This is a genomic window from Mesorhizobium sp. M0174, assembly GCF_040322275.1.
GTDB lineage: Bacteria > Pseudomonadota > Alphaproteobacteria > Rhizobiales > Rhizobiaceae > Mesorhizobium.
In genome coordinates this window covers 1-57,671 of the sequence record NZ_JAMYTB010000020.1, presented here as the reverse complement: position 1 = coordinate 57,671, position 57,671 = coordinate 1, and the positions used below count along the sequence as shown (strand labels likewise).

The following is a 57,671-nucleotide window of genomic DNA, read 5'->3' as shown; positions in this document are numbered from 1 at the left end:
GCGCACTTGGCATGCTGATAACCCATGGCCGGAGCGGTCTCGACGCCAATCACATCCCCTTCGAACTCGACACGTCGGGGGAAAACGGTACCCTTTACTCCTGCGCGATTAGTACACGTGCCGAAGGAAAGTGCACTTTCTCGCTCGAGTGACTTATTTCAAAGGATGTGATCGCGTTTTGGCACATTCACGGCCCACATGCGGCAGCCGCTAACTCACCACAGGGTGAGCAAACAGGAAACCTTCCGGCCTACACTTTCTCCCGGAGCGCGCGTGCTGCAGCAACCATGTTCATGAGGGCAGGGCGGACCTCCTCCCATTTGCGTGTTTTGAGGCCACAGTCCGGGTTTACCCACAGTTGGGCATCGGACAGTCGCTCGCGGGCAAGCATGACGAGATCCGAAATCTCGCCGACTTCCGGGACCCGTGGTGAGTGAATGTCGTAGACTCCGGGCCCGATTTCATTCGGATATTTGGAGCTCGTGAAGGCGTCCAGCAGTTCCATTTTCGAGCGCGACGTCTCAATCGAAATGACATCCGCATCCATTTCAGCGATCGCGTCGATGATCTCGTTGAACTCCGAATAGCACATGTGGGTATGGATTTGAGTCGCGTCCTTTACACCCGTTGAGGCGATCCGGAAGCATTCGACAGCCCAGTCGAGATAGTCTTTCCAGTCAGACTTGCGCAGTGGCAATCCTTCACGAAACGCGGCCTCATCGATCTGGATCATCCTTGCGCCGGACCATTCGAGATCCGTCACTTCGTCGCGGATCGCAAGCGCGATCTGGCGGCATGCCTCGGAGCGGGGTACGTCGTCGCGAACAAAAGACCAGTTGAGAATGGTCACTGGGCCTGTGAGCATTCCCTTCACAGGGTTTTCCGTAAGCGACTGGGCGAATTGCCACCAGCGCAGCGTCATCGGATTGGGCCTCGATACGTCGCCGAAGATGATGGGGGGGCGCACGTAACGCGACCCATAGCTCTGCACCCAGGCATGCTGAGTGAAGGCGAAGCCGGACAGCTGCTCGCCGAAATGCTGTACCATGTCGTTTCGTTCGAACTCACCGTGCACCAGCACGTCCAGCCCGATCTCTTCCTGCCAGCGAATTGCAGCCTCGATCTCCTTCTTCAGGAAGGTCTCGTAGTCGACATAGCTCAGCTGGTCCTTCGCATGAGCGGCCCGCACCCTGCGTACCTGCGGCGTCTGCGGGAAGGACCCGATGGTCGTCGTCGGGAACGGCGGCAGCCCGAGCGTGCCGGCCTGGACTCTGGAGCGCTCGGCAAAAGCGCTCTCTCGTCGCTTCATGCTGTCGTCAATGCTGGCGATCCGCCCCTCAACCAGCGGGTCATGGATCTTCGTGGATGTCACGCGAGTGGCGGCAGCCTCGGCAGACGCTTTCAACGCGCCTGCCACCGCATCCCTGCCTTGGGACAGGGCCCGGGCAAGCAACACCAACTCGTCGGTCTTCTGGGCCGCGAAGGCGAGCCACGACCTGATGTCCGCGTCGAGTTCCGTCTCCATGCGGAGGTCGATCGGCACATGCAGCATCGAGCAAGAAGGCGCGATCTCGACGCGGTCCAAGGGCCAGCCGGCGACGATCGGTTTGATGCGGTCGAGAATGGCGGGCAGGTTCGCACGCCAGACGTTGCGGCCATCGATCAAGCCAAGCGAGAGCACCAGATCCTTCGGTGCGAGCCGACCCACCGTTTCCAGCTGCTCGGGAGCGCGCACGAGATCAATATGCAGCCCGGCCAGGGGCAGAGAAACCGCGGTTTCGAGATTGTCTCCCAGCGGCCCGAAATAGGTAGCCAGCATGATCTTCAGCTCGGGCGCGGCTTTCGACAGCTGGCCATAGGCGAATTCGAACGCAGCTCGTTCGTTCGGGTTCAGATCGAGGACAAGCGCTGGCTCATCGATCTGCACCCAGTCGGCTCCAGACAGCTTCAGCCTCTGCAGGAGTTGCTCGTAGACGGGCAGCAGCCGGGGCAGGAGCGCGATGGGATCGAATCCTTCGGCAGGCGATTTCGCCAGCTTGAGGAAGGTGATCGGTCCAAGGATGACTGGGCGTGTGTGAACGCCGAGAGCTTTAGCCTCGATGAAGTAATCGACCGGTTTCGTCGACGAGAGGGCGAACGTCTGATCATCGTTGAGTTCCGGCACAATGTAGTGATAGTTGGTGTCAAACCACTTGGTCATTTCCATCGCGGTTACGCCAGGCCGATGAGCCGCATGCTGGTGACCACCGTGCCCACAATCCTCCGTCTGACCTTGGTTGCCGCGCGCCATTGCGAAGTAGATGTCAAGTGGAACCTCGCCGCTATTCCAGCCGTAACGGGATGGAACGGCGCCGACCATGGCTGCGGTGTCGAGCACATGGTCGTAGAGCGAGAAGTCGTTCGACGGTATTTTCGACACGCCGCGATCGTGCTGCTCCTCCCAGCTAGCGGCACGGAGCGCCTTCGCGGTCGTGAGAAGGTCGGCAGCGGACGATTTTCCGGACCAGTAGCTTTCAAGCGCGAATTTCAGTTCTCGCCGACGACCGAAACGGGGCACGCCGAGCGTTGCTACAGGAATTTGCTGAGAGACAGTCATGCCAGACCCCGATGGTTGGGGCGTCGGTGACAAGGAAGGCGCTAGCAGGCCGGCACGAACGCCAGGCTGCAGCGGCCACCGAGACACCCCGCCCGTGGACGTAATTCGCCGTGGCAGGTCTCCTGGCTCGCGGGGTCATAGCCTCTACCCGTCTTCCCAAGGCTATTCGCCTCAGTGACATGAGTGGGGTTGGCTCGCCGCTAACAGTTGCGGGGGCAGCGCCGGCATCGCACCGGCTTCCCTCTTAGCTCCGCTGCGGCAGCGCCGTACGGAGAACCACGACGCGGGAGACAATTACAGCAGTTCGCTTCTTTGTCAACGTCGCATAAAGAAATGTTTATGTCGTTATGTTAAATTTCCGTTGGCATGTTCCAAAGGTCGCCTCGAAAGCGAAAACTGTGGAAGCCTTGAGCGGCCGGTAAATCAAAGCAATGACGCACGGCGCCCTTGTCCAGGAGGATAGGAGTTCGTCGGCTGCCGGCAGCAAACATACCGGCAAGCGCCGTGGTGCTGCTTAGCGCATCATGCGAACCACCTCGGCGTCGAACTTCGGCTCCGAGGTTCCGACCGCTTCGTTGGTGATCTGCTCGCGACCATATTCGGCTCAATGGCGAGGCTGTTGCCCATGTGGAAGCTGTTGGCCGTGATGCCCTCGGTGATATGACACAACGATTTCGGGGGGAGCACACCGAGGCCAGGCGCAGCGGCGTGTTGCGAAGTGATCGAGGCCAATGTCTCGAACTGCTTGTTCGCAGCCCACCGGCTCAAGGTAACCCGGCTCAAACCACCGGGCCAGCTCAAGTCCTGTCCAAATGAGGCCTGAGCGGCAAATCGTCGTGCACGCGCACGGTTTGGCGTTCGATCTTGTGATGCGTCTTGGGCGGACAATCGCCACGGTGCAGCGCGCAGAAGCGGTCCCCAATTGGGAAGCCGCGGGCGGTGAGGGCAAGCCAGCGCCACAGGCGGAAGGGGACTTGGACCTGTTTGCCCTGCTGGACCACAAGTTCGCGACACAGGGCCTCAAGGAGAAGACCAAGAGTGATTATGCGCGGGACCTCGCCAAATTCATCAAAAGCAGCGGGCAGTCAAAGTTCGGCGCCGATTGACATGGAGATAGCCATCGCGGCGGACCGCCCAGGCGGACCGCAAGCCGGAATACAACCGGGTGCAGGCGGCCAAGCTCGTCCACAAGATGGCGTCGGGCACACACCGGCGATGGGAGAGCGGACCGTGGAGTGCAGGAACTTTACGCCTATCCACGCTCCCGTGGACGTGTCCTGCGGCACATCGGCAGCGATATTGAGGAGGCAGTTGAGCTTCCGGTCGAGCACTCTTACCTGCCACTACCTACGCTTAACGTCATCTCGTACTGAAAACGCACCACGCAAGGTCGAGATGTAACATGCGCCCTTCGTGGATGGTTCTAAGCTTCCTCGGGCGCGGTCAATCTGTGATAACGGTCGCTTGGAACCTCCATCACCGCGACGCGATCAAGGTTGGCGTATCGCGCTCGGTAGTAACCTTCTTCCTCCACTTCGGCGAAACTACACTGGGGAACGTCAAAGGTCGCAGCTTCCAATCCGAAGAAAGTCGTAGCGGTTTCTTCATCCAAGAAGTTCCACTCATCTTCTCCGTCGTCATATGTGACGCGAACATAGGAGGCCATGCGCACGGCTTCCTGATCACCCATCTCTGCGATGATGGCATCGCATTCTTTCTTCAGCTTTCCTGAAACCTCACCCTTATCCCAGTCATCCAAAGCCCGATAGATTTCTGGATGATAATACTCTGGCATCTCCTCTACATCTTCACCGATAAGCTCAATGGTGCGGACATATTGCGGATTTATCAAGAGTATTTTGTTGTCAAGGCTCCAACAATACAGCCATGGCCTGCTTGTGTCATTTCTACGAAGATTATGAAGTTCCTTCAACTGACGTAAAATCGATTCACGCGCCTTTTCATCGATAGGATATTGGCGGCTGCCAACAGTCGTCTTGATTCTGAGCGTGCCGTATCGCGTTTCGGCATCGGCAATTGCAAACGGGCTCGTGCGCCACTCCTCGACATCAATCTTCCAGCCCAGCAGCTCCTCGACCGTGCATTTCAACGTGAGACAAAGGTCCTTGATCTGCTCGACGTTCAACTGCGTTTTGCCTGTTTCCCAACGGGCCACAGTCTGTTGCGTCGTTGCCATCTGCTCTGCCAATTCTTTTTGAGTCATGCCCAGTCGAACCCTAAGCTCTTTCATGTTCATAACTCACCTCGCGTGTTCAACACACGCATTGTGGATGAATTAATCTAATCGTCAAGCGTGTTCAAAAATCGCAGCATGTGTTTTTAGGGCGTCTTCGAGGCTCCGGCAGCCGTTCGTGACCACTTGCGCAAGACACAGGGCTGGTACACAGCACGAATGGGCGATCAAAAATTACTGCTGAAATTCAGATAATTATTGTGGGCGAGTCTGGATCTCTCTGATCGACACGATAGTCGACCATCACCATGATCGGACCGCTTCGTGGCCGCAGGTCAAGTTGCAGCGTCGGTTCGCTGAACTTGTTGGTCGGATCCAGATTGAGCGTTTCAAAATCCGGCTGACGCAGAAGGATGCCCATCAGTCCCCCAATGACAAGAACCAGCTGGCGGACGAGCAAGGCTCCCGAAACACCTTGGACATCCGCCAGTTCGCCCCAAAGCCAGCTTCCCGCCGCCATGCCGCCGTATGTGGCCGTCTGATAGAGAGAGGGCGCGTCCAACCACCCACCGCGGCGCCGAAAGCTGCACTGTGACGTTAAACAGCGAGAATGATTGAATCCAGGCCGCACCGGCTGGCATGAGGTTGAGACAGCTCAGCCCAACGTGCTCGCTCCATGCCCGAAAGAAGCAGCTGATCGCCAATACAAAGAACGCACCGCGAATGACCCATTCGTTGGAGAGAACTTCTCGGACCCGCCCGATGAGGAGCGCGCCGCAAATCGCTCCCAGGCCGAAGAAGCCGAGCATCACGCCGTAGGTGACTGCGGTCCCTTTGATCTGTTCGCGAGCGACCAACGGCAGGAGAGCCAAAATGACAACGGCGGTGAGGCCGAAAATGAAACTCCGGCACATCACCTTGAGAAGGTTCGGCGACAAGAGCACGTAACGGAAGCCCGCCGCCATCGCACTGCCGAAAGCCTCCCGCGGCAGCGCTTGTCGTGCCCGTTCGGCTTTCCATCGCAACAGCGCAGCGATCAGAGCGAAGTAGCAAAGGACGTTGAAGAGGAACGCGAAGGCCGCACCGGCTGTGGCCACGATTATGCCGCCAATCGCCGGCCCGATGCTGCGCATGAGATTGTAGCTCATGCCGTTGGGCGCAACCCCGCTTGGCAGGTGTTCGCGAGGCAGGATATCTCCCATGGAGGCTTGCCAAGAGGGATCGTGCAATGCCCAACCACAGCCGATTAGGAAAGTGAGACCCAGAAGGGTCCAGGGTGTCATTCCCCGCATAGGTCAGGAACGCCAGGAAGGCGGATACGCACACCATCAGCAGTTGCGCAGTCAACATGATCCGGCGACGGTCAAACTTGTCCGCGAGCGCTCCCGCCGCGAGCGAGAAGATCATGTAGGGGAGGGTGGTCGATGACTGGAGGAGCGCCACCATTCCATGGGAGGTGGCGATGCTCGTCATCAGCCAAGCTGCCGCCGCACCTTCCACTAGGGTGCCAAGGTTCGAAATGAGTGCAGCCGACCATAGCGAACGGAAGGTCTTGTGCTGAAAAGGAACCAGTGAAGATGTTCTCTTCGCCATTGTGGGAAGCTTCGGGATCGACCGCGGGGCTGGATTTGGTTCGCCTCACTCAACCATGGCCTCGCCATACAAGCCAAGCTGCCACAGTGGCGCGCCTGCTAACCCAGAAAACTTGGCGGCCTTAACTACCCCCTGAGGAGTGTCTCTCGACATTCCTCAGGGAACTCGACGCGAATGTCTGCAATATCCGCTAAGCGGGCAGAATTTCTGCGACAGCATTTGCTGAAACCCTACTTTACAACAGTGTGGCGCTTCCGGCCGAGCGAAAGCCGGATCGGGAGGTCTTGGGAAGATATCATTGTATCAACCTCGACAACGTTGCCGTTGATCCGCACACCTCGTCCGGAGATCGCCCTTCGCGCTTCCCCTTTGGAGGAGGTCAATCCGGCGCGTACCAGCAAATCCACAAGGGCTACTCCGGCCAACCCCTCGGCGTCATTTAGATGAAGCGTCGGTAGCCCCTCTGCGGCTTCGCCCTGCCCAAATGCTTGGCTAGCCGTGGCCTCCGCCTGTTTGGCGGCGTTAGTTCCATGTGCCAGGGCCGTAGCTTCGTTGGCGAGACGTTCTTTGACGGCGTTTAGCTCGGTTCCTTCAGCCTGTCCAAATCGCTCGATCTCGTTCATCGGCAGATCGGTGAAAAGCTTCAGAAACCGAACGACATCAGCGTCTTCCGTGTTACGCCAGAATTGCCAGTAATCGTATGGCGAAAGGCGATCTTCGTTGAGCCACACAGCTCCGGCAGCCGTCTTACCCATCTTGACACCTGAAGGAGTCTTCAGAAGCGGCGTAGTCACTCCGAAGACTTCCTTTCCATCCGTCCGCCGTATCAAGTCGATGCCATTGATGATGTTCCCCCACTGGTCGGCTCCACCCATCTGCAAACGGCAACCGGTCCGGCGGGTTAGCTCAAGGAAGTCGAACGCTTGGAGGATCATGTAGTTGAATTCTAAGAAGCTCAGATTCTCCTGCTTTTCCAGCCGCGACTTCACACTGTCGAAAGAGAGCATCCGATTGACGGAGAAATGCCTGCCGACGTCTCTCAGCATGTCGATCCAACGAATGCTGTCCAGCCAGTCGGCATTGTTCACCATCACGGCATCCGTCGGGCCGTCTCCGAAGACAAGGAGACGGTCAAAGACCTTTCTGATCCCTTCAATGTTGGCGGCGATCCGCTCGTCCGTCAGCATCGGCCGCGCCTCCGAACGGAAGCTGGGATCGCCGATGCGGGTGGTCCCACCCCCAATGAGAACGATGGGTTTATGGCCAGTCTGCTGAAGATGACGAAGCGCCATGATCAGAAGAAGATGGCCGACATGAAGACTGTCAGCCGTCGCATCGAAACCAGCGTAAGCGGGTACGATGCCTGCTTCAAAGGCGGTATCGACACCCGGCAGGTCGGTCCCTTGATTTACATAGCCGCGCTCAATGAGCGTCTTCAAAGCCGCCGAATATGGTTTGGAATGACCGGTTGATAAATCGGGAAGTGCCATAGGGAATCCTCCTGGTATTGCCGCCAGGGGGTCCTCTCAATGAACAAAGCCGCCTGACGGCGGCTTGTTTCAAGGCATGATCGAAACGCGCCGCTCCTTATGGAAGCGTCGCATAATAGATTGCAGCGATGAGCGCGGACTTGATCATGTGCCGATGCATAAAGGACTTTATCCGCACCTGCAAGCAATCTGAAATGGCTACTTCGGGGAGCTGCCGAGCCTCTGTCGCGACGATTTGCAACTGACTTTTGCACCTCGCAGAACTCAACTTTTGCGGCAACATTTCCTGCTTCCCGCTTTCCTTCTGATGTCGAGCCCAGCGCGCTTCACCTGCGCTTCGCTGCAGCCGGTCAGCTTTGCCGTCCTGCTGATACTGTTGCCGCCAGACCGGAAGACAATAATGCGTTCGTGTGTCACCAAGTCAGCTTGGCCTCCGGCGGGGCGGCTTATCCGGATGACTGCACGCGATCAGTTGCTGGTTCAAGACAGGGAAGAAGGCCTGCATCGCCTTTGCCGATGTTCAAGGTCAGTTCAATGTGGGTAATTTTCCGACGCCGTATTGCGCCACCGGCAAAAACGGCGTGAATCCTGAAACCTACGCCTGCAATTGGTGTGAAGCAGGCGAAAAGGGCTGCAGTGGCGGCGATTTCATCGAGGAAGGTTTGCGGCGGCGGCAGCGACACCGTTTTCTCGCGTCAGCAAATCCCGCCAAACCATTACCACCCCAATTGCGACCACGATATTCAGGGGCCGTACCGGAACCACGAGGGTCCTTACCAGGCGTGTCTCGCCACGCAAGCCACCACCCACAATGGCATGGTGTTTGCCCTTAGAGCCTGACCCGAAACTCGGTTTTGGGGGGTGGAAGCGGTTGAGTGGCCCCGTCCGTTGTGATTCGCTTGAGTTGTCTAGACTTGAACGGGATAACGACATGGGTTGGACGGAGACCACCCGCCGGCGATATTGCCGCGCGGGGCAGCGAGATGCAAACGCGTTGACGGACAGGGAATGGGCGTTGCTCGAGCCGTTCCTGCCGGGAACGAAGACAACGGGACGACCGCGGACGACAGAACTTCGGGCGGTCGTGGACGTGCTCCTCTACATCGCCTGGACCGGCTGCCAATGGCGGGCATTGCCGGATCGGTTCCCGCCGGTCTCGACGGTTCAACGCTATTTCTATGCCTGGCGGGACAACGGGCTGTGGAAGACCATCAACTTCCACTTGGTGGCTGCGGCACGCCTGGCGCTTGGTCGCGAGGCGAGCCCGAGCGCCGGTGTCATCGACAGCCAATCGGCAAAGACCACGGACGTTGCCGGTTTGCGTGGTTACGACGTCGGCAAGAAGGTCAAAGGCCGCAAGCGCCATATCATTACTGCCACCGAGGGACACTTGGTCGGGCTGACGGTGCACACGGCCGACATCCAGGAAGGCAGTCGGCGTCATCGCCTCGATTCGACGGCTTTCTCCCTGGTTGCGGCATCTGTTCGCCGACGGCGGCTATGCCGGAGAAAAACTGTCGCAGGCACTGGCCAATCTCGGCACATGGACCATCGAAATCATCAAGCGCTCCGACGCGGCCAAGGGCTTTGAGGTGCTGCCACGACGATGGGTCCTCGAGCGAACTTTCGCCTGGCTGGGACGTTGTCGCCGGCTCGCCAAAGACTTCGAGGCGACCATCGCCAGCGCCGAGGCATGGATCTTCATCGCCTCGATCCGCCTCATGCTTCGCCGCATGGCAGCTCCACGTCGTGCGTCGAGTTTCGAGTCAGGCTCTTACAGGCATGCGCAGGACGCGCGAAGCCGCTCAAATCTCCCCAGATGGGTCAGCCATCGAAGACCGGCATCACTTGCCCGTTGAGCGGCTATACGATAATGCTCCGCGCTAAGCAGCAAGCGCCAAAAATTCGAGCGGCGACTTCATTCTCCTATTCAGGAAGGAACTATGAGGCGGCAGACGCGACCATTCACCGTGGAAGTCAAACAAAAGCGCAATTATCAAAAATCCGCACGTTCCATCTGGGGCAATTTCGACATCGCCGCGGCGATGGCCGAGACAACAAAGGAAGTCGAGCCGTTAAATCGTCAGCTTGTTGACTCTACTGTAGTGGCCCTTGATGCTGAACCTTTGCAAAAACCGCGAGTGGAGCATTTCATGGCCAATCCCCTGGAAACCGAGTCAGCAGTAGTTCCTAGCGCACCGGCAGACAAAGCGGAAACGCCAAAACCGAAGACGAGAGCGCGGCGGTCGAGGAAGCCAGAAGCTGAGGCGAGCGCGCCTGCCCGCAAGGAGGGCGCCAAGCCGATATCCGCGGCCACTGAAGCACCGCCGTCAGCGCGAACAGGCCGAAAGAGCTACTCCGCGAAGGATCGTGCCCAGAAGCTGGCGCAGATCGAGACCTCGATCGGCGGCGGCGCTACTCTCAAGAGCGCGGTGAAGCAAGCCGGCATCTCGGAACAGACATATTATCTTTGGAAGAAGGCGGCGGCGCCGGCGGCGGACAGTGACGGGCTGAAGGATCTCGTCGCGCTCGAGGAAGAAAACAAGCGGCTAAAGAGCCTGCTTGCCGATCGTCTCCGCAAGGAGAATGCGGAACTGAAGAAAAGGCTCGGGCTGGATTAAGGAGGCTGGGCAGCTGGTTCTTGGCTCGCCACCTACAGCAATCCCACCTGCTCCGCCTCTCGGCGCAGATTCTGCCGTGGCCTTGGGCCGATCTGCTGGATGACCAGCCCGGCTGCCAGCGAGCCGAGGTCGCCGCAATCCTTGAGGCTGCGGCCTTGCGTGTAGCCGTAGAGGAAGCCGGCGGCATAGAGGTCGCCGGCGCCGGTGGTGTCGACCAGCTCGCGGATCCTGGTCGCATTGATGGTCACGGTCTCGTCGCCGCGCACGATCACCGAGCCCTTTTCCGAGCGGGTAACGGCGGCGATCTTGCAATCCTTGCGGATCTGGGCCAGCGCCTCGTCGAAAGACGCGGTCTGGTAGAGCGACTTGATCTCGTGACTGTTGGCAAAGACGATATCGACGGTGCCGGAGCGCATCAGATCGAGGAATTCGTCGCGGTAGCGATCGACGCAGAACGAGTCCGACAATGTCATCGACACTTCGCGCCCGGCGGCGTGGGCGAGCTTAGCCGTCTGCCTGATCGCCTCCTTGGCGCGCGGCGGGTCCCACAGATAGCCCTCGAAATAGGTGACGGCGGCGCCCGACGCCTTGTCGGCCTCGACGTCCTCCGGGCCGAGCTCGACGCAGGCGCCGAGATAGGTGTTCATCGAGCGCTCGCCGTCCGGCGTGACGAAGATCATCGAGCGCGCTGTCGGCGGTTCGCCGTTAAGCGGCCTGGTGTCGAAGGCGACACCCTGGGCATGGATGTCATGCGCGTAGATTTCGCCGAGTGCGTCGTTGGAGACCTTGCCGAAGAAAGCGGCGCGGCCGCCGAAGGAGGCAACGCCCGCCGCCGTGTTGCCGGCGCTGCCGCCCGAGGCTTCAATGGCCGGGCCCATGCGGCTGTAGAGCAGTTCGGCGCGCCTCGTGTCGATCAAATTCATTGCGCCCTTGATGATGCCGTTGCTCTCCAGGAACGCCTCGTCGCACTGGGCGATGATGTCGACGATGGCATTCCCGATACAAAGCACGTCATAGTCCGGCATCAATGATGTCTCCGCCAAAAGCCCACCGGCTTTCTGGCAATGGGCTTTGCGCTTGCCAATCCGTTCGGCGCCAGCCCTCACGGGGCGGCAAGTCCTGCCTCGCGACGCAATTCGTCGGCCCTGTCTGTCTTCTCCCAGGTGAAATCAGGCTCTTCACGGCCGAAATGGCCATAGGTCGCGGTCTTGCGGTATATAGGGCGTAAGAGATCAAGCATCTTGATAATGCCCTTCGGTCTGAGATCGAACAGCTCAAGAATGAGGCGCTCGATCCTTCTTTCCTCAACCCTCGCTGTTCCGAACGTGTTGACCATGACAGAAACCGGACTGGCCACGCCGATTGCGTAAGCAAGCTGCACCTCGCAGACGTCCGCAAGTCCGCTAGCGACGATATTCTTTGCGACATACCGGGCCGCATAGGCAGCTGAGCGGTCAACCTTGGACGGGTCCTTGCCCGAAAAGGCGCCGCCGCCGTGACGACCCATCCCACCATAGGAATCGACGATGATCTTGCGTCCAGTGAGACCGCAGTCGCCGCGCGGCCCGCCGACTACGAACCTCCCCGTCGGGTTGACCAGAATTCTGATGCCTTCCGTCTCCAGGTGGGTCGGCAGGACAGGCTTTATGATTTCCTCAATGACGCCCTCGCGGACCGTCTCTTGCGAGACCTGCTCGTCATGTTGGGTCGATACGACGATGGTATCAAGGGCGACCGGGCGCAACCCCTCATAGCGCACTGAGACTTGGGATTTCATATCAGGACGCAACCAGCCAAGCTGTCGTGCTTTCCGGACATCTGCCTGTCGTTTCGTCAAGCGATGCGCGAGCTGGATCGGCAAAGGCATCAGGGTATCGGTTTCGCGGCATGCGTAGCCGAACATGAGGCCCTGATCTCCCGCTCCCTGCTGGAGGTCCTGCCCTCGTCCCTCGTCAACGCCCTGGCTAATGTCGGGCGATTGCTCGGTGAGTGCATGAACGACGGAGCAACGCCGGCCGTCAAAGCCGACAGCCTCATCGTCGTATCCAATATCGAGAATCGTATCGCGCGCAACTTGGCTATAATCCACCCGCGCATCGCTAGTAATCTCGCCAGCCACAACGACTATCCCTGATTTTACCAACGCTTCACAGGCGACGCGTGCCTTGGGATCGGTGCGGAGGATGGCGTCGAGGATGGCATCCGAGATGTTGTCGGCCAACTTATCCGGGTGTCCCGCGCCAACCGATTCGGAAGAGAACACGAACTGCCTAGCCATGAAATGCCTCGTTTCGGGTGTTGGAGTTGTATGGTGCATTTTGCTTAGCCCACCTTACCTGTTGGTGATGCCCGGGACCTCGAACGCAGCGCACAAATCGGCAACGTCTCTTCGCACGCAGGCATGGAGATCTTCGTCATCAGGCCGCCGGAGGACGCAGTCAATGAAGCCAGCAATTTGCACCATTTCCACATCGCGCATGCCCATTGACGTCACTGCTGGCGACCCCAGGCGAATTCCGCTTGTGACCGCCGGATCCCGCGGGTCGCCAGGCACCATATTAAAGTTTGTGATGATGCCTGCCTTTGCTAGCCGCTCGGCATAGGCCTTGCCCGATAGTGGTCGATCGCGCAGATCAAGGATCAGCATGTGATTGTCCGTCCCCCCGGTAACCAGGTCATACCCTCGCTCGATCAGTGCCTGTGCAAGAGCCTTGGCATTCTTGACGGTCTGTTGGCCGTAGCTTCGGAAGGACGGGTTCGCGGCTTCGTGCAAGGCAACTGCTAGCGCAGCGATGGCATTCATATGAGGCCCGCCTTGCAGGTGAGGAAAGACCGCCCGGTCTATTCGCCTGGCGAGATTGTATTTGCTCTTTGTATGATACAGGGCCTGATAGCGATCTTCGTTCCTGGACAAAATGAAACCACCGCGGGGACCGCGGATCGATTTGTGGGAGGTGCTGCTGACCACGTCGCAATGGCGCACGGGATTCGGGTGCGCTCCCGCGGCAATCAGTCCGCTGATGTGCGCAATGTCGGCTACGAGATAGGAGTTCGCTTCCAGGGCGATTTCTGCCATTGCCGCGTAGTCAAAGACACGCGGGTAAGCAGTTCCGCCGACCCAAATGAGCCGCGGCCGTTCCCGCTTGGCTGTCTCGCGCAAGCGGTCATAGTCAATCTGCTGTGTCTTTTCATCTAGTCCATAGGGGACGCGTTGATAGTCAGTTCCGGAAAAGTTGATGGCCCAACCATGAGTCAGATGGCCCCCTTCCGGGAGGGGCAAGCCCATGACTTTGTCACCGGGGCTCAAAAGCGCACGATAGACAGCCTGGTTGGCCGGCGAGCCGGAATAAGGCTGGACGTTGGCATGCTCGCTGCCAAATAGTGTTTTCAAGCGCTCAATGGCTAGATTCTCAAGCTCATCAACGATCTCATTTCCAGCGTAGTAGCGCGCACCGGGGTACCCCTCGGCGTACTTGTTCGTGAAAATCGAGCCGTTCGCTTCCAGCACGGCCGAGGACGCAAAGTTCTCTGAGGCGATGAGCTTAAGGGTCGTCCGCTCCTGCCGCTCCTGTCTCAGAAGCAGTTCGTGAACGCGGCAATCAACCGCGGCCAATCGAGACCGTCCGTAAGTGTCGCGCGGCGCGATGGCGCCGTCGGCGGAGTTGTACATGATGGTTTCGCGCTCCAATTGGACTGATCTATTTCACGGTCAAGCATGCGATCCCCTTCGACGGCCCGTCTTGTGTGGCTTCGAGCCGTTGAAGGTCTCGTTTGTGATAGCCATCGCCGTGGGGCAGGAGATCAACCAACAGTTGGACCAGCCCGCCGTCCTTACCTCCTGCTTTGAGATGGTACGAGCACCACGGACGTTGTTCGTTGCAGTAAAGAAAGTCGGCTCTGGCCAGCAGCCGGACGTGTCGTACAACGTGCTCACGACGCAGACCCAGAATCTCCGCTAGCTGGCAGACAGTTAGGTCCGCATGCGCGCAAAGGCCTAGGATTCGAAGGCGATCTAGATGCGCTGCCGTCCGAAGGCGACTGACCAGTGTCAGCATTGGGCAGGACCAAGCCACTTGGAAAGCCTGGGCACTCGTCCTACTGAATTTGTCATTTCGCGTTCTCTACAGATGTTGCAGCTTTCGAACGAAATAATATGGTTGCTTGTCCACCGACCGCACACTCTCGGTGGCCGTGAAGATACTGTTTTGAGCCAATATGGCTGTGTCGAACAAACAAGATGGGCGCTGTTCTTGCCATTGCCTTTAGCCGAAATTGCACGCAGTTCGGCGGGTCGGAGAATAAGCCACGGTTCGGACTCCACTGACTCAAACGTTGCAATAAGCCTACCATTCACAGCGAACCGGAGTTGCTAAGAGTCTATGAATTTCCTTGAAGCATCTGTTGCAACGTTTGCGCAGCCCGGTCTTGCTCCCGGCTTGCAGCGGTCAATCTCGTGCAGACTGACCGTGATGCAAAGATGACAAGGAAGGTTCGCTTTCAATCCGATCTTCTTCCTGGCCAAGTGGTTCGTAGTCTCATAACTGTGGCCTAGACAAAAGCTGGGCTAATCAGCGGTATGATGTCGTTAGCGTGGTTGGGCCACCAGCAGGTCGACGCCAAGATCGACACGCGCAATTTCCCGCGCTACGAGAATGTCAGTGACTGCGCGCTCTTCCTCGGGCGGTCTGGCTGCGCCGTCTAGAATCTGAATGCATCTCGCGCCGACCCGTTCAGCAATGAGCTGTTCGGCTTGCCGCATTGACGGCGAAGCAAGCTCAAGTACGTTTTCGCGCATCTCACGCGCCGCCTCGCCGACTTCCGCAAAACGCTTCTCGGCGAACTGCTCCCTGAAGAGCGCAGCGAGATCATCAAATGTTTGAACTTTGGTGGGCTTGGGTTTCGAGCAAAAATATCCAGTTGCCAGTCCAGGTTTATAGGCAAGGCTGTGCGCTTTGTCGTCTGGCAAGGGCCCAATATCCCCTGGTGAGACGAAAATGGACTGCCGTGCTACGGTTGCTCCAAATAAGAGCGGTCGAAATCGCTGATGTTTGCGATACAAGGAGCCGCATAGAAGACGTTTGACGGATAGCGCGCCTCAAACCGAAGAAGCAGTTCATGCTGACGCGACACATCCCTGCGCATCATCGCAATCCGAAAAAATGGTATCGACAAACCGGGGCAATGTCCGCTCGCAACCTCAAAGGCAGTTCCTCGCTTCATCAGCTCCGGAAGCTTGTACTGGAAAAACAGCGGAACCCCTGGGAAATTGATGCGGATGTCAAAGCCAGAATGCCCCTCCTGTATGAGGTTTGGAAAGACCGGCGCGCCTACTGGTGCGGCTGACGATGACCGGATAAGGTTTTCGGTGAAGGCATACCCAAATGAGAACTCCATGTAGCCCACCTTCATTCAATTCTGCTTTCGTGCTGAAGTTTATCCTGGCTCTTTGCCTGCAGCCGAGCAGACTCTATAACAAAAAAAACTAGGTATACTTGCGAGATAGTCTGAGCTTGTCGATTCCTCGGATAGATATTTAAGGAGCTCACCCACTCTTCTGGCTGCTAGAATGGGAATGGGAAGCTTCTGGTTGATCTGGGTCGAGTTCCAGTTGATTTTGGTAAGCGACAAAACCTCCTGCGCTATCTCAGCGATTCCCGGCCAGATCGCCGATAACTTTCGGGCTTCGCGAACAGAGCCAGAGTGCGTAGCCGATATCTTCAACCGGGGCGGCAGCTTCTCCCTCGCCAGTGCCGAGCGCGATCATATGCGTTGCGCATTCGGCCAGCGCGCCGTCAAGGCGCCCCGCTTCCGTCGCGCTGCCGTAAAGGTCCAGGAACCACGCTAGCGAATAAGACCAGTCGGCAGGCAAGTCCTGCCCATTGTGATCCCTTGCGACGACGGCCACGACGGCGTTGCGGCCTTCGGGCGTGCGGGGCTCTATCCCAAGGATCGGGTATAATTCGGGTGTCGGCTGCTGAAGGATACGCGCCGGCACGAGCGACAGTGCTTTCTCCAGCGAGGGAGGAAAATCCTCCAGTTCTTCGGCCAGTTCGGCAGCTTCTCTCCTTCGTCCCTCGCGGCGCGCTTCTACATATTCTGCCGCAACCACGGCAACGGTGCGCTGCGCCCGTTCAGCGGTGCCGGTGGCAATCAGCTCGGCCGGAATGTCACCATCCTTGATCGCCCAGTGCGTACGGTGCTGTTCGAACTGTTGAATGCCCAGCCGGTCCGCAATTCTCAACACCGCTGACCGGTCGAGAAAGGCATGTTCCGGATCGGGCTCGAAGGTGAAGGCCAGTTCGTGTCCGCGCCGAACGATATTGCGTATGCGGCCGTGCCGGACCACGCGCGCGTGCGGGCCTCCCGCCCCGACTTCGTACATCAAAAGCGCCGGGATTTCCTCCAGCCGGCGCAAATGTTTCAGGGCGCGAGGTCGATAGCCTCGGCCTCGGCGCCGCTAGATTCCTTGAACCGGTCAATGGTTGACGTGAACGGCGGCGTTTCCCACCACTCGCCGTCCCGAGACAAGCAAGTTAAACATGGCACACCACCGACCTCACGCCGCCTTCTCCATAGACCACTTCACCCGTTCGCCGAGAAAGGCGGCGAACGTTTTCACATTCATATTGCCGCTCGCCTCCTCCAGCCCTGCGAGGTAGGCCTTCCGGTCATCGACTCTGACGACTGTCCAGGGGTAACCGCCTGAAGCCAGCATCGCGTTCATGAGGAACCGCGCCATTCGTCCGTTGCCGTCCGGATAGGGGTGCACATGGCCCACAAGCCAATGCCCCAGCACGGCACGCACGGAGGCCTCCTTCTCCGCCTCCAGCAGGTCGAACAGCTCATTCATACCATCGGCCACCGCTTCGGTACGCGGCGGCACGTGCTGCGAGCCGCGCAGGTACACAGGGTGATTGCGATATCCCGCAAGCGCGCTGGCTTTGAGGATGCCGGCGGTCACTGACGGCGCGAACAGCTCCCGGTACCACTCCCGGTGAGTGTCCCGCGTCAACGCGCCGGCTGGCTTGCCGTTGATGATCGCGGCAACAGAGTCTTTGACCTTCTGGAATGCGAGGTAGTAGCCACGCGCGGCAAGCGCATCTCGGTTCTTGCGGTCCTCTTCATCAATCTCCGGATTCCAGCTCCCCTCGCGCACCCGGTCGATGAGTTCCGGGGTGACGCTGTACCCTTCTATCGACAGCGAATGGTAGGCGTCGCTTTCGTAGATATCCTCGACGAACTTGATATAGGCGTCTTTGTCGGACGGCAGTCCGGGTGCCTTCGGGAATATCTCGATGATGGCTTCGCGCTGCGATTGCCAGATCGCGCGCAGGCGGGCGACCAACGGCGGTACGCCCGCCGCAATAGTTGTCACTCCAATTTGTCCCGCGAACGGATCGGATTCGCGCACGTCATAGCCGGCGGCTTTGAAGGCGGCCACGATTTCATCCGCAAAGGAGTCGCGTCCTACGCGACGGAAGGCCCCCGCAAGCCGTCCCGCCACGGCGGAATGGCCGCCATCAAGCAGCAGGGCCAGAACGGTTGATACGTCGCGCACCGACGCCATGGCGATCTGCATCTCGATAGGGGCGCGCTGGAAGAACGCTTCCGGCACCCGGGTAAGGGCGGCCTCGACAGTGAACACGCGCTGGCCGTTTTTCTCTGTCAGTTCGGCCGGCATCTCCTTGACCTTGAGGTCATAGAGCGAAGTGCCGAACAGCAGGTCGATTTTGTTATTCGTGCCTTTGGGGGTGTTCACCACCACCTGAGGCGGAATAGTGGGCGCTTCCGCGTGCAGAAGCAGCGACTGCTCCGGTGAGAGGAACCAGTCCTTGCCGAACCGGTCATTGCAGTAAAGGGAGCAGAACTCCCAGAAGCTCGCGTACCAAGGGGTGGTGTCTTGCTGCCGTGCCTGCGGGCCGGTCGACATGAGCCAGCCTTTGATAACATCGCGCAGGAACCCGTTCTGCAGCAGCCGCTCCCGGTGGACGCGGGTCAGCTCATCTGATTTGAATATGCGCCGCCCACCCTCCTGCAGCTCTTTGAGGACGGCCAGTGATACAGCGAGTTTTTCATGGGGCTTGGCCATGGCCGTGCCTTTGCAACTTTTTTAGAGTTGTGCGATTACAAGTATATAGTGCTGATAGGCAACAAGTCAATGATGCTGTGGAGTTGCAAGTTTTTTAAGTCGTGCGATGACAAGTTTTTTATGCGATAATCGGGAAATGCGATCGTTTCCATAGCCGCGCGAAGGATCGTTACCCGGATGGGCCGAGACCCAGCTCCCCCGCAGGCGACGCAGGGGCTCGGGGCGAGCCTAGAGCCTGGCCCTCCGAAGCGCTTCGAAGGAGGACGCGCCTCTTTGAAAAACTCGCCCGTTGTGCATCGTGGGTACCCGTAAACGCGAATTCTCAAAGGAAAGACGCTCCTTACCTCTCCCTCCCGCCACGATCATCACGGCCGCGCCCGCGCTCACTACGCCGCGACGCCCGCGAGATCGCTGCACGCATCTGATCGGCCACCAGACCGGGTTGCAGATGAAGGATGTCCGTGACGCTGTCGTGTGTTTGCACCGTCACCGCAGTGACGGCAAGGCAGCTGCGCACGCCCATGGAGGAGAGCGTCTCGATATCGCGCGCGATTCCGGCACCCCCACTGGAGTCCGATCCGCCGACGACAAGTACATGCGATGCCTGCCTCAGCGCCCTTTCATCCGTTAGAATGAGCGTTCGAAACGCAGGATTCCGCCGACACTGCTCTTCTTGTTGGCGTTGGTCCAATTCATGTTGGAAGCGCCGTCCACCTTGCCGACGGCGAAGTTACCGTATCGGCCATAGTCGAGTTCCGCCGTAACTGTGAAATCTGGAAGAAACGCATAGGCGACGTTTGCAGCGACACCATGGTTCTTGAGCTGATCACCGGAGAGCTGAAGGTTGAACGAAGTTGTCTCGTTGAGCTTGTAAGTGGCGCCAGCCCAGAAAGCCCAGTTCCCGCCCCAACTCTTATAGAAGCCGCGACCATGAGCGTCGATGGCGTTCGTGGAGTCGTCGTTGAGCTTGCCGTTGGAACCGTAGCCGAGCATTCCGAACAGCAACAGTTCGTTGGTGACATTGATGTCGACACGGACCTTGGCGGCCACCGATTCGTAGTTGCTATCATAAGCGGCAACGCCGGTGATCGCGCCCCAGCCATGTGTGTATTTCAAGCCGCCGACTACGTGCGGTGCGTAGCTGTCCATTGTGCCGACCACGCCCGAGCCTTCTTCGAGCGAAACCACGGCCGAAAAGCCGTTCCCGGCGTCGAAGTAGTACTGAACCACATTGGTAGCGAAAGCGCCGTACGGAACCGGCGTCTGGTTGAGTACGTCACCCGCGCCGCCAATAAACATGTCGAAGGCCGACCAGTCCTTACCAAATCGGAGGCCACCAAGCTGAATCCAGGCGAAAGTCAAGGTGCTGTCTCCGTTGAAGGCATAGGACCGAGAACTGTCCGAAACCGAAGTGTGGCGGTTGCCGAAGTTCATGCGGGTTTCGGTGTAGGTCTTCAACGTGCCGAGTTCGGTCTCCTGGCCGGTCCAAGTTTTCAATGTGAAGCGCGTGTTGTTTTGCCATGTGCCCTGATCCTCACCAGTCCTCACATCCGAGGTTCTTGCGTGATCAACCAATCCGACATGGCCCAAGCCGACGTCGTAACGGACATAGCCGCCGATGCGCACGCAGGTCTCAGTGCCTGAAATGTAGACGTAGCCCGAGCCGTAGACGTCGCAGACTTTAACGTACTCAGTCGGGTCAGGCTCGGCAACGGCGGTCACGGCGCGAGCGTCGGAAACGGCAATCAGTGCCGCAGTTGAGCCGAGGAGGAGGCTCCTAATGTTCATTGTTGATCTCCGTTCAAAGAGTAAAAGGAATGGACGTCAGTGATGAACTCTTGCTAAGGAAACAGTCGATAACGATGCGCATTGAGTTGAATTTGAGCAGTTTTGATGCGCTCGTCACGCCAGATATTCATCAGAAATTGAGAATATGATTGGGTGTTATTGTTACAAATATGCGATTGTTATTACAAATATAATAATCGCCGAAACGACTCCATCCAACATTTCTGTACGAATCATCCCCGTCATCTCCGCTAGTTGTGGGCGGGCCGTCACAAAGGCTTCTACTGCAAATGACGTGCCATCCTGACGACGCAGCTGCGGCTTGAAGCTCAAGTGTGCCGGCGGACCTTGGTTCGCTCTTCCTTCCTTTTTGCCTTGCGGATCAACCCAAGCACGAACGGCAAACGTTTCGGCTACGGTTCGTCTGTTCGTTTCGCGACAGTTTCGTTCAATGGCGACAGCTTTGTTTGCTGTGAGCCCCGACGTTGAGACATCATGCGGCGGCACCGCTCGGTACGACGCCGTCATTTTGGCGAGCGCGATGATCGGTAATCACGCGCTGAACGCGCAGCCTTGCCTCCACCACGGAGTCAGTAGGCGCGCCGGCCTGGCATTGCGGCCGACCTGACGGTCGCGTCGAGCAGCCTCTCGTCCTGATAGACGGCGCGCCACAGCTAATGCTTCTTGCCAGCAATTCACACAACGAGCTCATCGAGATGCCAGAGATCACTATGGGGCTGCGCTAGCTGGCGAGCAAAGTCTGATCCCAACGCCGTGTTATCTCGTTGGATGCGGCAGCCGCGCTCAGCAGAATCTACTCGACCAGGCGCAGGCTGAAGGGAAGGGATGGTGGAACCAAACGGTGCGCGTGAGGGTCGCGGCCGGAACAGCCATGGCCAGTCGCTGACCGTCCAGCCAAGACTGAACGGCCGCTATTGCTGAGAAATACAAGTTTCGAGCCCAAAGCGGAACGGACTGACATAGCGCAAAGACACAGGCGAGCGCAGCGGTAAGGTTGGCGGTTATCAGCATGGGACGGTAACTGTTGCAGACCACAAAATATCGCGAGGCCGGCCTGCCTTGGTACACTATCTATCCGACTGTGTCAGAGTTCTCTGGGGCGGTCGGCGCCGAGGCTTATGAGGAATGGCTCAGGAACCTGCCGGCTGACGATCCGGTGTCGCTCTATTTCCACGTTCCGTTCTGCCGATCAGCTTGCTGGTATTGTGGCTTCCCCACCACCATCACCCGCCATGATGCGCCGATCCTCAACTATCTGGCGGCGCTGCGTGACGAGATCCGTTTGGTCTCGGAGCGAGCGCCGCAGACGCTGCCCGTGAGCGACATGCATTTCGGCGGCGGAACGCCGTCTCTCATAGGACCAGCCGAGTTCCTGGCTCTGATAGAGTTCCTGCGACGCCGCTTCGCTCTCACGAAAACAGCTACGGTTGCCGTCGAGATTGATCCGCGCACGTTCACGGCCGAGATGGCCGAGGCCTTAGGAGCAGCCGGCGTGAACCGTGTGAGTCTCGGCGTGCAGAGCTTCGATCCCATTGTTCAAAAAGCAATCAACCGGGTTCAGAGTGAGGCGCAGACGTCGGCTGCCGTGGAAATGCTGCGCCGGCATGGAGTAAGCCGCATCAACTTCGACCTCATCTTCGGTCTCCCGCATCAAACGGTGCAGTCCTGCGTCGAGACCGCGAGGGCGGCGGTCGCAATGCGCCCCGACCGGCTTGCGGTGTTCGGCTATGCGCACATCCCGTCGCTTATAAAGAATCAGCGCCTCATCGAGGAGGCAGTTCTTCCGGGCAGCGCTGCCCGCGCCGAACAGTATGCGGCCGTGGCCGCGACGCTGATTGCCGCCGGCTACCGCGAGATCGGGCTCGACCATTTCGCCTTGCCGGACGACGAGCTCGCGCTGGCACAGAAAACGGGTCGCCTGCGGCGTAACTCGCTGGGCTACTCGGCCACCACCTGCAGAACCCTGATCGGTTTCGGCGCGTCGGCTATCGGCCGCGTCGGCGACGGGTACGTCCAAAACGAAGTTACACGGGATTCCTACATCCAGCACATCGCAGCTGGCCGTCTGGCGACGTCAAAGGGCTATCGCCTCACTGACGACGACCGCGTGCGAGCCGCAATTATCGAGCGACTAATGTGCGATCTCGAGGCCGATGTGCAGGCAATCTGTGCCGCCCACGGATCTGATCCGATCCGTCTTCTCGATTCAGCTGAACGCTTGGCGATGCTGGCCGAGGACGGGATAGGGGACTTCGAAAACGGTTTTGTCCGCGTACGGCGGGAGCATCGCTTTGTAATTCGCGCTGTCGCTGCCGCGTTCGATGCTTTTCTCGATCGGGATGGCCGTAGGCATAGCCACAGGTGAGGGCAAGCATCCAAACGGAAGCTAAACTCGACGCCCTTGGCCGAGGCCTGTCATGAAGCGCGCGTCAAGGATGCGAAAAGCAGAGCTGATCCGCCTATTTCATCTCATCTTCAATGACATCGACCTCGTGGCTGCCACCGAGGCGTTTCCATATTGATCGTGGTAGGTGCGGGACATCTGGGTGTTCGCCCTCAGCGCATGAATATCCCGCCATGTGATGGGTCAGGAAATCGCGGTGGCCGCAATCAGCCCGTCCATCGATGACAGACCGCGGCCACGCCGCTTCGCGAGGCCCGTCAGGTCGCCCCAGGCCAGGGCAACCAGTTCGGCAGGACTCTCGGCTCGAAGCGCTGCGGGAGGTCCCGGGCGAGCCATCCGGCCAGTGCGTCACGTTTCCGACCTTTGTCCATGAGGGCAGCGCCGCGCCGGATCTCGGCGAGCGACACAACGCTGATAAATGAGCGGTCTTCATCGAGCCCGTCCATCCATTCCAGCACGCGCGCGTCAGGGCTCGGCCTCGTCACCTCGGAGAGGACATTAGTGTCGAGCAAGAGCCTCACAATGGCAGACCATGCGGTTCATCGCGTAGCCGCTCGACGTCCAGTTCGGCGTTGCGCAGCGGCGATGCGCAGCGAGTGCCCAGAAAACAGCAGCCAGCTCCCCTTCCGGAAGATCGGAGCGGACGCCACGCAAAAAGCGCCAAATCCTTGGCGCCGGCGGTCTGTGTGTTTGCGCGCTGGCGGCTTTGGTGTACTCCTGTGCCGTTTCGACGAGGCTTCCAGCCGGACCGGCAGGGGAGGAGGCTTTGGCGGCGCGGCCGGCACACGGCCCACCTCGAGGACGAGATCGACGATGTCGGGCAGATCCTCGGTCGCCTCACAAATCGGTGAGGTCGTCGGGACACCGTCTTCCACTTTTGTTGATCAGCCGCCTTCCTGGCCATGTTCCGAGACAATAAGGCGCCCGTGCGCCGCCGCCTCGATTAACCCAAGACGCGCAAGGATCTTTTGCCGGAGACAACGAGGTCACCATCCTGCGGTGCCGCGTTGCGTCACAGTCGGCATGAGATGTGCAAAGTGGACCGTCGTCAAACGTCAAACAGAGGCGTTGGTGACTGGACTGAACGACCAGAACGAGCTGCTTGCGCCCTTTCGGGCTTCACAAAGTTCGAAAATGGCGTCGTTTCAGGGCATAATCGCCGCTTGTCAAAATGTTTGCAACAAGTCCGGTGAAAGCCTACCGAGTATCTTGTGCTTGGGGGGCGGTTAGTTCCGATAAACTAAGCGGCATACACATGCTAATCTATTTGATTTACGGGCCGACCTGCAGCGGCAAAACAGACGCGGCAATCCAAATTGCACGAGAGACCGGATGGCCGGTCATTGCGCTGGATCGTGTACAATGCTGTCCTCAAATCGCCACCGGCAGCGGGCGTCCCTCGGATTCCGAACTGCAATCTACCCAGCGGATCTACTTGGATTCGCGCCCGCTAACCGCGGGCATCATTGACGCCGAGACCGCCCATCGTAAGCTGATAATGCAAGTGGATGAGCGTAGTTCCCAGCCGGGGCTCATCCTCGAAGGCGGTTCGATCTCCCTTCTCAATTTAATGGCGCGAAGTCAGCATTGGGATGGCGCTTTTCGGTGGCATGTAAGGCGGTTGCGGCTCGGCAACTCGGACGCCTTTCTGGAGAGAGCCAAGCGTCGGGTCACAGACATGTTTGTCACAAGAGAAGGACAACCTTCATTGCTGCAGGAACTTGCGGATCAGTGGAAGGAAGATGCAGTCCGTCCCACTTTGGAAGACGTTGACGGATATCGTTGCGCCATTCATTTTGCGAGAGAGCACAGCTTGGCAATCAGCGAAATGCCGTGCCTTCGCAAAGAGCTCCAACAAGATCTTGTAGAGGCGATTGCGAGAGAATATCTCGAATATGCGCGTTGGCAAGAACGCGACTTTCCAGAATGGCAAACTGAGTGAGCAAGCCTCCCCGGACCTCGCCTGCGGTGCGGGCACGGTAGCTCCTGAGAATTGCGCTAAGTGGTTTGCTGAAGCAAGCTAGTGCCAGGCGACATTAGGTCCGTGTGGCAGCGGAAGGATTGCTTTCGCCACGGTGACTGCGGAGGAGGCGACATGGCTGCACTGCTCATTTCAGGCATGGGACGGAATGTACCGATGACAAAGTGCTGCGCGCTTCGTAGCGACCGCTACCGTGGCTGACTCGCGAACTACTATCCGCCAGCCCAGTCTGTGGCGTCGTCTCGGCTTTCATCGCCACCGCCTTCGCCCAGGAAACGCCCGAGGCCGCAAGCGTCGCCGTGGCAGTGCGGCACCCGGCAAGATGGGTGGTCATCGGCCCTATCTGATCGACGGGGAGCACCGTGCTTTCGTCCTGGGCGAGGTTGAGCGAGATGCCAACATGACGCTTCATCAATTGACGGCGGCACTGGCTGAACGTGGTCTCCTGCGAGCGTCGGTCGCTTCCTGCACCGCGAGGGCAAGAGCTTCAAAAAACCGTTCTGCCGGCCGAGCAGCTCAAGCCAAAGCTGATGCGCGGGCGTGCGCAATGGATGCGCTATCGGACCCGCATTGACCCTACGCGCCTGGTCTCCCTGGATGAAACATGGGTCAAGACCAACATGGCACCGTTGCGCGGCTGGGGTGTGCGCGGCAAGCGGCTGATGGCCCACGCACCATATGGCCATTGGAAGACGATGACCTTCATCACCGCGCTGCGGCATGATCGGGTGGAGGCGCCTTGGGTCATTGACGGACCCATCAATACGCAGGCCTTTCGCGTCTATGTCGAAACCGAACTCAACAAAACACTGAAGCCGGGCGACATCGTCATTCTCGACAATCCCGGTTCTCACAAGGGCCAAGCCGCCCGCGACGTCGTCAGGGCTGCTGGCGCAAGGCGGGTCAAGCCCGCGAGAGCGGCAATTTTGTTCCGGCTATCACCCTCTCGTCGAGAACGGCGTGACGGAAGCGATAAAGTTGCGCCGGCCGGCCGCCGGTTTCCGCGGTTGTCTCACCGGTCTCCTCGACCAGCTCCTGCTGCTCGATCAGCCGGCGAAAGTTCGGCTTACGCACGAGCCTGCCGGCAAGCGCCTCCACGGTGCGCTGTAGCTGCAAAAGCGTGAAGACCGGCGGCATCAGTTCGAATACGACCGGCCGGTATTTGATCTTGGAGCGCAGCCGCGCAATGCCGGTCGCCAGGATGCGACGATGATCGGCGATCATCGATCTGCCCGACACCGAGGTGGGCGCAGCGGAATGTCCGGCGCGTATTGCTTCCTCCACCAGGGCGGCTTCGTAGAGCAGCTCATAACGTTGAAGCGCGAGTTCCTCGTTCCAATGGCGGTCGTCAAAGCCGAAGGCGATCGCCGCCCGCCGTCGTCGGTCGAGGCGTGTCGTACCGTCGTCAGTGCCATCCGCCCATTCCATCAGGCGCGGCCGCAATTCGTCCAACACGACCGCCGGTGTGCCGGAGCGGTGATCCTCCCACGGGAAATAGTCGTACCAGCTTCCCCAGTGTCGCCCGGCCGGGTCGCCAGCTTCGTCTTGGTGGGTGAGCGCCAGATAGCTGATAGAGACCACGCGGTCGTCAGCGCCAACCCTGTCGCGATCGGCGAAGGTGTAGAGCTGTTCGATATAGCCGAGCGGCTGGCCGGTCTGTTGTTCCACCCATCCCCTGAGGCCCGACTGCAGCGAACGATGAGCAAGCTCGAACGGGCCGGAGGGCAGGGCGTTTGCCTGCGGGATGGTCAGAACGCAGGGGGCGCTGCTGTCCATGGCGACCACAACGGCGATCAAGTCCGCATTGACGTCGTTGGCCTTGCCTCCAGCTCCGCCTTTCCTAATCCCTTTTGCGCGATCGTCCATGGTCCCCGACGTCGTTGAGCAGAGCCCTGCCGCGTAGGCGGCTGAACCGATTGAATTCCGTTTTTGTCTGATAATTGTCGGCGCGTCAACACCACCCGTCGTGGCGATTTTAGCTCTTCGCAGCTGCACAAAAAGTGCCAACGCGACATCCGTGCTTGGGGAAGGAGGCCCATTGAGTGCGCCGATTCAAAGCTCGTCGATCGACATTGCGACGTTGTTCTCGTCGGCGACAGCGCGGCATGGTTCTCCACGGCTTGGCGTCGACGCTGGGCGTGACGCTGGAGATGATGATCATGCACGGTCAGGCCTGCCCCGTGGCCTGGAGCCGGCGCAAATGGTCGTCGACCCGCCGTTCAGTTCCTTTTGAAGAAACCCGGAGCAGGTTTTCCGCAATGCCTGATAAAGCCCTTCCAGTGCGCCCGCGCCAGCATCATCGCACCCTCGCTCCAACACAACCTATGCGAGTCAGTAAATCGACTCGCCGGCACTATTGTTTCAGGGGAAATGAATCTAGTTTCAAAGGGTTCGGCCGATAGGCCGGGCACAGCTGCGGTCTTCACGGCCTTTTTGACATAAACGCGTCGCCCGATTGAGATTATCTTGACGGTAGCGCAGTGCGCCATCCATGCCAGTCGAGATGATCATGGGCAAATATCGAGACCATCGCGAGCCACGCCGGCATCGCTATGACGATGACCCCGTTTCCTTTTCGGAACGGACTTCCGAGCCAAGCTATTTTCAGCGCCCGCCGACCGTGACGGCAGATCCTGTCGATGCGGAGGTATTGTGGTTCACAGTCAGCAAGGGTTTTGGCTTCGTCAAACTCTCGGACGGCACGGAGGCCTATCTGCACGTGCGAGTGTTAGAGGCGGCCGGAAGCCGGGATGTTGCCGCGGGAACGCCTCTCAAGATCACGGTCGAAAAAAGTCCAAAAGGTCATCAAGTCGCGCAGGTGCTGGAGATCGGCGATCACCGCGCGAAAACTCCGTCACATACCCGCGTCGCTGGAGGGACCTTCGTTGAAACCGGTGCGCAGCTGGAGAGCGGGGGCACGGTCAAGTGGTACAAACCCGAAAAGGGCTTCGGCTTCATTGCTCCTGACAACGGTGAGAAGGACGTCTTCGTTCATGCCAGCGCCCTGACGCGCTCAGGGCTCAGCGTGCTGGTGGCGGGACAGAAGGTGTTTGTCGAATGCGGGCAAGGCAAGAAAGGCTGGGAAGTCCGGAGCATTCGCCTTGCCTAGACGGCGATGCATTGCTCGCCTCGAAGGAGATGCCGGAGAGCGTCGGGCGGCCGCCCGAGCCCGCGTAGCAGAAACCGACATTGTCGAAGCGCAGCACGCCGTCGGTGACGACGAGATCCCTGGCGCCCGCCGCGTCCTCGATGTCAAGTTCGGCGTCGAGCAAGTCGAACAGCCGCGTGCCGCAGGTCGAGGCGCGCGCGAACGAGTTGACCATCAATCCGAGCTAGCGCACCGGCATCTGTAGAATGGTCATGAAGGTGAGCAACAGGGCCAGCGTGCCGACGCTGATTTGACCTGCGATCACTTTCTGGCCACCGAACCAGAGCACCAGGGCCCATGGCGGTCAGGAACGAGAAATTCATGGCGCTGGTGTTGCCGACACGGATGTCAACGCGCTCATTGGCGAGATCAAGGCGCGTCCTGCTTGGCGCGGTCGAACTTTTCCAGCTCGTGCGGCTGCGCGGCGAAGGCACGCACGACACGGATGCCGCCGAGATTCTCATCCATCACCCGGATCTTTAACGATCGCTGATGCCCAGATATGGGAAGGTCAGGCTTCAATGACGGGGAAGGTGAAGGATTGACTGGTCGGGTTTCCGGGCCGAGCTTGTCGGCCGCTCGATCGAAAGCGTCATTTGAGGCGCTTCCTCTCCCGCGTGTAACTGGAAGACACGCTCGTCCAGTTCCTTGTCTACTTCCGTGAGACGATGATTGAGGCGAAGGTAGTCGGTCCAGGTCGGCGTGCGGAACGTTTCTGTCCACTGCATAGGCTTCTGAAGGTTGCGCTGGAGCGTCCAGTTCCGAGCACCGACGCGGCTGTGTACATGACGCCGCTGCCGCATGAGGTCGAGGAAGGCCTCGACATTTCTCTCGGCTATCAGATATTCGATCTTGACCACGATCGGGCCGCTTCTCGGCTTCAAACTGAGAGCGACAGCTGGGGCGTCGAATTCCTCCAAAGGATCGGGCTCGGACTCGCGGCGCTCGCGAAGAGGAAACAGAACGCCGGCTGCAGCAACGAGCAGCAGGGCCGCAGCGGAACCCTCTAGCGCCCACGTCAGCGAATGGTTCTGGGAAACGGTGCCCCACACCCAGCTGCCGGCCGCTATGCCGCCGTCTATCAATGCATAGTAGATGGAGATCGTGCGCCCCACGACCCAGCGCGGGCTTGCCAGCTGCACGCTCACGCCAACCCCGGACCAGGCAGTGACCCAGCCTGCGCCGCCCAAAGCAAGTGCAATTGCCGCCACGCCGATCGAAGAGGTAAGCGCCAGGGAGAGGGAGCACGCCGCGCAGGCGACGCAGGAGAGCCTCATCAGCTGTTCTTGCGACAAGCTCCGTCTGAACAGGCTGTTGGAGAGGCCGGCGAAGACCGCGCCTGTTCCGAAACCTGCCATGAGCGTGCCATAGGCGAGCGGGCCTCCTCCCAACTGGTCGCGGACAATCAGCGGCAGCAGCGCGAGTATGGCGATGCTCGCCAGGCCAAAGAGGGTTCCGCGTGCGATCGCCGCTTTGATTTCCGATGACATCGCCGTGAAGCGCAGCCCTTCATAGAAGGCCCTCCTCATCGACTCGCGCGGAAGAGGCGACGAGCGGACCTTCCACTTGCAGCGCCATATGGTGGCCAAGGGTACCAAATAGGTGAGGGTGGTCACGGTAAAAGCGGCCAAAAGCCCGAAGGAGGCAACCACGATGCCGCCGAGCGCCGGGCCCACGGTCCGTACGGTGTTGAAGCCAACGGAAAGCAGGGTAACGGCAGCGGGAACATCGCGCCGGTCCACCATATCGCCAACCGACGCCTGCCAGGCGGGATCGTTGAGAGCGCCGCCGCATGCGATTAAAAAGCTGAAGCCGAGAATCATCCATGGGTCGAGAAAGCCCAGCGCTACAACAGCGGTCAGCATCGCAGATGCTATCACCATAAGGCAGCGGCCCGCGAACATAACCCTGCGACGGCTGAAATTGTCAGCGAGAACCCCGGCGAACACGGACAAAATGAAAGCGGGCAGGTTCGATGAAGCCTGCACCAGCGCAACCATCAGATCGGAAGTCGAGATGGTAGCCATCAGCCAACTGATGGCAACAGTCTGCATCAACCAGCCGAGGCTCGAGACTTGCGTGGCGAGCCAGATCGAACGAAAGGTGGGCTGCAAAAGTGGCGCAAAGGTCGTTGGTGCAGCCAAATCATCATTTGATCCAGCCACCCTACTCATTTTGCCAACCTTTGCTTTGCGTTATTGCCGTTTCCCATGTAATCTAGGCTGAACCGTGGCGGCTAGAAGAATCTAGAAGAATAGAGAGAAACTGTTTGCCTTGCGGCACAGGTCCTCGTGATTAAGGGTTGCGGCCGAGACGCATGCCCGAGCCGGCTCACCCCGCCTTCGAAGACATCGCGGGGTGGAGCCCGGATTCTTGCTTGTCGTTTGACGCAGCATGCTTCATCAACGGGCACTTTGCCGAGCGATGCCTTTTCGCGAAACGCGACGATGTTCTTTCGTCGGAAACTCTCTCCAACGGCGTTCGATGCGCTGAGTCTGGCTTGGGGCGAGGTGAGGGCTTGCAGATCTTAGACAGGATTGATTGCTGATATACGCAGACGGTTGCCGGGCCGCGATCGAAGAGGCGCGCGCCTTGCTGCTTCAGCTTGAACAAAAGTCTGACGCGCTCACACATGCCATCGACGACTTTCTGCTCGATCTGATGAGGCTGGCTTTCATCGTTGAATGTTATGAACGCGGCTTTGAACTTTTGGCGCGAACGCTTGCCCGTAGAAGACTGGCAAAGGTCAGGCTTTTGTCGGGGGCGGTGGACTCCGCCAGGGAGAAATGACACCCAAAGCCGGATGGCTGAAGCGACGGTCGCCCCGCGTTCCGCACAGTGACGAAGGTAACGGTACGGCTCTTCGGCAGATGGCGCATCCTCATGGTAGCGTCTGGCCGTTCCCTCTGATGCCTCGGCCTCCCACACCTATCCGAACAGGCCCGATCCTGGAGGGTCCTCGAAGCGGGCATGAGGGCGATAGGCCGCGTGGTTGGGGTACCAAGCGTAGGCGCGGTATTGGGCTGGAAATTGGCGATGCGCGACGAAGAAGTCCGAGATCAACTCGTGCAAGGGCAATTCCTAACACCGTGGACGTGTTGGAGCAGCCTCATCCTCCTAGTCAGGAACGTCATCAAGGTTATAGGATTGATGCGCGGCGAACCCTCGGAACTCAGGATCATGTTGACATCGCTGTTCGACAGAGCCGACTTGGCGCAAGGAAGCCACATCGTTTCGGAATTGCTTATCGCATGGTCTATCGTCGGCCTAGTCAAACCCTTGGCGCGGCGAGGAAGCGGCGGTCGTCGGCGTGATGCATGACGGGAGTCGGCCGCGCCTCACCAGAGGCGAAATGCAGGAACCAAAGGAAAGGACCACCTGCATGGAATTGCGAAGCTTCGGCGTCTGAGCCGCGACCCTTGCCAACGATCATTCAACCCGCGACGTAGAGCTTCAAGCCAGCCTTGGACATGCGAACCGCGCTACCATCGTTGCAGAGGAGCCGTCCACCAGATGGTTCCATTTGTAGTCCGCGCCTTTGGTCGACATAGCGGACTGGCTCTGGCCACCGGCAAGGTTGAAGAGTGTTCCGTTGTTGCAGTCGTACTTGGCCTACGTAAACCAGATGCCTGAGCACGCGGTCGCGTTTCAGGGTTGATCTACTCGTAAAAAGGAATTGTCTTAGGCGGAAGGCCGCACTTAATACCACTATCCTATTGGCGCCCCATCGGGTTCCCGGATTGAGCAAGTCCGGATCACTATTTTATGCCGCTGCCAGCGTTGTGTCCGCCATGTGCACGCGCGCTGCCGCTGCCAGCAGGTCGGTCTGGGTGATCAGCCCAATAATGCGTCGCTCGGCATCGACGATGACCACGGCATGGCTGCGGCCGTCGGTGAGCACCGGCAGCAGGCTCATCGCCGGCGTATCGGGAGAGGCGGTGCCAGCCTTCGACATCACAGCCCTCACCGCGTCGGTCGCCTTCGTCAGCTCGCGCAGGCCAACTACACCGACCAGCCCGCCGTCGGCGTCGGTCACCGGCAGCGTCCGGATGTTGTGATCGAGCAGCAAATGACGCGCCTGGTCGGCAGGCGCATGTTCATCGACCGAAATCACATCGCGCGACATGATGTCCTCGCACAGCAGGGTGCGGTGGGAGCGCACCATCGCCTGCAACTCGACCTGCCGCAGCAGCCGCTCAAGATCGTTGCGGTCGATATCGAAGGTTTCCTCCAGCGCGCCGAGCGCGGCATCGATATCCTCGGGCTGGAAGCCGACCCGCTCCCGCGCCGGCGGATCGATGGTTCCATGCGCGCTTTTAAGGGCGGGGGCCGCCACATGTGGATAGTTGCGCCGCGACAGTTTATGGATGCCGTAGCCGAGTGCGACCAGCACGATCGAGTTCAGCGCTACCGGAACGAAGGGAAACAGCAAGCCGGAACTGAAGACGGCCGGTCCGCCGAACACCGCAGTTAAGGCGGCGGCGCCACCCGGCGGATGCAGGCAGCGCGTGAACGACATGGCGGCGATGGCCAGCGCCACCGCAATGCCGGTAGCAAGAACGGGTTCACGCACGAAATGCGCCACGATCACCCCGACCAGCGCCGAAATCGTATTGCCACCGATAATCGACCAAGGTTGCGCCAGCGGGCTTGAAGGCACGGCAAAGAGCAGCACGGCCGATGCTCCCATTGGAGCAACCAGCAGTGCGACATGTGGGCCAGACCCGTTCGCCAGCGCACTGATCACGCCAGTCAATGCGATGCCGATCATGGCCCCGATGCAGGCGAGCAGCCGCTCGCGCAGCGTTGCACCGGCAAGGATCGGAACAAAGAGACGAAACGCCATGGCATACCCTTGGGCGAGTGGTCGGAACTCCGCGCTCCGCAATGCAGGCAAAGCCACAGATTTGGAAGTTAAGCCAATTCGGAAAGTCGGCTCACGGGGGAATACTTTTGCGCGAAACGGCCATTGCCAAATGGGTGCAGACATTTTGATCGGCTAGAGAAGGCAGACGGCACGCTGATCCGCTCGAGCGCAGCTAGAGGCCAAGGGCTGCCGTGCCGCGGGCAGCCGGAAATGGGGATGGTCGGAGGTCGAGCTGGGATGGACACTAAGGAATTCAGAGGCTTCGAAAAGCGTGCTGACAATGTCGGCATGGCAAGACAAATCAGGCCCTTGTCGCTCCACTTCCGAGGCGAACTCCAGCGGAGTACGGCTTCTACGCGGTGCTTGGTCTGCCTGTCCTTGCCACCATCGGATTCGTTGGCTGCTGAAACGTCCACCTGTAGCCGCTGAGAAGACGACTGCCGCCAGTGCCGTCGTGGAACCGCCATATGACGGCGGCTTGGTTACAGAGCCGGCTCGTGTCGATCGGGCGGGGGAGCCTGATGTGACGTACATGGTCCAGAAAGTGGCCAATGAAGGTGCTGGCATCGTCAACGTGATCAGGTCACGTAATAGCGGTAATACAACCGCGACCACGAGCCTCTCAGGCGTTCGATGAGGCGAGAAAATCCGATCACCAGACCAAGCGCGATTCCGCCACACTGCCACACACGAAACCGATCAGGTCACGTTCCAGGCTCACCAGAAGATTGGAGCCGAGGCCACCTCGGCTGAACTCTGCCATGCCGCGGGCCGCCACCTCTTCCAGCCGCGGTAGAAAACGTGGGTCAGCAGCGCCGGCATGGGCGAGCAACTCCCAAAATCGCGAGCAGCGCCATCGGCTCCACAAGCGGCCGCAGATGTCGGCCGATGAAGCGGAAGGGCGGCGGTGCGATGGAAGCGCCGTGCGACAGCCTATCCAGACCTGTAATCGTGATCAGGCTCATCTGGGTCTCCGGACGCCAGCGTTGCAGATGGTTTTAGGCAAGCGTGAGCAGGCCGTGGGTCCCAATCCGGTCAGGCCGACCACGATCATGGCCGAAAGAACGAGTTCCAATTGAAAGAGCTGACGACCATAGGCGATCAGGTATCGGAGCCTTTCGAACCATGCGATGAGTTCTACCGCAACCAGGGTCTGCCAGCCGTTGGCAAGGCCTTCAGCCCTGTAAAGATCGACGGCACGGCGGAAGGCAGCACGAGTTTCGACCAGCGGCTGAACGAAAGGACACGGCCAGACCCCGTCTCACGACGACCCCGTTGCGCTTCGCCGCCATCAGGCTGGGTAGAGGACTTGCACGTCTAAAGCTGTCGATCATGCTCGGCACACAAAAAAGGGCGGCATTGCTGCCGCCCTTTCCGCTGTAGGTTGATAGGGGGCTGGATTAGAAATCCATACCGCCCATGCCGCCCATGCCACCGCCGGGCATACCAGCCGGCATGCCGCCGCCAACCGACTCCTTCTTCGGAGCCTCCGCGATCATGGCTTCGGTGGTGACCAGCAGGCCGGCGACCGAGGCCGCGTCCTGCAGAGCCGTGCGCACAACCTTGACCGGATCGACGATACCCATGGCGATCATGTCGCCATATTCGCCGGTCTGGGCGTTGTAGCCGAAGGTTGCCCCCTTGTTCTCAAGGATCTTGCCGGCGACGATCGATGCTTCCGCACCGGCGTTGGCCGCGATCTGACGGGCCGGAGCCTGCAGCGCGCGACGCACAATGCTGATGCCGGCGGCCTGGTCGGAGTTGGCGCCAGTGACGGTGATGGCCAGCGAAGCGCGCAGCAGTGCGACGCCGCCGCCGGGAACGATGCCTTCTTCGACGGCCGCGCGGGTCGCGTTGAGGGCGTCATCGACGCGGTCCTTCTTTTCCTTGACTTCGATCTCGGTCGCACCGCCGACGCGGATGACGGCAACGCCGCCCGCCAGCTTGGCGAGACGTTCCTGCAGCTTCTCCTTGTCGTAGTCCGAGGTGGTCTCCTCGATCTGCTGCTTGATCTGGGCGACGCGGCCCTGGATCTCGGCCTTCTTGCCGGCGCCGTCGACGATGGTGGTGTTCTCCTTGGAGATCGACACCTTCTTGGCGCGGCCGAGCATGTTGAGGCCGACATTCTCGAGCTTGATGCCGAGGTCTTCGGAAATGACCTGGCCACCGGTGAGGATGGCGATGTCTTCCAGCATGGCCTTGCGGCGATCACCGAAGCCCGGCGCCTTGACGGCAGCGATCTTCAGGCCGCCACGCAGCTTGTTGACGACCAGCGTGGCCAGGGCCTCGCCTTCGACGTCCTCGGAGATGATGACCAGCGGCTTCGAAGTCTGCACGACGGCCTCGAGGATCGGCAGCATGGCCTGCAGGTTGGAGAGCTTCTTCTCGTGGAGAAGAATGTAGGCGTCTTCCAGATCCGCAACCATCTTCTCGGCGTTGGTGACGAAGTAGGGCGAGAGATAGCCGCGGTCGAACTGCATGCCTTCAACGACTTCAAGCTCGGTCTCGGCGGTCTTTGCTTCCTCGACGGTGATGACGCCCTCATTGCCGACCTTCTGCATCGCTTCCGCGATCATCGAGCCGACCGACACGTCGCCATTGCCGGCGATGGTGCCGACCTGGGCAACCTCTTCCGAGGTCTTGATCTTCTTGGCGTTCTTGATCAGCGTCGCGACGACGTCGGCGACGGCGAGGTCGATGCCGCGCTTGAGGTCCATCGGGTTCATGCCGGCGGCAACCGACTTGTGGCCTTCCTGGACGATCGACTGTGCCAGAACGGTCGCGGTGGTGGTGCCGTCGCCGGCGATGTCGTTGGTCTTCGAAGCAACTTCGCGGACCATCTGCGCGCCCATGTTTTCGAACTTGTCCTCAAGCTCGATTTCCTTGGCGACGGTGACGCCGTCCTTGGTGATGCGCGGGGCGCCGAACGACTTGTCGATGACGACGTTGCGGCCCTTGGGGCCGAGCGTGACCTTCACCGCGTCGGCGAGGATGTTGACGCCGCGCAGCATGCGCTCACGAGCGTCGCGGGAGAATTTTACGTCTTTGGCAGCCATTTTTTACTCCTGGGCATTTCGCCCGAAATTCAGATTGGATGGTGCGGATGAAAGGCGGCGGCGTGTCAGCCGATGACGCCCATGATGTCCGCTTCCTTCATGATCAGAAGGTCTTCGCCATTGAGCTTGACTTCGGTGCCCGACCACTTGCCGAACAGGATGCGGTCGCCGGCCTTGACGTCCAGCGGGACGAGCTTGCCGACCTCGTCACGGGCGCCGGAACCGATGGCGATGATCTCGCCTTCCTGCGGCTTTTCCTTAGCCGTATCGGGGATGATGATCCCGGCGGCGGTCTTCGCTTCGGACTCGACGCGGCGAACGACCACGCGGTCATGCAGCGGCCGGAAATTCGACTTTGCCATTTTTGGATTTCCCTGGTGCGGATGTTGAACGGTTCTCCGTTGCCGGAGCGTGTTTAGCACTCACCAGAAGCGAGTGCTAACGCGGCAGTGAGATAGGCCGTAGGCTCCTGCTAGTCAAGACGGAAGAGGGACGGGCGAAGAGCAAACGAGCGTGGAAGCACCGAGCCTTTTACGTGAACGACGTCGGAGATCGGACATGGATGGGGCGGCTCACCATTTGCAACTGAAGGCTTTATCATTTGGCACGATTGGTGCAGCGAATGATCCGCAAACGTTGCGCGCGACCGATATAATGAGAGGTGAGCGCCATCAGGATTCCTGCGTTAACCGTCCACTCGGTCTTTACGGTGTGGCCGCCGCGCGGGCGCCAGGACTCCGGCCATCCCGATAGTCACCAATCCAATCTGCGGAGAACAGGAGGCAAGATGAGAGCGACAGTCAGCACGAACTTGAATTTGAAATGTTTGGCCAAAGCAACTGCCATCGCCTTGCTCTGGACGGTCACGGCTACATCGGCGGACGAAGGTATGTGGATGCCGGGCCAGACTGCGGAAGTGTGCGCGGCCATGCGCGCGGATGGGCTCCAGATCGATCCCGCCCAGCTGGGCCGTCTAGACGCTGACCCGCTCAACGCGATCGTATCACTGGGCGGATGCTCCGCCTCGTTCGTCAGTCCACAAGGGCTGGTCGCAACCAATCATCATTGCGTGTTAGAATCCATCCAATACCACAGCAAGGAGGGCCAGGACTATCTCACAGACGGCTTTCTGGCGAAGAGCCCTGGGTGAAGAATTGCCCGCGGCGCCAGGCAGCCGCATCTATGTGATCGAGGACATGCGGGATGTGAGCGCCGAAATGCTCAAGAGCGTCTCGGACAAGCTGAACGGGTTTGCCCGCTATGAGCGGCTCGCCAGAACAAAAAGGCCCTGATCGCCGCATGTGAAGGACAGCCCAATCGCCCTTGCGACGTATGGCAGCGTCTCCTACTATCTCCTCCAGAAGCTCGAAATTGAGGACGTGCGCCTCGTCTATGCGCCCGCGCTCGGCATCGGCAACTTCGGCGGCCAAACGGACAACTGGATGTGGCTGCGCCACACGGGCCACTTCGGCTTTTATCGCGCCTATGTCGCTCCTGATGGTTCCTCCCGGCCATATGCGCGCGACAATGTGCCTTACCGGCCGAAGAGTTGGCTACCCATAGCCTGTGAAGGCGTCAAGGAAGGCGACCTTGTGATGGTCGCCGGCTTTCCCGGCGCAACCCACCAGTTCCTGACCGCGGATGAAGTCCGGTTCAACTTCGCGCAATTCGAACCGCGGTTGCAGCGTTCGCTCTCGGATTATCCCGCCCAGATCAATCAGGCAACGGCAGGCAATCGCGAGGCGCAGATCCATTGACCGCCCGCTTCACAAATTGGGTCGGCCTAAAACGCATGGGAAAAGCAGAAAAGGCAACAGATCGGCACCAGAATGAATATGGCCGCGCGAACTGACAGCGCCAACAATCGGCATCTCGCATGGTCGGTGGCACTGGACGTGGCTCCCACCCTGCTGGCGCGACTCCCCATCAGGTCGTCGGGGTTTCGCTTGCGAAAAAAACTTCCGCGTGTCTCTGCGCGATCCATCCCGCTTGCGCGTGCTTAGTCAACCAAAAAACTGACCATCTGCAGGATCAGGATCAGCAAAAAAAAGCCAAAGGCAGACGCCAAAACAGCTGCCAGCAGGACGATGCGTTGTTTCTTCACCCACAGTTCCCCCGGGAGAAAGTCTAATGATAATCCTTAAAAAAGGCGCCCTGGAACAGGGCGCCCCACGCTCATTTGTGCAAGTTTAAATTTTAGCTTGCCTGCTTTATGTAATTAGACGTTTCTTTTATGCAAACACTTTTCCAAGTGTTACTTGCACAAATCGAACGTATCGCACATTTAGACGAACTATACATTCGATAGCGACTTTGACGCACGCGTTTACTGGCGGTATACATCCTTCACCGTTGCCGCAAGGCATTGGCCCAGGCGCGCGGCACCTCCTTCACGACAAAGGTTGAAAGCCCGTCCTCGGGCGTTTCACTTCCAAGATCACTTCGATCCACTCATACGGGCTTCCCGAGCGAGACCGTGGGTTCGGACGGTGCGAATGAATTTCTCGTTATAATCGAATTGATTATAAGGGATATTTCTACGTTGAGTATAAAGGATGTCAAGCCCGCGCCAGCGGCAATTTTGTCCGGGCGACCTCCGTTTCGTCGAGGACATGGTGGCGGAAGCGATAAAGCTTCGCCGGCCGACCGCCGGTATCAAATGCACTTTCGCCGGTCTCCTCCACCAGTTCCTGCTGCTCCATCAACCGGCGAAAGTTCTGCTGAAGCGCCCCTGCCGATGTAATCGTCAACGCCGTCCGCGTCAGCGCATTGCCATCGGCGAGAAGCCGACGACATTGTTGATGACGAACGTAACGATCCGCGGCTTCAGACAGGAATGTGCGCTTCGTCCAGATGGATGGAGTGGGCTGGCAGGTTCCGGGCGGCCGCGCCGTTGAGGATGCAGCATCGAGAGCCGCGCTCGCCGAGGATGACATAGGTCGAGATTCGTGCGCCGGAAGTCTTGCTCCCTGTCTCCACGAATCCATTGGCAGGATCCCGGGTTCTTCGCGTGGTCAGGGTCGAGCAGTATCGAACCGTGCTAGTTGAGCTTTGCTCGGTGACGTGGATGCCGTGCAGCTTGCCGGCGACTATTTTCGCATTGGTCCCGTTGTCCTATTCATCTCACAAAGTCAGTCCTGATGTTGAGCAGTTCGCTGGGCTAAATCCCGACGACGAGCGCCCCGCCGCTGAGTCCCGCACCTGCCGCCGCCAGGAGTATTTTCTCGCCCGGCCGAAACGGCTCCGCTTGATTGGCGAGCGACAGTGAGAGCGGGATCGTCGCGGCGGAAGAGTTGCCATATTCGGCGATCGTTTTGACGATCAGGTGATCGGCAACGCCGAGGTTTCGCCCGACCGCATCGAAAATGCGAGCATTGGCCTGATGCGGCACGAACCGGTCGACATCCTTTGGTCGCACTCCGGCAGCGGCTAGCGCGCTTATCGAGCAAGCGGTCATCATCTCGACGGCCTTTGCGAACACTTCGCGGCCGTCGGTCATCGTCATTCGGGTTTGCGCGAGGTCGAGGTCACCGTGGAACGGGATGTTGCTTCCTCCTGCGGGAATCTGGATCAGGCCGTATCGCGAGCCGTCCGAATCCACGGAGGCACCGAGAATCCCCCGATCAGTATCCTCGCACGGACCGATCACGACGGCGCCGGCGGCATCGGCAAACAGCACGGCGCTGGCGCGCTCAGAGGGATTGATGCGGCGGCTGAGGATATTGGCGGCGATAACAAGGCTCGCTTTGCCGTGCAGGCGGGTAAATCCGTCCGCAAACATCAGCGCATAGATGAAGCCGGCGCAGGCGCCGGTCAGATCGACAGCGCCGGCGCGGCCGAGCCCCAGCCGATGTGCGACCAGGGGCGCGCTGGGCGGCAGGAGGTGATCGGGCGTCGAGGTGGCAAGCAGCAGCAGACCGATGTCGTTGCGCGCAATGCCGGCGCTGGCCAGCGCCATGGCGCCGGCCTGCGCAGCAAGACCAGACAGCGTGTCTTCGTCCGTTGCCCAGAAGCGCGACCGGATTCCAGTACGCCGCTCGATCCAGCCCGGTTCGAGGCCGAGATCGCTCTCGATCTCGGCATTCGCCACCTTTCGGCCAGGCGCATGATGGCCAAACCCGAGAAGGCGCGACGACCTGCTCATGGCCTCGAACCGAAACGTTCGCCGGCCTCCTCGATGGCGTCATGGAGCCGATCGAGCTCGTCGCCGGTGATGCAATAGGGCGGCAGGAGATAAAGGACATTGCCGAGCGGGCGCACAAGCAGGCCGAGCTCGAGGAAAAATGCCCGCAGCTTAGGTCCGATCTCGGCCAGATAGCCGGCAGAGCCGGCGCGCAGGTCGAGAGCCAGGATCGTGCCGATCGCCCGGCTGTCGGTGAAGTTGGCATTATCGCGAAAGCGCCGAAGGCCGGCGGCCTGCCTCGCGCTCAGGGTGGCGATCCGCTCGGCCACTGGCTCGTCACGCCAGATCTCGACATTGGCGAGTGCTGCCGCGCAGGCAATCGGATTGGCCGTGTAGGAACTCGAGTGGAAAAACGTCTTCTTCCGGTCCTCGGAATAGTGAGCCTGGAAGATGGCATCGGTGGCGAGTGTGGCGGCCAGCGGGATTGCGCCACCGGTCAGGCCCTTCGAGGTGCACAGCATGTCCGGAGAGATGTTCGCCTGCTCGCAGGCGAACATGGTTCCGGTACGCCCCCACCCGGTCATCACCTCGTCGGCGATCAGCAGCGTGCCCGAGGCCTCAGTGATCCTCTTCAATTCGGACAGAACCGATGCCGGATACATCAGCATGCCGCCGGCGCCAAGCACCAGCGGCTCGACGATCAGCGCGGCGGCGCGCTGGTCGCGGCTGAGGGCCTCGAAACGATCTAGCGTTTCCTGTTCGCGCCCGGCGGCAGGGAAGGGAATGGTGTCGACCTCGAACAGCAAGGGTTCGTAGGCGGCGTTGAAGACACCGCGGGCACCGACGCTCATCGTGCCGATGGTGTCGCCATGATAGCTGTGCTCCATCACGACGATGCGCGAGCGCGGCGCGCCGATGTTGCGGAAATAGCCGAGCGCCATCTTCAGCGCGACTTCCACAGCGGTCGAGCCGCTGTCGGAATAGAACACCCAGTCGAGTCCGGCGGGAGCGAGTCCGACAAGCGCCTTGGCCAAGCATTCGGCTGGCTCGTGCGTGAAGCCTGCAAAGATGATCTGGTCGAGGCTCGAGGCGGTCGTCTCGATAGCTTTCATGATGCGGGGATGGCGGTGGCCATGGGTGACCACCCACCAGGAGGAAATGGCGTCCAGAATGCGCGCGCCATTGGCTTTGTGGAGATACGCGCCTTCAGTCAGGACGATTTCAGGGATCGCCGGCTCGAGCGCGTGCTGGGTGAAGGGATGCCACACACGGGATTGCCGCATCATCCGCCTCCGGCAATCAAAGCGAGGTCGAAGCCGGCAATCATCGCTTGTCTCAGCGTTTTGTCCGTCAGCGGATCGAGGTGCGGCAGCCTGCCGAGTTGCGGCACGTCGCCGAATTCCACGATCGTCCGTTGCGTATCGGTCATCTCATCGCCGATGAAGGCGATGCCAGCCAGCGGGATAGCGCGCGCCCGCAGGGCCTCGATCGACAGCAGGGTGTGATTGATTGTTCCGAGCGCGGTGCGGGCGCACAGAATGACCGGCAACTGCCATTGCTCGAATATGTCGATAAACCTTGTCCGGCGGTTCAGCGGCACCATCAGCCCGCCGGCGCCTTCGATGACGAGCGGTGTCGGCAGGACCGGAAACGAAAGATCGGCAGCCTCGATCGAAACGTCGTCGATTTCGGCCGAACGATGCGGCGAAAGCGGGCTCTTCAAGCGGTAGGCTTCCGGCAGCACGCGCCCCGACGGAAGCCCGGCAAGCCGTGCAACCGCCTCGCTGTCGGTCTCCCCGTCGAGGCCCGATTGCACCGGCTTCCAGTAGAAACCGTCAAGCAGGCCGGCAAGCCCGGCCGAAAACACCGTCTTGCCAATTCCGGTGTCTGTTCCGGTGATGACGATGCGCTTGGTCATGTCGCCTCCGGTCATGTCTGAGCCAACACCTCGACGAGCGCCCCGACCATGGCGGAAATGTCGGCTTCGCCGATATTGAGCGTCAGTGAGATGCGCAGCCGCGACGTGCCCTCGGGCACGGTCGGCGGACGAATGCCGCGTATGTCGAAGCCGCGGGCCTGCAGGCGCGCCGACACTGCCATGGTGCGCCTGACATCGCCGATGACAAATGGCTGGATTTGCGAGCCGCTGGGCGTGACGCCGCAGCGATCGACCAATTGGCGGCCTGCGAGGGCAACGCGTTCATGTAGCTGAACACGCCGCATAGGCTCGTCGACGAGCATTGCGAGCGCTTCGCGCGCCGCGACCGCCATCAGCGGCGATGGCGCGGTGGCGTAGATGAATGGCCGGCAACGGTTGATCAGATACTGGCACAGTGTCCTCGGCCCGGTCACGAGCCCACCAGATGCGCCGAGCGCCTTGCCGCAGGTGTGGAGCGCGACGATGTTGTCGCGGCCCTCGAAAGCGGCGGCCAGCCCCCGGCCGTCCGGTCCCCAGACGCCGGTGGCATGCGCCTCGTCAATGACGATGAATGCGTCGTGCCGATCGGCAAGCGCGACCAGGCTCTCCAAAGGCGCGCAATCGCCATCCATGCTGTAAAGGCTTTCCACCGCGATCCAGACGCATCCCATGCCGCCTTCGGCGCGCCAACGTGTGATCGCATCCTCGACAGCATCGACGTCGTGGTGCGCGGCCAGCACCAACTGTGCGCGCCCGGCCTGCGCACCCTCATGCATGCTGGCATGGGCGAGCTCATCGAGGATCAAAAGGTCGCCCTTCTGCGGCAGCGCCGTCAGCAGAGCGAAGTTGGCGATGTAGCCGCTGCCGAAGAACAGCGCGCGGTCGGCTCCAAAGAATGCCGCCGCGTCTGCCTCGAGCTGCTCGTGTTCCGGCGCATTGCCGCGCAACAGCCGCGACCCGGTGGCGCCAACCGGCGTGCCACGCGCAATCGCCGCCGCAACCGCTTCGCCAAGTCTTTTGGAGGCGGCAAGCCCGAGATAGTCGTTCGACGAGAAGTCGCGCCCGACGCGCGGCTTCAGCGTCCGCAGCCGGTCCTTGCGCGCCAGTCCCTGCAAGGTCGCCTCATAGCGGGCAAGCGGTGCCCCGTTCATTGCGCCTCGAGTTCCATCGGCTCGATGCCAAGGCGCCGGAACAGCAGGGTATCCTTGTCCTCACCGGGATTGTCCGCCGTCAGCAGCGTGTCGCCGACGAAGATCGAGTTGGCGCCGGCAAAAAAGCACAGCGCCTGCATCTCGTCGGTCATGGCCGTACGGCCGGCGGAAAGACGGATATGCGATTTCGGCATCATGATGCGCGCCAGCGCGATCACGCGCACGAATTCGATCGGCTCGATCGGCTTGGCGTCGGCAAGCGGGGTGCCGGGGATCGGGATCAGCATGTTGATCGGAACGCTTTGCGGATGTTCCGGCAGGTTGGCCAGCGTCACCAGCATGTCGATCCGGTCCACCGGCTCCTCGCCCATGCCGACAATGCCGCCGCAGCAGACCTTGATGCCGGATTGGCGAACGTGCTCGAGCGTCTCGAGCCGCTCGGCAAAGCTCCGCGTGCTGATGATCTCGCTATAGTAGCGTTCCGACGTATCGATGTTGTGGTTGTAAAAGTCGAGACCAGCCTGCTTCAGTCGAGCGGCTTGCTCAAGATCGAGCATGCCGAGCGTCATGCAGGTCTCCATGCCCAGCGCCTTGACGCCTTCGACCATCGCCACCACCGCATCCATGTCGCGCGCCTTGGGGTTTCGCCAGGCCGCGCCCATGCAATAGCGGGTTGCGCCGGCGTCACGCGCCTTGGTCGCCTCGGCGACGACGCGCCGGACCTCCATCAGCTTCGACGCCTTCAGGCCGGTCTCGTGATGCGCCGACTGGCTACAATAGCCGCAATCCTCCGGGCATCCGCCCGTCTTGATGCTGAGCAGCCGGCTGAGCTGGACCTTGTTGGGATCGAAATTCTGGCGGTGCACGGTGTGCGCGAGGAAGAGGAGATTGTTGAAGGGGGCATCGTGAAGTGCCTGAGCCTTCTCCAGGGTCCACGCTCCAGGGTCAGGGGATTGAGCCTGTGGCGATGTCTGCGTTGGACTGGCTGTTTGCATGTCCATGCTGTTCCTCCGGTTCTGCCTTGCTTTGCTGTCTGATTGACGACGATCGGAAAGGACAGTTGATTCGATCCTGTTCGTTCCTCAGACAATCATGAGCCCCAATAGTCGAGGCCGATATCCAGGATCGGCGCGCTGTGGGTCAGTCGGCCGACCGAAATCAGATCAACGCCGGTCGCGGCAATCGCTCGCGCTGTATCGGATGCGATCCCGCCAGAAGCCTCGGTGATAGCACGGCCGCCAACGATTGCGACGGCCCGGCGAAGATCGGCGAGGGACATGTTGTCGAGCAGAACCGCATCGGGAGCGAAGCCAAGTACCTCCTCCAACTGGGCCAGCGTATCGACCTCGACTTCGATCTTGACGAGATGACCGGCCCGTCTTCGTGCTCGCTCGAGCGCCGGGCGAACGCCGCCTGCGATGGCGATGTGGTTGTCCTTGATCAGAATTGCGTCGTCGAGGCCGAAACGGTGATTGGATCCGCCACCCGCGCGCACCGCATACTTTTCGACTGCCCTCAATCCGGGCGTCGTCTTGCGCGTGCAGACGATCTTCGCGCCATATCCACGAACCGCAGCGACGATCGATGCCGTTGCTGTAGCGATGCCGCTCAGATGGCACAAAAAATTGAGTGCCGTCCGTTCGGCTGTGAGAATGCCCCGGGCAGGGCCAACCACTGATGCAATGACCTCTCCATCCATGACATTGGAGCCGTCTGCCCGCTCCACCGAGATTTCGACATCAGGATCAATCAAGCGGAAAGCGAGCATCGCCAGATCGAGGCCGGCGACAACTCCGGACTGGCGCGCCGCCAGCACGGTTCCCGCTTGGTGTTCCTTCGGGACGATGGCCTCCGTGGTCAAGTCGCCGGCTCTGCCAAGGTCTTCAAGAAGAGCTGCCCTTACAAGCGGCTCAAGCATGATCGTGGGAAGCGGTGAGAACGTCATCACTTTGCCCTTTCGAGGCTTGGCGAGTGTCCGAGTTCCCGCGCAGCGGCCAAGGCGGCTTCGAGGGTGATTTCGGACCGTCGGGCGACAGTCGCATGATGAGGAAAGTCTGTCCGGTAATGAGCGCCGCGGCTTTCTTGGCGCAACAGGGCGGCAACCGCGATCATTAGCCCGACAGCCGCCGGATCCGAGGCCGCGTCCTTGCTTTCGGCGAGCGGCAATAAGGCACGTGCGGCTGCTTTCAAACCTTCACCATCCCGGACGATGCCGAGTGCGCGCGACAGGAAAACACGCACGGGTGCCGGCGCGGGCGATGGGTAAACGTCCGCAAACGCAGGCTTTGTTCTGCGAGCAGGCGTTCCGGCGACACTTTCAGCGACCCAGCGCGCGCACACGACGGCCTCGGTCAAGGAATTGCTGGCGAGCCTGTTGGCGCCATGCAGTCCTGTCGAAGCGACTTCGCCGCAGGCCCACAGCCCCTTGACGGAGGTCCTACCGGAGCCGTCCACGGCAACGCCACCCATGTGGTAGTGTTGGGCCGGACGAATGGGGATGAGATCGCGCGCGGGATTGATGCCGGCTCCACGACAGGCTGATGCGATTGTCGGGAAGTGTCGAGCAAATTCCGGGCCAGGCCGTTGCCGCGCGTCGAGAAAAACACGGTGGCCGTTGGCAAGATGGTTCCAGACGGCGCGCGCCAAGACATCACGAGGCGCGAGTTCCGCCCCTGGCACGCTCTGGAGAAAAGCTTGGCCGGTTTCGTCGATCAGGGCAGCACCTTCGCCGCGGACGGCCTCGCTGAGCAGCACCATAGGGCGTTCCGGGCCGTCAAGCGCGGTCGGGTGGAACTGGATGAACTCGAGGTCGGCAAGGACAGCTCCAGCGCGGGCCGCAAGCGCCAGGCCCTGTCCACAACTGCCCGAAGGATTCGTGGTGTCGAGAAACAGTCCCCCGATCCCACCGGTGGCGAGGACGACCCGCCGTGAGCCGAAGAAGACAGGTCCTATCGAACCGCTCGCCCAGACGCCTCGGATCGCATTCTCTCGCACCGCCAGCCGGCGCGCTTCCGCGCCCTCCACGACAACAATCGACGGAGTGAAACGCACAGCCGCGATCAGGGCACGCATGATCTCACGCCCGGTGCCGTCACCATGCGCATGAACGATGCGACGTCGGCTGTGTGCGGCCTCCAATCCGAGGCACAGTGATCCTTGCGGCGTACGGTCGAAGGGAACCCCAAAGCCCGCAAGCCCCTCTATCGCCTTGGGCGCGGCTTGGAGGATGCGGCTCGCCACGTCTGTGTCGCAGAGACCATCCCCGGCGGCAAGCGTATCGGCCAGGTGCAGTTCCGGATCGTCGTCTTCGCCGAAACTGGCAGCCAGACCGCCCTGTGCCCACGTGCTCGAATTGTCAGCTCCCAGCAGCGTCCTGGACAGAAGCAGCACCGGCTCCGGCGCCAGTTGAAGCGCGGTCATCAGTCCGGCGATGCCGCCGCCGATGATGATGGGCCGCCCGAAGAAGCTGCGGACATCGGCGCTCAAATTGCCAGCATCCGTTCGACCGCAAGCCGCGCGCGCCCGGCGATCCCGGGTTCGATGGTTACGATATGGTGGTTCTGCTCGAGCGCCATGCGGATGTTGGCAAGCGTGATCCGCTTCATGTGCGGGCACAAATTGCAGGGCCGGATGAACTCGACCTCTGGGTGCGCTAACGCGACGTTGTCGCTCATCGAACATTCCGTCATCAGCACGACACGTGCCGGCCTTTGCCTTTCGACATAGTCGGACATGGCAGCGGTCGAGCCGGAAAAATCTGCTTCAGCGACGACGTCGGGCGGGCATTCGGGATGCGCGAGCACGATTACGCCGGGATGGCTTTCGCGCAACTCGCGGATGTCGGCCGGTGTAAAGCGCTCATGCACCTCGCAATGCCCTTTCCAGGCGATGATCTGCACATCGGTCTGGGCGGCGATATTCTGGGCCAGATATTCGTCCGGCAACATGATCACCTGGGGAACGCCAAGGGATTGGACGACCGCCTTGGCGTTGCCGGATGTACAGCAGATATCCGACTCGGCTTTCACTTCGGCCGACGTGTTGACATAAGTGATGATCGGCACGCCGGGATAACGCTGGCGCATCAAGCGCACGTCTTCTGCCGTGATCGATTCCGCCAACGAACAGCCTGCCCGCAGGTCGGGAATGAGCACCGTCTTTTGCGGATTGAGCAGCTTGGCCGTTTCGGCCATGAAATGTACGCCGGCCAGCACGATGACTTGCGCCTCGATCGTCGCAGCCGTGCGGGCCAGTGCCAAGCTGTCGCCGACGATGTCGGCCACGCAATGGAAGATCTCGGGGGTCTGATAGTTGTGCGCCAGGATGATGGCGTTGCGCTCGCGCTTCAGTGCAAGGATCGCCTCGATATCCTCGACGAAAGCCGGCCATTCGATCGGCGGGATCACTCGTCGGACGCGCTCGTAGAGAAACGCGGTCGCAGGCAGCATGGCGCTCATCGACCCCTCCCAGCTTATACTCTAGGTGAAAATAACCAGCATATACTTGCTGTGAGTATAAGCGATGTCAACCCCGCGCCAGCGGCAATTTTGTCCCGGCGATGACCCTCTCGTCGAGAACGGCGTGGCGGAACCGGTAAAGCTTCGCTGGCCGGCCGCCGGTCTCCGCGGTTGCCTCTCCGGTCTCTTCGACCAGCTCCTGCTGCTCGATCAGCCGGCGAAAGTTCGGCTTACGCACGAGCCTGCCGGCAAGCGCCTCCACGGTTCGCTGCAGCTGCAAAAGCGTGAAGACCGGCGGCATCAGCTCAAAGACGACCGGCCGGTATTTGATCTTGGAGCGCAGCCGCGCAATGCCGGTCGCCGCGATGCGGCGATGATCGGCGACCATAGACTTGCTGGGCACCAGCGGAGGCAGCGTCGCGTCCCGTCCGCTTCCGGCCTCTTGGACCAGGCCTGCTTCGTAGACTAACTCATAGCGTTGAAGCGTGAGTTCCTCGTTCCAAAGGCGGTCGTCGAAGCCGAAGGCTATCGTCGCCCGCTGCCAGCGTTCACGTCGCGTGGCCGCGTCGCTGACGCCGTCTGCCCATTCAATCAGGCGCGGTCGCAGAACGTCCAGCACGACCGGAGGCGTGCCGGAGCGGTGGTCCTCCCATGGAAAATATTCATACCAGCTCTGCCAGCCGCACTTGGGCGAGCCAGCTGCCTGTTCCTTGCGGGTCAATGCGAGATAGCTGATGGAGATGACGCGCTGCTGGCGCTCGGCGCCGATGCGATCCCGATCCGCGAAGGTGTAGAGTTGCTCAATATACCCCAGCGGATGGCCGGTCTGCTGCTCGACCCACCCCCTCAAACCGGATTGCAGCGATCGGTGCTCAAGCGCAAATGGTCCGGAGGGCAGGGTGTCCGCCTGGCCGATGGTGAGGACACAGGGTTCACTGTCGTTTACGGCGACGACAAAGGCGATCAGGTCCACTTTGACTTCGTCGGCCTTGACGGCGGCTCTGTCTTTCCTGGGTCCTTTTGCCTGATCGTCCATGTTCGCGAAAGTCGTTGGCCAGCTCGGGAGCGCCTGAATCGATTTAAGTGTAAGCGCGCCTGTCCGCACGTCAACACCGCACAGCTGCACGGCCATTTTTAGCTCTTCGCACTTGCACAAAAATGTGGCAAACGCGACACCCGCGGTTGGTAACGTTGGGGAAGGAGGGTCCATTGAGTGCGTTTGGTGACACCAAGGCGATCACACCGCCGGATATTCGTTCGCGCAAAGGTGGGACGCCGCTCGTCTGCCTTACCGCCTACACGACGCCAGTCGCCCGGCTTGTCGATCCCCATTGCGATGTGGTGCTGGTCGGCGACAGCGTCGGCATGGTTCTCCACGGCCTGCCCTCGACGCTCGGTGTGACGCTGGAGATGATGATCACGCACGGCCAGGCCGTGCGCCGTGGCCTCGAGCAGGCGCTGATGGTCGTCGACCTGCCGTTCGGTTCCTTCGAGGAAAGCCCCGAGCAGGCTTTCCGCAATGCCGCGCGCGTCATGGCCGAGACCGGCTGCGCGGCCGTCAAGCTCGAAGGCGGCGAAACGATGGCAGAGACGATCGGCTTCCTCGCCGCGCGCGGCGTGCCGGTCATGGCCCATGTCGGCTTGACGCCGCAGGCGATCAACACCATCGGTGGCTACCGCGTGCAGGGCAGAGGCGGGGATGCCGAGCGCATCAGGCGCGACGCGCTTGCGGTGAGCGAAGCGGGCGCCTTTGCGGTCGTGCTGGAGAAGGTTCCCGAGGCGCTCGCCCGCCGGATCACCGGGGAGGTGGCGACCCCGACCATTGGCATCGGTGCCTCGGCAGCCTGTGACGGCCAGATTCTCGTCGTCGACGACATGCTGGGCCTCTTCGGCGACTTCCGGCCCAAATTCGTCAAGCGCTATGCTGAACTGGGGGAGGCCGCTGCGGCTGCGATCGCGGCCTATGCGCGGGAAGTGAAGGAGCGCCAGTTTCCGGCCGCCGAGCACGTGTTTGCCGATGCGCCCAAGCCCGCCGACGCGGACGCGGCCAAGAGCGGAGAAGCAGCGTGAGCGTGCCGATTGTCAGGAGCGTTGCCCGGCTTCGCCAAATCGTCGCCGCATGGCGCCGCGAGGGCGTGGCGGTTGCCGTGGTGCCAACGATGGGCGTCCTGCATGAGGGCCATCTCAGCCTGGTGCGCGCGGCACTCGAGAAGGCCGACCGGGTGATCGTGACGCTCTTCGTCAACCCGAAGCAATTCAACAGCCAGGCCGATCTCGCCGCGTATCCGAGCACCGAGGACGAGGATGCCGCCAAGCTGGCACCGCTTGGCGCGCACCTGCTTTATGCGCCGGATGCAGAGGAAATGTATCCGGCGGCCTTCGCCACGACCGTTTCGGTGTCCGGTGTCAGCGAGGGCCTGTGCGGTGCCTTCCGGCCGGGACATTTCGATGGCGTGGCGACCGTCGTCGCCAAGCTCTTCCTGCAGACCAGCGCTGACTTCGGCTTCTTTGGCGAAAAGGACTTTCAGCAGCTTCAGCTAGTCAGGCGTATGGCCCGGGACCTGGATATTCCAATCACCATTGTTCCTTGTCCGACAGTCCGCGAAGCCGACGGTCTTGCACTATCATCGCGCAATGTCCGGCTCTCACCAGCAGAGCGTGCTGTTGCCCACAAGCTACCATCGGTCTTGCTCGAGACGGCTGAGCGGCTTGCCCGCGGCTCGCCCGTCCTGCCAACGCTTGCCGAAGCGCGCGCAGCAATTCTGGCTGCAGGCTATCGCGAGATCGAATACCTGGAACTTCGCGACGAGGCAGATCTGCGACCGATGACAAGCCTTGACCGACCTGCACGCTTGCTTGTCGCGGCCTGGCTCGGCGGCACACGGCTCATAGACAACGTCAGAATATCAGGGGTTTTAACAGGTTAACGGGGTTCTCGGCACGCGCTGTATCCGTCCGGGATTCGTTTAAAACAAGGTCTCTGCCTGGCATCGAGCGATCACGGAGGTTACCCAAAGCGCAAATGCATCGCGTGTTTGAGAACTTCGTCGAGCAACTGTCTGCAAGTGTTGATGCTGCCGATCTCCGTGAGGCAATGGCATCCGCTGCAGCCGGCTTCGATTTTCCGCTATTCGCCTATTTCACTTACCCGTCGGCCTCCGGCGACGCCCCGCAATTGATCTCAAACTATCCTTCATCCTGGACATCACGTTATCTGCAACAGCGGTACCACAGTCTTGATCCGGTCATCCTGCGCGGGCTGCAAGGCTGGGATACCTTTGATTGGGGTGTGGATCGCGCTCGGCACTGTCTGCCGAATTCGCAGCAACAAATTCTGGAGAGTGCGGCTGAGTTTGGCATCCGCGGCGGCCTGACGATGTCCATGCATGATCATCGCGGCCGGTTTGCTGCCCTGACCTTTGCTTCCGACGAGTCCCGTCCGCCTCTGTTGCGGTCACTGACACGTTACGAAAAAGCATTGCAGCTGGTGGCCATCAACTTTCATATCCATGTCCGGCGCAGGCTCGCCGACGATCGCGTGGTGGATGGTGTAACGCTCACCCCGCGGGAGTTCGAGTGCCTGAAATGGGCGGCGCGCGGCAAGTCGGCTTGGGATATCAGCCAGCTTCTCGGCGTCTCAAAGCGCACCGTGACCTTTCATCTGGAAAACGCCAAGGCAAAACTTGGCGGTTCGAACGATCAACCAGGCCGTTGCACGACTGGCTGCCTCCGGCCAGGCGAGATCCTGATTCTTCGGCCACGATAGCTGTAAACCTCTACAGGCTGCATCGCTGCCAGCTTTGCCCTTCGATGGCGGGAACACATCCCGCACGGAGGCGACCATGATGCAGCTGATAACACCAGACCTTTACAACGAGTTCGCAAGCGAGCTCAAAGAAATGCACGGGCTCAGGTTTCGGGTGTTCAAGGAAAGGCTCGATTGGGAAGTTGATACCGAAGACCAGATGGAAACAGACCCGTTTGATGGTCTGAAGCCTGTCTATCTGCTCCTCAAGGGATCCGACTGGCGAATTCGCGGTTGCGTGCGTCTTTTGCCCAGCACCGGACCCACAATGTTGCGCGACACGTTCCCGATGCTGCTGGGTGCTGACGTCGTGCCCTCGACTGCCGACATATGGGAGAGCAGTCGTTTCGCGCTCGATCTCCCTCAATCGGCGCCCAAGGCAGCGGGCGGGCTGGCCCAGGCAACCTACGAGCTCTTCGCGGGCATGATCGAGTTCGGCTTGGCCAAGGATCTGACCCGGATAGTAACGGTGACGGATACGCGCATGGAACGGATCCTTCGCCTCGCGACGTGGCCATTGTCGCGCATCGGACAACCCAAGTCCGTCGGCAAAACGGAGGCGGTGGCCGGGTTTCTCGAGATTTCCCGCGCGAGCCTTTTGCGCATCCGCAGCAGGGGACGTCTGAGCGGACCGGTACTGTGGCAACCGGTTCTAGGCCCGTCGGCATTGTGGACACCTGAGCCGTGAAGGATGCTGGTCTGCCCAAGGAAGCGACGGTCGGTCTTGAATGCTGGCCGGACTGGCGTCGTCACGAAGCTTACCACTACGCCAGACGATTGCCACGCACTGCCTGGGCCTGGGAGTTTCTTCGGCGCAATCCACAATTCCAGCGCGACCACGCCAAAATGGCACCGCCCGCCTGCATTGTCGGAGCCCAGGCCGACATGAAGATAATCGAGTTGACGACAGGATCATCTTTCCTAAGACAATGGAGCCTCCTTTTTCGCGGACGCGCCACAGTCGGACGCTACTTCGGCAAGGGTCTTTTGGGATCCGCGCGACTGCGCCCGTATTCTACGAGCGGCCGCGGAGCCGGTTGGGCTCGACCACGATTTTGAACCGCTTGATTTTTCTTCGCTCTCATGCTGCAAGGACATCCTGCTGACACCTGCCGGCGTGCAGCACGTGCTGCTGAGGAAGGACTGCCGAAGTCTGCAGATCGCCCTTTCCGGTGCATCCGTTCTCCGCCCGTTGCGGCTATATGTCGACGCGATCGTGCAGCCGCAGCACCTGAAGTTCCATGTCGCTGCCCTTCAGTTCCTGAACGACATCAATGGTTGCGGCCGACTGGCAGCTGCTTGCTTTCCGCCGGAACCCCGCGGAGCGCGTCTGTGTATCGTGCTCCAGGCTTTGGATGGCTCGCTTGCGGGAGCATCTCATCAGGAGATCGCCATTGCCCTGTTCGGGAGACGCCGTGTCGAAGAAGATTGGTCTCATCCAGGTAGCCATCTTCGCGATCAGGTGCGTCGCGCCATCCAACGTGGCCGCTACCTGATGGGCGGCGGCTATAGACAGTTCCTGATGTAATTCGGGTGACAGCTTGGTGATTGTCTTATCCGAAAACGCGCAGGCATCAATCTCCATTTTTCACTGCTATTGTGCCTTGTACAAGACGTGACACGCGCCTAGTTCTTCCGCTGCGGGAATCGGGTTTGAGTAATACGGACGAAGCACTGAGAACCAACGTTTTCGTGATAGTGCATTCATGCGCCGAGAATCCTGATGACCGTTACGAACCCCGACAAAGCCGGCGCTGACTGAAACGGTCGCTGAACGTGCTCTGTGGCCTGCGCCGCCTGACTCTCGGTTTCGGCTATGCCGACTAACAGCGTATTGATAGGCCATCGCGGGCTAAGCTCTACCGGCGAAAGCCGCGTCAAAGCGGCAGGCAATCAGAAACTAGATCGGCGGCGACGATGATTATGATCAACGTGACGAACACGTGAATCATGCCGACGGCGCCGACGTTGCCGATGATGATGATGCCGACCATGCGTCGCTGATGCTGCCTAACTACAGTGCTGTGTGATCATGCCGATCACCGCGTGACCACGAGCGGCGGCGGTTCGTGGTCAGGTGCGTGGCCGGGATGATCGCGCATGGCCGATTGTTCCTTCGTGCCGCGGGGTGTGGGCTTGCGTTCGGTCATGAGGACGTCAGGCGCAACGAGGAAGTTAGATCAGGGCCCCAAACGCGGCTTATCCATGGGGTGGATGATAGCTATCCCTACAATCAATTATACCAATATTACCCAATACTACTAGAAGATCCCCCAATGAAGCGGCCGGATGGGTATCCGTCTCGCGTAGGCTGAAGCTGCCGGCAAGAATGGGAGACGAACATGTGCGGGATTGTTGGCATCGTTGGGCAACAGCCGGTGTCGGATCGGTTGGTCGACGCATTGAAGCGTTTGGAATATCGCGGCTATGATTCCGCCGGCGTTGCGACGATCACCGAAGGTGCCTTGCACCGCCGGCGCGCCGAGGGCAAGCTCGTCAATCTCGAGAGGAGACTGAAGGAAGAGCCGCTGAGCGGCAACATCGGCATCGGCCACACGCGTTGGGCAACCCATGGGGCCTCGACGGAACGCAATGCGCACCCGCACTTTACCGACGGTGTCGCCGTCGTCCATAACGGGATCATCGAGAATTTCACCGAGCTGAAGGACGAATTGGCGGCGGCTGGCGCCGAGTTCCAGACCGATACCGACACCGAGGTCGTCGCGCATCTCTTGGCAAGACACCGCCGGGAGGGCATGAGGCGGCAAGAGGCGATGCGTGCCATGCTGAAACGCGTCAGGGGCGCCTATGCGCTTGCCGTCCTCTTCGAAGATGATCCGTCGACCATCATGGCGGCGCGCAACGGACCACCGCTGGCGATCGGTCACGGCGACGGCGAGATGTTCCTGGGCTCCGACGCGATCGCGCTCGCTCCCTTCACCAATGAAATTACCTATCTCATCGAGGGCGACTGGGCCGTTGTCGGCAATTCGGGCGCCCATATCTTCGATTTCGACGGCCATCCCGTCGAGCGTCCGCGCCATACCTCCACGGCCGCGGCCGATCTGGCCAACAAGGGCACTCATCGCCACTTCATGGAGAAGGAAATCTACGAGCAGCCCGAAGTCATCGCCCATGCTCTCCGTCACTATAGCAACATCATAGAGAATCGCGCCGACACGGTTTCTGGCATCGATTTCGCCAGGATCCCGAGCTTGGCGATCTCGGCCTGCGGGACCGCCTATCTCGCCGGACTGATCGGAAAATACTGGTTCGAGCGCTATGCGCGCCTGACAGTTGAAATCGACGTTGCGTCCGAATTCCGTTACCGCGAGATCCCGTTGTCGCCGCAGTCGGCGGCTCTTTTCATTTCGCAGTCCGGCGAAACCGCTGATACGCTCGCATCGTTGAGGTACTGCAAGGAGCGTGGGCTGAAAATTGGCGCTATCGTCAATGCCTGCGAATCGACCATCGCTCGGGAGGCCGATGCGGTCTTCCCGATCCTTGCCGGACCGGAGATCGGCGTCGCCTCCACCAAGGCGTTTACCTGCCAGCTTGCCGTTCTAGCCGCACTCGCCATCGGCGCCGCCAGAGCCCGCGGGACCGTAACCGAAGACGAGCTGCAGGCGCTCGTCAGGAGCCTCGCCGAAGTGCCGCGCGTCATGGGCCAGGTACTCAACTGCATCCAGCCGGAGATCGAGTTCCTGTCGCGCGAACTGTCAAAGTGTCGTGACGTCCTGTATCTCGGCCGTGGCACCAGTTTCCCGCTAGCGATGGAAGGTGCGCTGAAGCTCAAGGAGATTTCCTACATCCATGCCGAGGGCTATGCGGCGGGTGAATTGAAGCACGGTCCGATCGCATTGATAGACGACAACATGCCAGTGATCGTCATCGCGCCCCATGATCGCTTTTTCGACAAGACCGTCTCCAACATGCAGGAAGTGGCTGCCCGTGGAGGGCGGATTATCCTCATCACCGATGAAAAAGGGGCAGCCGCATCGAAACTCGACACCATGCACACGCTCGTGCTGCCGGCTGTCGACGAGATTATCGCGCCGATGATCTTCTCGCTGCCGATACAGCTTCTTGCCTACCACACGGCGCTCTTCATGGGCACAGATGTAGACCAGCCGCGCAATCTCGCAAAATCGGTCACGGTCGAATGATTGTGAACCTTTATAGGTGGCGATGCTTGTCCATCTTCGCTGCATCGGCGGTGGAAATTGGTCGAAGGTATCAGCGTCCGCGAGGCTGGGTGGACGGTGCCGCGAATAGCCACTGGAGGCGTCAGTGAGAGTTCGAGTTGCTGTTCAAGAAAGCCATCGGGGAGAATGAGTCGTGTAGGATCGCAGGTCGAATGCGCTACAGCCGATCAGGCCATCTCATGGCGGGCAGGTTCTTAGAACTTGATCAGAAGCAGGTGAGCCGCCATATTCCGACCCGGCTGCCAATTTCAAGTGGCCCATTCCATGGATGAGGCCGGTCCGGCCGAATGGACGTCCATTTTTTTGATTTGCTGGGTGTGCGCCAGGGTCGGGGAGGAAATCTCCCGATTTGTCAGGCGCTCCCATCTTCTTGGAGATGTTTATGAAGGATTCGCGCATTCCCGAGCCAGTCTTGACGGCTATGTCGCAGGGGACCCACATCATCCGCGCTTATCGTGAGCACCTTGGGTATTCAATCGAGGACCTCGCGGTCGCGTGCGGGCTTGCCGCTCAGGAAATCCAAAACATCGAGCGGGGTCTAAAGTACAATAAGGGCTATCGGAATCGGATAGCGAGATCGCTGTCCATACCTGTGGGAATTCTTGAGGCAGAGTCGGACATATCGGACGCCGCCTGATCAGTCGGATAATCTGCAATGGGTGGAAGACCGCTCTTGTGATGTGACGTTTGCGGCTGATAGTCGTCGCTTGATTCCGTTGGACGCGAATGCCTTCTGGCGCAGTACCGCCAAGAGAATTCTCGTCCACTGTCCGAGTCAGGAACTGCACACGGGCTCGCCGAACAGGAAGTTGGAACGCTTCGTCATGCTGTCTTAGGCGATATAGCCGCCCGGAGTGCTGCGACACGTGCACGATAGCATTGGCTCGCGAGGATGGATTGCTAACGGCGAACCCATGCTGGTCGGCAAGGCGATACTGGCTGGAGCATCAACTCGGCCGACGAGAGTGGCCCCCCATCCTAGGCAGGATCGGCCGACATGGCCGGCATCGCGAGCCGCTCTGAAAAGAGCACAGCGGGCATCCAGACGCTGCCGGGTTGACTATGGGTGTCGGAACCGCAAAAAGGGGCCGCTCTTCATGAGTGGCGTGCGCCGGCAGTCTAACCCCAAGCCCCCCGCCAGGCTGCCGGCGCGCTTCTAGCCGCCTTGATGCACGGCGATAAGCTTTTGACGGCCTGAAGCGACATTGTGGTCGCCGTTGCGGTGCTTTTCCACGCGCCTCGTCAGGCGCCGGGATTGCTTCGTCGTGATGGCAGGCGAGGGTTTGCAGGTTGCGGTCGACGGGTTCGTTTCGGGGCGTCTGCCCCCATCGTTATGTCGCGAGTTGGGGGATGCGATCGAGGACGATGCGCAGGATGCGCTGGTCGGGGCACCGATGTCGGCAGGTGCAGGCGGATTTGCGATTTCATCTCGACCACCCGCGCAGCGATTTTGATGAGGCGCAATCGCAGCGTGTCGAATTGGGCGACGGCAAAGCTCGAGCGCCTAGGCATCGCGGCCCGCAAGCCCCACATCAACCAGTAAGCACCGGCATGCAGGAATAGCCGGAACTGGTTGGCCGTCGCTCTGGTGCAGGATGTGCGGTCGGCGGCAAGATGCGTCTTCCACGACTTGATGTGGTTCTCGGCCGCGCCGCGCCGGCAGTAGACATCCTCGTTGAGCGCCTTGGCCTTCCCACCGGCAAGGTTGGTGACGACGAAGCGGATATCGCCACCTTGGGCGCCGACCTCGACCCGCGCGATGATGCGCTCGACGCGGCTCCAACTAGCGGCGCCGTCAACGAACTCCTTGAACCTGCGGACCTTGCCTGTCTTGGCCGACGCTTCGAAGCGCGCCGTCGTGCTGGCCTCCAGATCCGCGACATGCTTGCGCAGGGTCGTGGTGGGCGCGAGGCGAAAGATGAAGTCGACGTCGTTGGCGCGGCACCAGTCGATGACCTGCGGGTTGCAATAATGGCTATCGCCGCGGAGCAGGATTCGAATGTTCGGCCAGTTGATCCGGATCGCCCGCACCAGACGGCGCAGGTGGGGGCGGATCTCAGGCCCACTCGGCCGCTTGGCCGGTCGCAGGATCGCGCTGACGAACCGTCCCGCACCATCGAACACGACGATCGGCTGGAAGCCGTACTCGTCATGGTGGGCATTG

47 protein-coding genes, 10 pseudogenes and 1 riboswitch (1 of these 58 running past the window's edge) are annotated in these 57,671 nt (G+C 60.3%); of the genes and pseudogenes, 22 read left to right on the top strand and 35 right to left on the bottom strand.

Going from position 1 to position 57,671, the window contains the following annotated elements; translation table 11 throughout:
* Window positions 1-152 carry the 3' portion of an FMN-binding negative transcriptional regulator gene (locus NKJ13_RS25855; protein ID WP_352778784.1) on the top strand. It extends 64 nt beyond the left edge of the window, so the window shows 152 of its 216 coding nt (coding positions 65-216); its start codon lies off the left edge, out of view; the stop codon is at window positions 150-152.
* A gap of 98 nt (window positions 153-250) precedes the next feature.
* Here the strand turns inward: NKJ13_RS25855 and metE are convergent, their stop codons facing one another.
* Entirely contained in the window at window positions 251-2,596 is a 2,346-nt protein-coding gene (metE, locus tag NKJ13_RS25850) for a 5-methyltetrahydropteroyltriglutamate--homocysteine S-methyltransferase (protein ID WP_352778783.1), read from the bottom strand.
* Window positions 2,597-2,691: 95 nt separating this feature from the next.
* A riboswitch (cobalamin riboswitch) is annotated at window positions 2,692-2,892 on the bottom strand.
* Between the two features lie 555 nt (window positions 2,893-3,447).
* Between metE and NKJ13_RS25845 the strand changes: the two genes are divergently transcribed.
* Window positions 3,448-3,702 (top strand): hypothetical protein, encoded by a 255-nt coding sequence (locus tag NKJ13_RS25845; RefSeq protein ID WP_352509314.1) that lies wholly within the window; start codon window positions 3,448-3,450, stop codon window positions 3,700-3,702.
* A gap of 317 nt (window positions 3,703-4,019) precedes the next feature.
* Here the strand turns inward: NKJ13_RS25845 and NKJ13_RS25840 are convergent, their stop codons facing one another.
* From NKJ13_RS25840 to NKJ13_RS25825, 4 genes and pseudogenes are all read right to left on the bottom strand, one after another.
* Window positions 4,020-4,853, bottom strand: a complete 834-nt coding sequence (locus tag NKJ13_RS25840; RefSeq protein ID WP_352778781.1) for a helix-turn-helix transcriptional regulator — start codon at window positions 4,851-4,853, stop codon at window positions 4,020-4,022.
* A 211-nt stretch (window positions 4,854-5,064) separates the two neighbouring features.
* Window positions 5,065-6,383: pseudogene (locus tag NKJ13_RS25835) on the bottom strand (MFS transporter); the annotation flags it as partial.
* A gap of 230 nt (window positions 6,384-6,613) precedes the next feature.
* Window positions 6,614-7,873 (bottom strand): tyrosine--tRNA ligase, encoded by a 1,260-nt coding sequence (gene tyrS / locus NKJ13_RS25830; RefSeq protein ID WP_352778779.1) that lies wholly within the window; start codon window positions 7,871-7,873, stop codon window positions 6,614-6,616.
* A 446-nt stretch (window positions 7,874-8,319) separates the two neighbouring features.
* Window positions 8,320-8,556, bottom strand: a complete 237-nt coding sequence (locus NKJ13_RS25825; RefSeq protein WP_352691541.1) for a hypothetical protein — start codon at window positions 8,554-8,556, stop codon at window positions 8,320-8,322.
* A 248-nt stretch (window positions 8,557-8,804) separates the two neighbouring features.
* On the opposite strand from NKJ13_RS25825, the pseudogene NKJ13_RS25820 reads away from it, so the two are divergent.
* Window positions 8,805-9,612, top strand: a pseudogene (locus NKJ13_RS25820) (IS5 family transposase); the annotation flags it as partial.
* Window positions 9,613-9,816: 204 nt separating this feature from the next.
* The gene (locus NKJ13_RS25815; protein ID WP_352596296.1) at window positions 9,817-10,494 is read left to right on the top strand and encodes a transposase; all 678 of its coding nucleotides are present in this window, start codon (window positions 9,817-9,819) and stop codon (window positions 10,492-10,494) included.
* A gap of 32 nt (window positions 10,495-10,526) precedes the next feature.
* Here the strand turns inward: NKJ13_RS25815 and NKJ13_RS25810 are convergent, their stop codons facing one another.
* The 9 genes and pseudogenes from NKJ13_RS25810 to NKJ13_RS25770 all read right to left on the bottom strand — a co-directional run bounded on the left by NKJ13_RS25810 (window position 10,527) and on the right by NKJ13_RS25770 (window position 20,371).
* Window positions 10,527-11,519, bottom strand: a complete 993-nt coding sequence (locus NKJ13_RS25810) for an adenosine kinase (protein WP_352778777.1) — start codon at window positions 11,517-11,519, stop codon at window positions 10,527-10,529.
* A gap of 77 nt (window positions 11,520-11,596) precedes the next feature.
* A complete protein-coding gene (gene metK / locus NKJ13_RS25805; protein WP_023679684.1) occupies window positions 11,597-12,772 on the bottom strand; it encodes a methionine adenosyltransferase in 1,176 nt (391 codons plus the stop codon).
* Window positions 12,773-12,826: 54 nt separating this feature from the next.
* The gene (gene glyA / locus NKJ13_RS25800; protein WP_352778775.1) at window positions 12,827-14,164 is read right to left on the bottom strand and encodes a serine hydroxymethyltransferase; all 1,338 of its coding nucleotides are present in this window, start codon (window positions 14,162-14,164) and stop codon (window positions 12,827-12,829) included.
* Between the two features lie 915 nt (window positions 14,165-15,079).
* A complete protein-coding gene (locus NKJ13_RS25795) occupies window positions 15,080-15,460 on the bottom strand; it encodes a hypothetical protein (protein WP_352691545.1) in 381 nt (126 codons plus the stop codon).
* A gap of 41 nt (window positions 15,461-15,501) precedes the next feature.
* On the bottom strand, window positions 15,502-15,903 hold the full coding sequence (locus NKJ13_RS25790; protein ID WP_352669529.1) for a hypothetical protein: 402 nt from the start codon (window positions 15,901-15,903) through the stop codon (window positions 15,502-15,504).
* A 235-nt stretch (window positions 15,904-16,138) separates the two neighbouring features.
* Entirely contained in the window at window positions 16,139-16,876 is a 738-nt protein-coding gene (locus tag NKJ13_RS25785) for a hypothetical protein (protein ID WP_352778773.1), read from the bottom strand.
* A 174-nt stretch (window positions 16,877-17,050) separates the two neighbouring features.
* On the bottom strand, window positions 17,051-18,583 hold the full coding sequence (locus tag NKJ13_RS25780; protein ID WP_352778772.1) for a Fic family protein: 1,533 nt from the start codon (window positions 18,581-18,583) through the stop codon (window positions 17,051-17,053).
* Window positions 18,584-18,986: 403 nt separating this feature from the next.
* Window positions 18,987-19,196: pseudogene (locus tag NKJ13_RS25775) on the bottom strand (bifunctional hydroxymethylpyrimidine kinase/phosphomethylpyrimidine kinase); the annotation flags it as partial.
* Between the two features lie 14 nt (window positions 19,197-19,210).
* Complete coding sequence (locus tag NKJ13_RS25770; RefSeq protein ID WP_352778770.1) at window positions 19,211-20,371, bottom strand: porin; 1,161 nt, start codon at window positions 20,369-20,371, stop codon at window positions 19,211-19,213.
* Between the two features lie 1,045 nt (window positions 20,372-21,416).
* Here NKJ13_RS25770 and hemN point away from each other — a divergent pair.
* Entirely contained in the window at window positions 21,417-22,757 is a 1,341-nt protein-coding gene (hemN, locus tag NKJ13_RS25765; protein ID WP_352778768.1) for an oxygen-independent coproporphyrinogen III oxidase, read from the top strand.
* A 225-nt stretch (window positions 22,758-22,982) separates the two neighbouring features.
* Here the strand turns inward: hemN and NKJ13_RS25760 are convergent.
* A pseudogene (locus NKJ13_RS25760) lies at window positions 22,983-23,317 on the bottom strand (PIN domain-containing protein); the annotation flags it as partial.
* A 734-nt stretch (window positions 23,318-24,051) separates the two neighbouring features.
* On the opposite strand from NKJ13_RS25760, the gene NKJ13_RS25755 reads away from it, so the two are divergent.
* Entirely contained in the window at window positions 24,052-24,738 is a 687-nt protein-coding gene (locus NKJ13_RS25755; protein ID WP_352474847.1) for an isopentenyl transferase family protein, read from the top strand.
* Between the two features lie 166 nt (window positions 24,739-24,904).
* Here NKJ13_RS25755 and NKJ13_RS25750 read toward each other — a convergent pair whose 3' ends face one another.
* Window positions 24,905-25,189 (bottom strand): hypothetical protein, encoded by a 285-nt coding sequence (locus NKJ13_RS25750; protein WP_352452632.1) that lies wholly within the window; start codon window positions 25,187-25,189, stop codon window positions 24,905-24,907.
* Between the two features lie 118 nt (window positions 25,190-25,307).
* On the opposite strand from NKJ13_RS25750, the pseudogene NKJ13_RS25745 reads away from it, so the two are divergent.
* Window positions 25,308-25,655, top strand: a pseudogene (locus NKJ13_RS25745) (transposase); the annotation flags it as partial.
* Between the two features lie 25 nt (window positions 25,656-25,680).
* Here NKJ13_RS25745 and NKJ13_RS25740 read toward each other — a convergent pair.
* Window positions 25,681-26,643 carry an NUDIX hydrolase gene (locus NKJ13_RS25740; RefSeq protein WP_352469024.1) on the bottom strand — a complete coding sequence of 321 codons (963 nt, stop codon included), beginning with the start codon at window positions 26,641-26,643 and terminating at the stop codon, window positions 25,681-25,683.
* A 147-nt stretch (window positions 26,644-26,790) separates the two neighbouring features.
* On the opposite strand from NKJ13_RS25740, the pseudogene NKJ13_RS25735 reads away from it, so the two are divergent.
* Together NKJ13_RS25735 and NKJ13_RS25730 are read left to right on the top strand one after the other, a co-directional pair.
* Window positions 26,791-27,007, top strand: a pseudogene (locus tag NKJ13_RS25735) (3-methyl-2-oxobutanoate hydroxymethyltransferase); the annotation flags it as partial.
* A 261-nt stretch (window positions 27,008-27,268) separates the two neighbouring features.
* Complete coding sequence (locus tag NKJ13_RS25730; RefSeq protein ID WP_352458545.1) at window positions 27,269-27,886, top strand: cold-shock protein; 618 nt, start codon at window positions 27,269-27,271, stop codon at window positions 27,884-27,886.
* Here the strand turns inward: NKJ13_RS25730 and NKJ13_RS25725 are convergent.
* Together NKJ13_RS25725 and NKJ13_RS25720 are read right to left on the bottom strand one after the other, a co-directional pair.
* A pseudogene (locus NKJ13_RS25725) lies at window positions 27,861-28,411 on the bottom strand (ABC transporter transmembrane domain-containing protein); the annotation flags it as partial. The gene NKJ13_RS25730 and the pseudogene NKJ13_RS25725 overlap by 26 nt on opposite strands.
* Before the next feature lie 32 nt (window positions 28,412-28,443).
* Complete coding sequence (locus NKJ13_RS25720) at window positions 28,444-30,099, bottom strand: MFS transporter (RefSeq protein ID WP_352778767.1); 1,656 nt, start codon at window positions 30,097-30,099, stop codon at window positions 28,444-28,446.
* Window positions 30,100-30,517: 418 nt separating this feature from the next.
* Here NKJ13_RS25720 and NKJ13_RS25715 point away from each other — a divergent pair, with 418 nt between their 5' ends.
* A complete protein-coding gene (locus NKJ13_RS25715; RefSeq protein WP_352778765.1) occupies window positions 30,518-30,715 on the top strand; it encodes a hypothetical protein in 198 nt (65 codons plus the stop codon).
* A 246-nt stretch (window positions 30,716-30,961) separates the two neighbouring features.
* Complete coding sequence (locus NKJ13_RS25710; RefSeq protein WP_352778764.1) at window positions 30,962-31,246, top strand: hypothetical protein; 285 nt, start codon at window positions 30,962-30,964, stop codon at window positions 31,244-31,246.
* Between the two features lie 442 nt (window positions 31,247-31,688).
* Here the strand turns inward: NKJ13_RS25710 and NKJ13_RS25705 are convergent, their stop codons facing one another.
* The 4 genes from NKJ13_RS25705 to NKJ13_RS25690 form a co-directional block, all read right to left on the bottom strand.
* A complete protein-coding gene (locus tag NKJ13_RS25705; protein ID WP_352452638.1) occupies window positions 31,689-32,771 on the bottom strand; it encodes an HPP family protein in 1,083 nt (360 codons plus the stop codon).
* A gap of 827 nt (window positions 32,772-33,598) precedes the next feature.
* Window positions 33,599-33,757 carry a hypothetical protein gene (locus NKJ13_RS25700; RefSeq protein WP_352778761.1) on the bottom strand — a complete coding sequence of 53 codons (159 nt, stop codon included), beginning with the start codon at window positions 33,755-33,757 and terminating at the stop codon, window positions 33,599-33,601.
* 435 nt (window positions 33,758-34,192) lie between these two features.
* Window positions 34,193-35,848: a chaperonin GroEL gene (gene groL / locus NKJ13_RS25695; RefSeq protein WP_352778759.1), complete on the bottom strand. Its 1,656-nt coding sequence runs from the start codon at window positions 35,846-35,848 to the stop codon at window positions 34,193-34,195.
* Between the two features lie 65 nt (window positions 35,849-35,913).
* Window positions 35,914-36,210, bottom strand: a complete 297-nt coding sequence (locus NKJ13_RS25690; protein ID WP_352778757.1) for a co-chaperone GroES — start codon at window positions 36,208-36,210, stop codon at window positions 35,914-35,916.
* Window positions 36,211-36,635: 425 nt separating this feature from the next.
* On the opposite strand from NKJ13_RS25690, the gene NKJ13_RS25685 reads away from it, so the two are divergent.
* Genes NKJ13_RS25685 through NKJ13_RS25675 form a run of 3 tightly spaced genes read left to right on the top strand, consistent with a single transcriptional unit; the run spans window position 36,636 to window position 37,605 of the window.
* Window positions 36,636-36,998 (top strand): S46 family peptidase, encoded by a 363-nt coding sequence (locus tag NKJ13_RS25685; protein ID WP_352778756.1) that lies wholly within the window; start codon window positions 36,636-36,638, stop codon window positions 36,996-36,998.
* A 4-nt stretch (window positions 36,999-37,002) separates the two neighbouring features.
* On the top strand, window positions 37,003-37,140 hold the full coding sequence (locus NKJ13_RS25680) for a hypothetical protein (RefSeq protein ID WP_352778754.1): 138 nt from the start codon (window positions 37,003-37,005) through the stop codon (window positions 37,138-37,140).
* Window positions 37,141-37,149: 9 nt separating this feature from the next.
* Window positions 37,150-37,605, top strand: a complete 456-nt coding sequence (locus NKJ13_RS25675; RefSeq protein ID WP_352778752.1) for a S46 family peptidase — start codon at window positions 37,150-37,152, stop codon at window positions 37,603-37,605.
* 801 nt (window positions 37,606-38,406) lie between these two features.
* Here the strand turns inward: NKJ13_RS25675 and NKJ13_RS31650 are convergent.
* The 11 genes and pseudogenes from NKJ13_RS31650 to NKJ13_RS25620 form a co-directional block, all read right to left on the bottom strand.
* A pseudogene (locus tag NKJ13_RS31650) lies at window positions 38,407-38,571 on the bottom strand (NrtR DNA-binding winged helix domain-containing protein); the annotation flags it as partial.
* 103 nt (window positions 38,572-38,674) lie between these two features.
* Complete coding sequence (locus NKJ13_RS25665; protein ID WP_352778802.1) at window positions 38,675-38,917, bottom strand: aspartate 1-decarboxylase; 243 nt, start codon at window positions 38,915-38,917, stop codon at window positions 38,675-38,677.
* Window positions 38,918-39,008: 91 nt separating this feature from the next.
* Complete coding sequence (gene bioZ / locus NKJ13_RS25660) at window positions 39,009-39,992, bottom strand: 3-oxopimeloyl-[acyl-carrier-protein] synthase BioZ (protein WP_352778750.1); 984 nt, start codon at window positions 39,990-39,992, stop codon at window positions 39,009-39,011.
* Window positions 39,989-41,254 carry an adenosylmethionine--8-amino-7-oxononanoate transaminase gene (locus NKJ13_RS25655; RefSeq protein ID WP_352778749.1) on the bottom strand — a complete coding sequence of 422 codons (1,266 nt, stop codon included), beginning with the start codon at window positions 41,252-41,254 and terminating at the stop codon, window positions 39,989-39,991. The genes bioZ and NKJ13_RS25655 overlap by 4 nt, the downstream gene beginning before the upstream one ends.
* A complete protein-coding gene (bioD, locus tag NKJ13_RS25650) occupies window positions 41,254-41,889 on the bottom strand; it encodes a dethiobiotin synthase (RefSeq protein ID WP_031194973.1) in 636 nt (211 codons plus the stop codon). Before bioD ends, NKJ13_RS25655 begins: the two co-directional genes overlap by 1 nt.
* 11 nt (window positions 41,890-41,900) lie before the next feature.
* A complete protein-coding gene (locus tag NKJ13_RS25645) occupies window positions 41,901-43,040 on the bottom strand; it encodes an 8-amino-7-oxononanoate synthase (RefSeq protein ID WP_352778747.1) in 1,140 nt (379 codons plus the stop codon).
* On the bottom strand, window positions 43,037-44,035 hold the full coding sequence (gene bioB, locus NKJ13_RS25640) for a biotin synthase BioB (protein WP_352778800.1): 999 nt from the start codon (window positions 44,033-44,035) through the stop codon (window positions 43,037-43,039). Before bioB ends, NKJ13_RS25645 begins: the two co-directional genes overlap by 4 nt.
* Window positions 44,036-44,130: 95 nt before the next feature.
* Window positions 44,131-44,985 carry a carboxylating nicotinate-nucleotide diphosphorylase gene (gene nadC / locus NKJ13_RS25635; RefSeq protein ID WP_352518027.1) on the bottom strand — a complete coding sequence of 285 codons (855 nt, stop codon included), beginning with the start codon at window positions 44,983-44,985 and terminating at the stop codon, window positions 44,131-44,133.
* Window positions 44,985-46,526 carry an L-aspartate oxidase gene (locus NKJ13_RS25630; RefSeq protein WP_352778745.1) on the bottom strand — a complete coding sequence of 514 codons (1,542 nt, stop codon included), beginning with the start codon at window positions 46,524-46,526 and terminating at the stop codon, window positions 44,985-44,987. Before NKJ13_RS25630 ends, nadC begins: the two co-directional genes overlap by 1 nt.
* Entirely contained in the window at window positions 46,523-47,497 is a 975-nt protein-coding gene (gene nadA / locus NKJ13_RS25625; protein ID WP_352508058.1) for a quinolinate synthase NadA, read from the bottom strand. The genes NKJ13_RS25630 and nadA overlap by 4 nt, the downstream gene beginning before the upstream one ends.
* 67 nt (window positions 47,498-47,564) lie before the next feature.
* Entirely contained in the window at window positions 47,565-48,533 is a 969-nt protein-coding gene (locus tag NKJ13_RS25620) for an NUDIX hydrolase (protein WP_352593251.1), read from the bottom strand.
* 173 nt (window positions 48,534-48,706) lie between these two features.
* Here NKJ13_RS25620 and panB point away from each other — a divergent pair, with 173 nt between their 5' ends.
* The 8 genes and pseudogenes from panB (at window position 48,707) to NKJ13_RS25580 (ending at window position 56,144) form a co-directional block, all read left to right on the top strand.
* Window positions 48,707-49,567 (top strand): 3-methyl-2-oxobutanoate hydroxymethyltransferase, encoded by an 861-nt coding sequence (gene panB / locus NKJ13_RS25615; RefSeq protein ID WP_352549642.1) that lies wholly within the window; start codon window positions 48,707-48,709, stop codon window positions 49,565-49,567.
* Window positions 49,564-50,424 carry a pantoate--beta-alanine ligase gene (panC, locus tag NKJ13_RS25610; RefSeq protein ID WP_352778744.1) on the top strand — a complete coding sequence of 287 codons (861 nt, stop codon included), beginning with the start codon at window positions 49,564-49,566 and terminating at the stop codon, window positions 50,422-50,424. The genes panB and panC overlap by 4 nt, the downstream gene beginning before the upstream one ends.
* Before the next feature lie 95 nt (window positions 50,425-50,519).
* Window positions 50,520-51,246, top strand: a pseudogene (locus NKJ13_RS25605) (LuxR family transcriptional regulator).
* A 93-nt stretch (window positions 51,247-51,339) separates the two neighbouring features.
* Window positions 51,340-51,990, top strand: a complete 651-nt coding sequence (locus tag NKJ13_RS25600; protein WP_352778742.1) for an acyl-homoserine-lactone synthase — start codon at window positions 51,340-51,342, stop codon at window positions 51,988-51,990.
* The gene (locus NKJ13_RS25595) at window positions 51,987-52,361 is read left to right on the top strand and encodes a transcriptional regulator domain-containing protein (protein WP_352778740.1); all 375 of its coding nucleotides are present in this window, start codon (window positions 51,987-51,989) and stop codon (window positions 52,359-52,361) included. Before NKJ13_RS25600 ends, NKJ13_RS25595 begins: the two co-directional genes overlap by 4 nt.
* Window positions 52,362-52,419: 58 nt before the next feature.
* Complete coding sequence (locus tag NKJ13_RS25590) at window positions 52,420-52,830, top strand: DUF2285 domain-containing protein (RefSeq protein WP_352778737.1); 411 nt, start codon at window positions 52,420-52,422, stop codon at window positions 52,828-52,830.
* Between the two features lie 814 nt (window positions 52,831-53,644).
* Window positions 53,645-55,468 (top strand): glutamine--fructose-6-phosphate transaminase (isomerizing), encoded by a 1,824-nt coding sequence (glmS, locus tag NKJ13_RS25585; protein WP_352503068.1) that lies wholly within the window; start codon window positions 53,645-53,647, stop codon window positions 55,466-55,468.
* 415 nt (window positions 55,469-55,883) lie between these two features.
* Window positions 55,884-56,144, top strand: a complete 261-nt coding sequence (locus NKJ13_RS25580; RefSeq protein WP_352496595.1) for a helix-turn-helix domain-containing protein — start codon at window positions 55,884-55,886, stop codon at window positions 56,142-56,144.
* Window positions 56,145-56,838: 694 nt separating this feature from the next.
* Here the strand turns inward: NKJ13_RS25580 and NKJ13_RS25575 are convergent.
* Window positions 56,839-57,671: pseudogene (locus NKJ13_RS25575) on the bottom strand (IS1380 family transposase); the annotation flags it as partial.

Bases quoted from the DNA above. Each gene is read 5' to 3' on its own strand.
- NKJ13_RS25740 (WP_352469024.1), bottom strand. From the start codon at position 26,643: ATGGACGATCGCGCAAAAGGGATTAGGAAAGGCGGAGCTGGAGGCAAG.
- NKJ13_RS25730 (WP_352458545.1), top strand. From the start codon at position 27,269: ATGCCAGTCGAGATGATCATGGGCAAATATCGAGACCATCGCGAGCCA.
- NKJ13_RS25770 (WP_352778770.1), bottom strand. From the start codon at position 20,371: ATGAACATTAGGAGCCTCCTCCTCGGCTCAACTGCGGCACTGATTGCC.
- bioB (WP_352778800.1), bottom strand. From the start codon at position 44,035: ATGCAAACAGCCAGTCCAACGCAGACATCGCCACAGGCTCAATCCCCT.
- tyrS (WP_352778779.1), bottom strand. From the start codon at position 7,873: ATGGCACTTCCCGATTTATCAACCGGTCATTCCAAACCATATTCGGCG.
- NKJ13_RS25815 (WP_352596296.1), top strand. From the start codon at position 9,817: ATGAGGCGGCAGACGCGACCATTCACCGTGGAAGTCAAACAAAAGCGC.
- NKJ13_RS25700 (WP_352778761.1), bottom strand. From the start codon at position 33,757: ATGAGCCTGATCACGATTACAGGTCTGGATAGGCTGTCGCACGGCGCT.
- nadC (WP_352518027.1), bottom strand. From the start codon at position 44,985: ATGACGTTCTCACCGCTTCCCACGATCATGCTTGAGCCGCTTGTAAGG.
- NKJ13_RS25810 (WP_352778777.1), bottom strand. From the start codon at position 11,519: ATGCCGGACTATGACGTGCTTTGTATCGGGAATGCCATCGTCGACATC.
- NKJ13_RS25580 (WP_352496595.1), top strand. From the start codon at position 55,884: ATGTTTATGAAGGATTCGCGCATTCCCGAGCCAGTCTTGACGGCTATG.
- metE (WP_352778783.1), bottom strand. From the start codon at position 2,596: ATGACTGTCTCTCAGCAAATTCCTGTAGCAACGCTCGGCGTGCCCCGT.
- groL (WP_352778759.1), bottom strand. From the start codon at position 35,848: ATGGCTGCCAAAGACGTAAAATTCTCCCGCGACGCTCGTGAGCGCATG.
- glmS (WP_352503068.1), top strand. From the start codon at position 53,645: ATGTGCGGGATTGTTGGCATCGTTGGGCAACAGCCGGTGTCGGATCGG.
- NKJ13_RS25755 (WP_352474847.1), top strand. From the start codon at position 24,052: ATGCTAATCTATTTGATTTACGGGCCGACCTGCAGCGGCAAAACAGAC.
- NKJ13_RS25840 (WP_352778781.1), bottom strand. From the start codon at position 4,853: ATGAACATGAAAGAGCTTAGGGTTCGACTGGGCATGACTCAAAAAGAA.
- NKJ13_RS25690 (WP_352778757.1), bottom strand. From the start codon at position 36,210: ATGGCAAAGTCGAATTTCCGGCCGCTGCATGACCGCGTGGTCGTTCGC.
- NKJ13_RS25780 (WP_352778772.1), bottom strand. From the start codon at position 18,583: ATGGCCAAGCCCCATGAAAAACTCGCTGTATCACTGGCCGTCCTCAAA.
- NKJ13_RS25600 (WP_352778742.1), top strand. From the start codon at position 51,340: ATGATGCAGCTGATAACACCAGACCTTTACAACGAGTTCGCAAGCGAG.
- NKJ13_RS25655 (WP_352778749.1), bottom strand. From the start codon at position 41,254: ATGCGGCAATCCCGTGTGTGGCATCCCTTCACCCAGCACGCGCTCGAG.
- nadA (WP_352508058.1), bottom strand. From the start codon at position 47,497: ATGAGCGCCATGCTGCCTGCGACCGCGTTTCTCTACGAGCGCGTCCGA.
- NKJ13_RS25645 (WP_352778747.1), bottom strand. From the start codon at position 43,040: ATGAACGGGGCACCGCTTGCCCGCTATGAGGCGACCTTGCAGGGACTG.
- NKJ13_RS25790 (WP_352669529.1), bottom strand. From the start codon at position 15,903: ATGAAGGTGGGCTACATGGAGTTCTCATTTGGGTATGCCTTCACCGAA.
- bioZ (WP_352778750.1), bottom strand. From the start codon at position 39,992: ATGAGCAGGTCGTCGCGCCTTCTCGGGTTTGGCCATCATGCGCCTGGC.
- metK (WP_023679684.1), bottom strand. From the start codon at position 12,772: ATGGCTAGGCAGTTCGTGTTCTCTTCCGAATCGGTTGGCGCGGGACAC.
- NKJ13_RS25785 (WP_352778773.1), bottom strand. From the start codon at position 16,876: ATGTACGAAGTCGGGGCGGGAGGCCCGCACGCGCGCGTGGTCCGGCAC.
- glyA (WP_352778775.1), bottom strand. From the start codon at position 14,164: ATGTACAACTCCGCCGACGGCGCCATCGCGCCGCGCGACACTTACGGA.
- bioD (WP_031194973.1), bottom strand. From the start codon at position 41,889: ATGACCAAGCGCATCGTCATCACCGGAACAGACACCGGAATTGGCAAG.
- NKJ13_RS25620 (WP_352593251.1), bottom strand. From the start codon at position 48,533: ATGGACGATCAGGCAAAAGGACCCAGGAAAGACAGAGCCGCCGTCAAG.
- NKJ13_RS25710 (WP_352778764.1), top strand. From the start codon at position 30,962: ATGCGCGACGAAGAAGTCCGAGATCAACTCGTGCAAGGGCAATTCCTA.
- NKJ13_RS25720 (WP_352778767.1), bottom strand. From the start codon at position 30,099: ATGAGTAGGGTGGCTGGATCAAATGATGATTTGGCTGCACCAACGACC.
- NKJ13_RS25685 (WP_352778756.1), top strand. From the start codon at position 36,636: ATGAGAGCGACAGTCAGCACGAACTTGAATTTGAAATGTTTGGCCAAA.
- NKJ13_RS25750 (WP_352452632.1), bottom strand. From the start codon at position 25,189: ATGAAGCGTCATGTTGGCATCTCGCTCAACCTCGCCCAGGACGAAAGC.
- NKJ13_RS25705 (WP_352452638.1), bottom strand. From the start codon at position 32,771: ATGGCGTTTCGTCTCTTTGTTCCGATCCTTGCCGGTGCAACGCTGCGC.